Genomic DNA, 56,485 nt, shown 5'->3' on the forward strand with positions numbered 1-56,485 from the left:
GACATCTTTGTCGGCCATAAGGCTCCCTGTTCGTCTGGTGGGGTTCGGATTACGGCAAGGGGTAGGCGGCGGTCTTGTCGCCGGTGAAGTTGACCGCGGAGTACTCGTTGAGCTTGGAGAGCCGGTGATAGGCCTCGATCATCCGGACGGTGCCGGACTTCGAGCGCATCACGATCGACTGGGTGGTGCAGCCGCCACCGAAGAAGCGGACGCCCTTGAGCAGGTCGCCGTCGGTGACGCCGGTGGCGCAGAAGAAGACGTTCTCGCCGGCCACCAGGTCCTTGGTGGTGAGGACCTTGTCGAGGTCGTAGCCGCGGTCGATGGCGCGCTGGCGCTCCTCGTCGTCGGTCGGCGCCAGGATGGCCTGGATCTCGCCGCCCATGCAGCGGATGGCTGCCGCGGCGATGATGCCCTCGGGCGTGCCGCCGATGCCGATGAGCAGGTCGGTTCCGGACTCGGGGCGGCAGGCCGAGATCGCGCCGGCGACGTCGCCGTCCGAGATCAGCCGGATACGTGCGCCGGCCTCGCGGACGTCGGCCATCAGCTTGGCGTGCCGCGGCCGGTCCAGGATGCACACCGTCACGTCGGACACCGACGCTTTGCGGACCTTGGCGATGCGCTGGATGTTGGCCGAGATCGGGGAGGTGATGTCGATGAAGTCCGCCACGTCGGGTCCGGCGGCGATCTTGTTCATGTAGAACACCGCCGACGGGTCGAACATCGCGCCGCGCTCGGCCACTGCCAGCACCGAGATCGCGTTGGGCATGCCCTTGCTCATCAGCGTGGTGCCGTCGACCGGGTCGACGGCGAAGTCGCACTCGGGGCCGTCGCCGTTGCCGACCTCTTCGCCGTTGTAGAGCATCGGCGCGTTGTCCTTCTCGCCCTCGCCGATGACCACGACGCCGCGCATCGAAACCGAGTTGACCAGCTCGCGCATCGCGTCGACGGCCGCACCGTCGCCGCCCTCCTTGTCGCCGCGACCGACCCAGCGGCCCGCGGCCATGGCGCCGGCCTCGGTGACCCGCACCAGTTCAAGGGCAAGGTTGCGGTCCGGCGCTTCACGTCTCGATGGCGTCATGCGCCAGATTGTCCCATTAACGGGTTGATCTCAGGGAGCTGGGATACTGGCAACCATGACGACGCCGCCCGAGCCGGGCCACACGGTCGCGGAGGTTCCCGGTCCGCGCCCTCCGAAGTCCCGCCTGCTGCAGGACGGCCGGGACATGTTCTGGTCGATGGCGCCGCTGGTGGTGGCGTGCCTGGTGTTGGCCGGGCTGCTCGGGATGTGCTCGTTCGCACCGTCGGGGCCGGGTACCGGACCGACACCCGACTACGACGCCCCGGCCGCGTTGCGCGCCGACGCCGAAGCGCTGGGCATCCCGATCCGTCTCCCCGCGGTGCCCGAGGGCTGGCAGTCCAACTCCGGCAGTCGTAAAGGCATCGACTCCGGCCGGACCGACCCGGCCGGCGGGCAGCAGGTACGCGCGGTCGCGTCGACGGTCGGATACCTGACGCCGACGGGGCGGTACTTGAGCGTGACCCAGAGCGACGCCGACGAAGAGAAGCTGATCGCGACGTTCGGCCCCGATCTGGTGCCGACCGGCACCGAGGACGTCGACGGAATCCGCTGGATCGTCTACCAGGGCGGTGAGCGCGACGGCAGGTCCGGAGAACCGGTGTGGACCGCACGGATCAGCGGGCCGACCGGTCCGGCGCAGATCGCGCTGACCGGCGCCGGCAGCCCCGAGGAGTTTCGTACGCTGGCCGCGGCGACGCAATCGCAGCCGCCGCTGGACACGAACTAGCTGCTCGACGGACGGAGACCGCCATGACCGCCCCGGAATCAGACCTCAGCGGGTGGGTCGCGACGCCGTTTACCGCGGCGGGCCTGACCTACGACGTCTACCGCAAAGGACAGGGGCCCGGGGTGGTCCTGATCCCGGAGATGCCAGGGCTGCACCCGGGCGTGCTCGCGCTCGGAAACCTGCTGGTGGACAACGGGTTCACCGTCGCCGCCCCGTCGCTGTTCGGGACACCCGGAAAGCCGTCACTGCGTCCGGGCGCGGCCCCGGTCATGCTCAAGGGCTGCGTCGCCAAGGAGTTCGCGGCGTTCGCCACCAACGCAGACCGTCCGGTGGCGCACTACCTGCGCGCGCTGGCGCGGGACCTCAACGCGACGACGCCGGGTGCGGGCGTCGGCGTCATCGGGCAGTGCTTCACCGGCGGGTTCGCGTTGGCCGCCGCGGTCGACGACAGCGTGCTGGCGCCGGTGATGAGCCAACCGTCGCTGCCGCTGCCGCTGACGTCGAAGCACCGCCGTGACCCGGGCGTCTCCGAAGCCGAACTGCAGGTGGTGCAGCGACGCGCCGCCGAGCAGGGGCTGTGTGTGATGGGCCTGCGGTTCAGCGAGGACCCGCTGTCGCCCGGCGAACGGTTCTCGACGTTGAAGAGCCGCCTCGGCGATGCCTTCGAGGTCATCGAGATCGACTCGGGCAAGGGCAATTCGGACGGCTTCAACCGGATGGCGCATTCGGTGCTCACCGACCAGGTGCGGGAAGTCGACGGACATCCGGCCTACGAGGCGCGCAAGCGTGTAGTCGAGTTCCTCAAGAGCCGGTTGAGCTGAACTCGCGGACCGGTCAGGTCCGGGTCCGGGCGTGGCGCTCCTGCTCCCGTTTGGCGAACGTCGCGTTGCGCACCGCGTGGTCGCTCTCGAAACTGGATCCCAACGCGCCGGCGAACGTTCCCAGCGAGCTGGCCAGCAGCGCCAGCTCGACGTAATCGAGCAATGTCGCCGGATGGCCCAGCCGCGACTCCAGGTAACCCCATGGGATGACGACCAGCGCGCCGAGCAGCACAGCGACGAACAGCAGCGCGTACATGATGGTCACCCCCACCACCAGGGTCAGCACGGTCGCGCTGTTGTACAGCGCGGCGTTCTTCCGGTCGTCGAGATTCTGCGGCCGTGCCCACAGCCCGTTGTAGAGGATCAACCACAGCATCATCGCCGACACCGCGATGAGGCTCACCGTTGCCAACCGCACTGCACTCATCGCATCGGCCATGTTCCAGATGCTGTAGTAGAAGACCCCGAACGCGGCCGTCGCGACCGCCGCGGCAAGTGCACTGGACAAGCTCGGGATCAGGCGCCACGGGCGGTTGACCCGGACCATGCCCAACAGCAGCCGAGGTCGACCGCGTCGCGGCCGAAGCTCCACGCGCGAACTGGTGCCCTCGTCGTCGGTGGTCAGTTCGCGACGCGTGGGATCGGCCAGCGAAGAGGGCGGTCTGCGCGGACCCGTGTCCTGGTCCGCGTACATCGCCCGCACGACGTACACCAGCGCCTCGCGAACCCGGCGACGCAACCGGACGGGCCCCAGCGCGGGCAGCGAGATCAACGCGGCACCATGGCTGGTCCAGGTATCGGAGACGAGCAGGCGGGTGCCCACCCGTCTGGTCAGCTCGGTGAGGCAGATGAGGAGATCCCACTGCTGATCGCGCTTGACCTCGGAGCTGCGCTTCCAGACCTCGATGTTGCCGTCGTCGTCGAGTGGCAGTGCGCGGCTGCACACCTCGAGCTTCCAGTCCACCTGATCGCTGATCTGGCGGGCGAATTCGGCCGGCAGGTCCGCGGAGAGCGCCTCGGCGATCTTCGTCGACAATCCGGGATCGGCGATCAGGCCTACCGTCACCGTTTCCATGTCACGCCCGCAATCGCCTGGGCACCAGGCGTTGCCACCACGCGATGTCCCGGTCGTGGTCGTCGGTGGAGTCGGCGCGGGTGCCGGTCAGCTCGTCGAGTGGTTGGTTCTTCGTGACCGCGAGGTAGACGCTGATGGTCGTCACGATGACGATCATCAGCACCGGACCCAGCACGATGCCCCAGAATCCGAACATCCCCAACCCGGCGAACACGGCCAGCAGCATCAACGCCGGATGCAGGTGGGCGCTCTTGGGGACCAGGAACGGCCGTAACACGTTGTCGATGCTGGTCACCACGACGAGGTGGAAGGCCACGACGAAGATGCCGCCGACGGGGTTGCCGAAGACCGCGAGCCCGATCCCCAGCGGGATGGTGACGATGCCACTGCCCAGCGGGATGAACGACAACGCGGTCAAGAAGATCACGAACATGAAGAAGCCGTCGTGCAGGCCGGCGATGTAGAGCGACACCGCCCCCGCCACGCCCTGGCAGGTGGCGATGATGAACTGGCCCTTGACCGTCGCCGAGACCATCGCGCCGACCTTGGCCAGGTAGATGTCGGAGACCTCGCGGCCCAGCGGGTTCAGGTCGCGGAACAGGTCGGCGACCTTGTCGCCGTTGGTCAGCAACGCCAGGAACACATACAGGAAGATGATCGCGCCGGTCACCACAGAGGTGAGCCCGCCCACCGAGTCGCGCGCCACACCCAGGGCGACCTCGCCGGCGCTCTGTCCCACCCGGGCGATCGCCTGGCGCACCGACTCCGGTGTGAGGGTGGTCTCGACGAACGGCACCCGCGCCAGCAGCTCGTTGGCCGAGTCGAGCAGCCGCTCAGCCAACGCGTTGAAATCGGTCTGCTGTGCCCATGCGCCGATGCTCGTCACCATCTGGCTGATCTGCATCACCGCCAGGAAGACGACGCCCGAGAGCGGTATGGCGACGGTCGCGAGCGCGGCCAGCAGGGTCACCGTCGCCGCCAACCCGGAGTTCATCTTGCGGTGCAGGCGTCGATACAGCGGGGTGAACAGGTAGGCCAGAACGGCGGCGACAGCGATCAGCAGTACGTAGCCGCGCAGGAAGTAGGCGCCGAATCCGAGCGCGATCAGCGTGATGACAGCCAGCACGCGCTTCTGCGTCGGGGTGAACTGTTCGGTCACTGGGTCCTCCCGCCCGCCGCGCCGACGGACGTCGGTAACCCTATCTGGAGTCGACCGGCGATGACGGCGCGTCGGGCGTCTGCCGGGACCGTTGTCCTGCGATGAAACGCATCGACATCCGGTTCATCAGGCTGGGCGCGACACGTGCGAACAGCCACTGGGCATGGGCGACAGTGGGTTTGACCAGGATCGCCTTGTTGCGTTCGACCGCGCGCAGGGTGTCGCGGGCCAGTCGGTCGGCGTCGTATGCCTTGCCGCCCTGGGTCTGCAGGAAGTAATCGCGGCCGACGAAGCCGCCGACCGCACCCTTGTCGAGGATCGGCGTCTCGACGGCGGCGGGGCAGACCACCAGCACCCCGACGCCGCGCGGCACGGCTTCCGAGCGCAGCGCCAGCGACAACCCGACCACGGCGTGTTTGGTGGCGACGTAGCTGGTGACCTGTCCGGCCGCGGCCAGCCCGGCCATCGACGCGGTGTTGACGATGTGGCCGTGTCCCTGGCGCAGCATCTGCGGATAGGCCGCGGCCACACCGTGCACGACGCCCCGCAGATTGACGTCGATGATCGCGTTCCATTGATCGAGGGACAGCAGTTCGGTGTCGCCGCCCCAGACGATGCCGGCGTTGTTGAAGATCAGGTCGATGCGGCCGGCCCGGTCGACGATCTCGTCGACGGCGGCCTGCACGGCGGGGGCGTCGGTCACGTCCAGCCGCGCTGCGCGGGCCCGGTCGGACAGCGTTGCGGCAGTGCGGCTTGCGGCGGCGTCGTCGACGTCGGTGCACACGACGTGCGCACCGGCGGCGTCGAGGGCGCGGCACAGGGCCGCGCCGATTCCCGAGCCCGCGCCGGTGACCAGCGCGTGCTTGCCCGCGATACTCACGCCTGACCCATCAGGCGGTTGACGTGGGCGATGATGTCCGGATAGCGCTTCAAGTGGGCGCCGCCGTTGATGTCGAGCACCTCGCCGGTCATCCACGACGCCGCGGGGGAGCACAGGTAGGCCACCGCGTCGGCGATGTCCTGGGGTGTCCCGGCGCGGCCGATCGCGGTGTTGTCGACGTAGTCCTCGACGACGCCCGGAACCGACGCCGCGGCCTCGGTCAACGGAGTGTGGACGAAACCGGGCGCCACGGCGTTGACGCGGATGCCGCGCGGACCCATCTCCAGCGCCGCCACCTGGGTCAGCATCGACAACCCCGCTTTGGCGGCGCAGTAGGCGCTCATCCCGGCGGCCGGTTGCCGTCCGTTGAGCGAACTGATGTGCACCAGCGATCCGCCCTGCCGCAGATGGCGGCCGGCGTGCTTGGAGACGATGAACGCGCCGTTGAGGCAGACGTCGATGACCGCGCGGAACTCGGAGGCGGGCATCTCGGTGATCAGACCGACGTTGCTGAACCCGGCGCAGTTCACCGCGATGTCGATGGGACCGACGTCGTCGAACAGCCGCTGCACCGCGTCCTCGTCGATGACGTCGACCTGGGCCGCGGAATGCCCGGAGCCGAGCTCCTCGGCGCGGGCTCGGGCAGCGTCGCCGTGCAGGTCGGCGATCGTGATGGACACACCTTGGGCGGCCAGCGTCTGCGCGGTCGCCCACCCGATCCCGGATGCACCGCCGACGATGACGCCGACGCGTCCCTTACCGTTGTCCATCCGGTGAGCCTTTCGACGAGTGGGTAGAACGCGTTATAACGTCACATTCCACGGGCAGAAACGCAATAGTGAAGCGGCGTTTCGGCGCATGGCAGACTTGTCGCCGTGAGCGAACTCGAGATGTCGGAGTCGACGACGGTGGCGATGTCGCCGGCAGACCTGTACGCGTTGGTGTCCGATGTGACCCGGATGGGGCAGTGGAGTCCGGTATGCCGCGCGTGCTGGTGGGACGAAGGCGACGGGCCGCACGTGGGTGCGTGGTTCACGGGTCGGAACGAGACGCCGGAGCGGACCTGGGAGACCCGTTGTCAGGTGGTGGCCGCCGAACCCGGTCGTGAGTTCGCCTGGGAGGTCAACGACGGCTGGGTGTACTGGGGCTTCGACCTGGAGCCGGCCGGCGACGGCACCCGACTGACGGAGAAGTGGGCGCTGCTGCCCAAAGGCGTGGCGGGATTCCGGGAGCATTTCGGCGAATCGGCTGATGACGAGATCGCCAAGCGGATCGAGGCGGCTCGAACGGGAATCCCGGCGACGCTCGCCGCAATCAAGGCCACCGCCGAATCCGCCTGACCGCCTCGGGGGTGCGCGCACCGGTACCGGCGTGCCGCTGGATTGGTCATCGCCGTCCCAGCAAACCCCGGTGGCGGCCGATCCGATAGGTGGCCCGCTGGCCGTGCCCGTTGCCGCCACGCCGGGATCGGCGGGCGTGTTCCGGTCGCCGCCGCCGCGCCCCGGTCGGGCGCATGCCTGGGCAAATGAGAGATATTCGCCAGCAGCAAATGTGAACGGCACGCCGCGGTATAGGTTGGCGTCTGTGATGGTTGCGTGCGCAAACGTCTCGGGCGTAGAGGAGCAGCTGGTGCGGTGATCGGGCAAAAGGGTGGCGTGGGTCTCGGCGGCCTTCGGCGAACGCCGTGGGCGTCATTGGCCACGCCGATCGGCGCCGTGGTCGGGCTGGCTGTCCTGCTTGCTGTCGGCGGCGACGCCGAACATGTGCCTCTCATCGACGACCTCGTCATGGTTCTGCTGTCGGCCTACGCGACCGTCTGCGGCGTTTGGGCGGCCCGGTCCGCGCAGGGGCGGCTGCGCACCGCGTGGGCGACCATGTCGGTGGCGCTGGCAGCCTGGACCGTCGCCGACCTGATCTGGTTGCTCAGCGAATACGTGTTCCGGGTGGAACCGTTCCCGTCCCCCGCCGACTTCTTCTACCTGGTGTTCAGTGCTCTCGCCATTCCCGCGATGCTGCGGATGGCTCCCGCAGGGACCTATTCACGCCGGCACGCGGACTGGCGTATCACGCTCGACGCGGTGACCGTGGCGCTGTGCACGTTCCTGCTGGCGTGGATATTGGCGCTCGGCGGTGTCTACGAGGCCTACGGCCAGGACCGACTCGGCTTGGCGCTCGCTCTGTTCTATCCCACCGCCGACATCGCCATCCTGGCTGTGGCGGTGGCCGTGTGGGCCCGTGTCGACTCCGGCCAGCGCACGATGGTCGGATTGCTGGTTCTGGGGTTCGCGATCACGACGGTCACCGACAGCGCGTTCGCCTATTTCATCGCCGAGGGCACGTATGCGACAGGAAACCTCCTCGATGTCGGGTGGGCGGTTGCTCTGGTGGCGATCTGCGCGGCGGCATTGGTGAGTCGACGTATGTCCCCACCTCGGACGGCGGAACTCTCGGTGCCGTCGGCCACCGCACTCTGGGCGCCCTACGTACCGTTGCTGCTGGTCGGCACGATCGGTCCGGCCATGATCATGTCGGGTTTACCCAAGGTGATCGTCCCGCTGCTGAACATCGCTGTGTGTCTGCGACAGGGCGTCGCGGCGTTCGAGAACCGGCGATGGTCGCAGGCTGCCGCCGATCAGGCGCTGAAGGACCCGCTGACCGGGCTGGCCAATCGCGCCCTGTTCGTCGATCGCCTGACCCACGCGATCACGCTGCGCAGCCGCGACGAGCGGCCGGTCATGGTGGCCGCACTGGATCTCGACGACTTCACGTTCGTCAACGACAACCTGGGCCACCCGGTCGGGGACGAGCTGTTGCTGCAGGCCGGTCGGCGGATCACGGAGTGTCTGCGCCCGGGGGACACCGTCGGGCGGGTAGGGGCCGACGACTTCGTGCTGCTGCTCGAAGGCGACCTCGACGACTCTCGCGAAGTCCTGCGGCGCGTCGTCGAAACGTTCGACGAGCCGTTCACCGTCGACGGTCAGCTTGTGTCGATCCGCTGCCGAGTCGGCGTGGCAGCCGCCGAGGCGGCCGGATCGGATTTCACCCCGGAGACCTTGATGCAGGGCGCCGCGCTGGCGGTCCAGGCCGCCAAGCGCCCCTTCTCGCCGCGAATCCGGACCTTCGACGCGGACATCGCGAACGAGCCCGCACTGAGCCATGGTGAGGACACAGCCCGGGTCCTGGTCGCCGGGGCCGCCAAGGTGCGGATGCTCGCCGATCTGCGGCACGCGGTGGAGCACGGCGAGTTCGGCCTGGTCTATCAACCGAAGGTGGACCTGCGCAGCGGACGCGTCGTCGGGGTGGAAGGGCTCCTGCGTTGGCTGCACCCTGAACTCGGTGTGCTGCAGCCCGCGGAGTTCATGCCATTGGTCAGGCAGCACAACCTCATTCGTCCGGTCACCGATCTGGTCGTCGAGAAGGCCCTCGACGACGCGGCGCGGTGGGCCGATCAGGGGGTTCCGACTCCGGTGGCGCTCAACATGTTGGCGCCGTCGCTGCGCGACACGCGACTCCCGACGACCTTGGCCGCAGCGTTGGAGAGACGTGCACTGCCGGCGCGGTCGTTGACGGTGGAGATCACCGAGGATCTGGTGATCAAGGACCTCGGACTGGTCACCGGCGTGCTCCGCCAGCTGCGGGAACGCGGGATGCGGGTTGCCATCGACGATTTCGGCACCGGTTACTCCGCGCTGTCGTATCTGCGAGATCTGTGGATCGACGAGATCAAACTGGACCGTTCGTTCGTGGCAGGGGTGACGCGCGACGTGCGTGCCGCCGCGGTGGTGTGCGCGGTCATCGACCTCACACACGGTCTCGGGATGACGGTCGTCGCCGAGGGGATCGAGGACGTCGCGACCGCGGACTGGTTGCGCGGCAACGGTTGTGACGTCGGCCAGGGCTACCACTTCGGCAGGCCGACCGAAGCCGACGATGTGCCCGGGCTAGTCGTTCGCGTCGGCGAGTTCGCGCACCAGTTCCGGGAACCGTCCGCGATCAGGCCGGAAGATGTCGTGGGGTGAATCGGTGAACTCCACCAGTCGCGCGGTCGGGAACAGCTCGCGGTAGCGGGCCCACGCGTCGTCGTCGACCAGTGGGGTGTTCGGGCTGCGGACGGCGAGAAGCGGAGGCTGCCAGTGCGCCAACGACTCCCAGAACGACTGGGGACGCGCCGCGCGGAACGTCGCGACCGCAGCGTGCCGATCGAGGCGCTCGTGCACCGGGGTGCCGCGCCAGCGTCCGTCCAATACGGTTCCGAACGCGTCGTCGGGGACGATGAGTTCGGCGGGCACATAGTCGCCGATCGACACCGAACGCACCCGGTGCCAGTTGGCCAGCGCCCATGACACGGCGTAGGCGGTGCCGCGCGAGAAGCTCATCAGGTGCACGGGTCCGTCGGTGAGCGCGTCGACCACCGCGCCGACGTCGCCGGCGATCGCATCGGAGTCGTACCGGTTCTCGCCGGCGGTGCTGTGGCCGTGGCCGCGCAGCTCGACCACCGCGCAGCGTCGCCCGAGCATCGGCAGGATCTCGAGGTAGTCGTCGGCGACGCAGGTGAAACCGGGCACGAACACGATCGGTGCTCCGCGGTCGTCGCCGCCGGAGTCGAGGTAGCGGATACGCGCGCCGCCGTGGGTGGCGAACCGGAACTCGGGCACCGTCCGATGATGGCACCCCGCGGCGTCAGCCTCGCGGCGAGGCGGGCACAGCCGCGTTGAGCACGGGCTCGCCGTCGGCCTTCATGCGGTCGAACAACTCGACGTAGTAGGGCAGGCACTGCTGCATCGCCTGCTCGGTGGTGTACAGCGGCTCATATCCCAGATCGCGCTGCGCCTTGGCGATCGAGAAGTAGTTGTCGAGGTAAAGCCGTTCCACCGCAAGCGGTTCCAGCAACGGCTTGGGCAGGCCGAGGCGGAAGTGCAGGAACTGCCAGGCCGTCATCGCCGCCCAGACCAGCCGGCCGGGCACGCGCAACCGGGGCCACCGTTGGCCGCAGGCTTCCACCACGGGGCGGGCGAACTCGAACATGTTGATCGGTTCGCCGTCGTTGATGAAGTACGCCTGGCCACCGGCGGTGCCCCCGGGGACCAGGTGTTCGGCGGCCAGGATGAAGCCGTGGATCAGGTTGTGCACGTAGGAGTTGTCGAGCTTGACGTTCTTGTTGCCGACGAGCACCTTGACGTGGCCGGCCAGCACGCTCTCGAACACCTTGCGGAACATCGTCTGGTCGCCGCGGCCCCAGATGCCGCTGGGCCGGATGGAGCACGTGAGCATGCCCGACACACCGTTGGCGGCCAGCACGAATTTCTCGGCGACGACTTTGGTCTCGGTGTAGAGGTCGTTGAACCGCTCGGTGTAGGGCAGGGTCTCGTCTCCGCCGGAGATGCGCTGCCCGCCCATGACGACGCTGTTGGACGCGGTGTAGACGAAACGTTGCACGCCGGCGGCCTGGGCGGCGTGGACGAGATTCTCGGTGCCGGTGACATTGACGGCGAAGCTGCGGCGGCGGTAGTCGTCGGTGACCGACGCACCTCCCATCAGGTCGATGATCGCCGCGGTGTGGAAGACGGTGTCGATGCCGGCGACGGCGTCGGCGACCTGCGCCGGGTCGGTGATGTCGCCTTCGACGACCTCGAGGCGGTCGTGCGGCGGGAGCGGTGACGCTGACCGGTCGAAGGAGCGCACGTGCAGACCGCGGTCCAGCAGCGTGGTGACCAGGTTCGCGCCGACGAACCCGGACCCTCCGGTCACCAGGACCCCGCCGAGGTCAGTCGTCAGCGATGCGTCACGCGCGTCGGAAACCATGGGCGAAGGGTAACTGAAACGTGTTCCAATTTCGAGAGTTCGCCGCCGGGACGTTGCCTACTCAATCATCGGAGTCGTCGCTGCCCGCCAGCGCCTGCTCCACGCGCTGACGCGCTCCGGCCAAGTGCTCCTCGCAGCATTTCGCCAGCTGTTCGCCCCTTTCCCACAGCTTCAGCGATGCATCCAGGTCGAGCCCACCGTGCTCGAGTCGCTGCACCACCTCGACCAGCTCGTCGCGCGCTTCCTCGTATCCCAGGTCGCTAATGGGCTTCATTCGTTCCCCTCGGTTTCGGGCTCGCCTTCACTGACCGCCAGCACCGCACCGTCGGCCACCCGCACGCGCAGGCGGGTCCCGCGCGGTGCGTCGGCCACCGCGCGCAGCACCCCCGCCGGCCCGGACGTCGGCACCGTCTGCACCACCGCATAACCTCGCGCCAGCGTGGCGGCCGGTCCCAGTGTCGCCAGCCGGGCCGACAGATGGCCGATGCGGTCGGTTTCCGCGGCGAGCAGACGGTTGATGTCGCGCCGGCCGGCGGCCCGGGTCCGGCGGATCTCCTCGGCGCGCGCGTCGATGGCCTCCAGCGGGCGGGCCAGCACCGGACGGCTGCGCAGTTGCGCGAGCAGGTGCTGCTCGCGGTTCACCCAGTTGCGCAGCGCCCGCGCGCTGCGGTGCCGCAACTCGCTGACCAACGCCTGTTCGGCGGCGGTGTCGGGCACGATGCGTTTGGCCGCGTCGGTCGGGGTGGCTGCGCGCAGGTCGGCCACCAGGTCGCACAGCGGATTGTCGGGCTCGTGGCCGATGGCGCTGACCACGGGCGTCGTGGCGCGCACGATCTCGCGGCACAGTGTCTCGTCGGAGAACGGCAGCAGGTCCTCGACGCTGCCGCCGCCGCGGGCCAGCACGATCACGTCGACGTCGGGGTCGGCGTCGAGGGCGCGCAACGCCTCGACGATCTGGGGGACCGCGTTGGGCCCCTGCACGACGGTGTTGCGGACCGCGAACCGGACCGCCGGCCAACGGCTCGAAGCGACGGCCATGATGTCGTGCTCGGCCGCCGACGCGCGTCCGGTGATCAGGCCGATGGTGTGGGGCAGAAACGGGATGGGTCGTTTGAGGCGGGGATCGAAGAGGCCCTCGGCCTCCAGCAGGCGGCGCAGCCGTTCGATGCGGGCCAGCAGTTCACCGATCCCGACCGCCCTGATGTCACTGACCCGCAGGGAGAACGTGCCGCGGCCGGTGTAGAAGTTCGGCTTGCCGTACACGATGACCTGGGTGCCGTCGGACATCTTCACCGGCGCGTTGACCACCAGGTCGCGCGGGCACGTCAACGACAGCGACATGTCGGCCGCGGGGTCGCGAAGCGTGATGAACGCGGTGTTGGAGTTGGGGCGCAGCGTCAGCTGCGCGATCTGGCCCTCCACCCAGACCGACCCGAGCTTGTCGATCCATCCGGCGACCCGGATGGCGACACCACGCACCGGGAACGGGTTCTCCGGCGACTGCCCTTGCGGCAGGGTCACTTCGCCGACGCGCGCGTGATCCTGTTGGCCAGCAGCGTCTGGAACGGGGCGCGCGCCTTGGTGCTCTCCTCGTAGGCCAGCAGCGCCTCCAGATCCGAGATCTTCAGCGACGTCATGCGGGCCCGCAGCTGCGCCAGCGTCAGCGACTCGTAGTCGATCTCGGCCACGATCGCCGGGGCTTCTGCGGGTGTGGAGTCCGCATCCTCGTCGGCGGTGGTGTTGGGCTGGTCGGGCTCCTCGGAGAACAGCGCGAACCGACCCTCGGTCATGCGTTCGCCGTCACGCACCGGCAATTCCACGACATCACTGTCGGCGGTGCTGCCGCCGGCGCCGTCGTCGGAGTCCTCGTCGAACGTCGCCCACTCCGGCTGCTCATCCTTGGGCGGGAAGATGGTCTCGAGCGTCTCGTCGCCCTTGATGACCAGTACCGCGACGTCCTGCTGCATCTTCATGACCAGGTGTGCAACCTGGCTGACCAGGGTCATCGGGTACATCAGGATGGTCTGGGGGAGCTTGCGGGTCTCCTCGATGGCGGTCACTGCCGCACCCACCAGCAGACGGACCCCATACGGTGCAGTTGACATGGCCCTAAGCCTACGGCTGGGCGGACAGCGAAGTGGATAAGTACCCTGGGACCCATGCCGACAACGGTCAACATGGGGATTCCGGGCGCCGCCAGCTCGGTTGTCGGCGATGTCGCCGGCAAACGGGTGTTGCTGGCCGAGCCGCGCGGATACTGCGCCGGCGTGGACCGCGCGGTGGAAACCGTGGAGCGCGCGTTGGAGAAGCACGGCGCTCCGGTGTACGTCCGGCACGAGATCGTGCACAACCGCTACGTGGTGGACACGCTGGCCAAGGCGGGCGCCGTCTTCGTCGAGCAGACCGACGAGGTGCCCGAGGGAGCGATCGTGGTGTTCTCCGCCCACGGCGTGGCGCCGACCGTCCACGAAGAGGCCGCCGCCCGCAACCTGAAGACCATCGACGCCACCTGCCCGCTGGTCACGAAGGTGCACAACGAGGCCAAGCGCTTCGCCCGCGACGATTACGACATCCTGCTCGTCGGCCATGAGGGCCACGAGGAGGTGGTCGGCACCGCCGGTGAAGCGCCCGACCACGTCCAGGTCGTCGACAACCCCGACGCGGTCGACAAGGTCACCGTGCGCAACCCCGACAAGGTCATCTGGCTGTCGCAGACGACGCTGAGCGTCGACGAGACGATGGAGACGGTCCGGCGGCTGCGGGAGAAGTTCCCGACCTTGCAGGACCCGCCCAGTGACGACATCTGTTACGCCACCCAGAACCGCCAGGTCGCGGTCAAGGCGATGGCACCGGAGTGCGAACTGGTCATCGTCGTCGGGTCGAAGAACTCGTCGAACTCGGTGCGGCTGGTCGAGGTCGCGCTGGGCGCCGGGGCCGATGCGGCGCATCTGGTCGACTTCGCCGACGACATCGACCCGGCATGGCTCGACGGCGTCACGACCGTCGGCGTCACCTCCGGCGCGTCGGTCCCCGAGATTCTGGTCCGCGGGGTGCTGGACCGGCTCGCCGAGTACGGCTACGGCACCGTGCAGCCCGTGACGACCGCCAACGAGACGCTGGTGTTCGCGTTGCCCAGGGAGATCCGTCCCGCGCGCTCCTGACCGGCATCCGTGCTTCGCCTGAGCGCCGTAGCATCGGGTCATGGATGGCGGATCGGCCACGACGCGGCCGCCCGGCGGCCGGTTGCGCACTGCACTCGCGGCAGCGGCGATGCTGCTGGCCGTCGCCGCGCTGCTGCTGCTGGTGTTCATGTCCGGGTTCACCTGGGTCCACGGCCCGGACGACACCACGCCGGACTTCGCGCCGTTGACGGACGGGGCTCCGGTGCCCGCCGAGCAGCCCTGACCGGGGCTCGGAACTCGTAATCTTTCGGTTGTCGCCAGGGCGCTGCGCGGGCACGTCGATCGGGCATAGGTTTGGCTAACCAGACCAGTCGGCCGCACCGCCGCGGAGGAACCCCCATGAGCGCCAGCACGATCTCCTCGTCTCTGGCGGAACTGCCCGCCGGAGCCACGGCGGACATCCTCGGCCTCGACCCCGCCGCCCCGACGGACGTGTCACAGCGGCTGCGCCATCTCGGGTTTCGGGTCGGCACCCGGGTACACAAGGTGCGCACCGCACCGCTGGGGGACCCGTCGGAGTACCGCCTGCTCGGCTACGACATCTGCCTGCGGCACCGCGAAGCGTCCTACATCCGCGTGTCCAGGCAGGAATGACCAGCCACTGCCACGGCGACGGAGCCGTCTCGGTCGAGCCCGACCAGATCCGCGTGGCTCTCGTCGGCAGCCCCAACGCGGGAAAGACCAGCGTGTTCAACCAGCTCACCGGGATGCGTTCCCGGACGGGCAACTATCCCGGGGTGACGGTGACCCGCACGGTCGGAACCGCGCACTACCGCTGCGAACGTCACGGGGTTCACAAGCTCACGATCGAGGATCTGCCTGGCGCGTACAGCCTGCACCCGGTTAGTCCCGACGAACAGGTCGTCGCCGATCTGCTGCACGGGCGGCTGCCGGGCGTCGGCCCGCCGGACGCCGTGGCCGTCGTGGTCGACGTGACCGTGCTGGAGCGCTCGCTGTCGCTGGTCGCGCAGACACTGGCCCTCGACAAGCCCACCATGGTCGTGCTGACCATGATCGACGAGCTCACCGCCCGCGGCGGCCACCTCGACACCGAGCGGTTCTCCGCTGCCCTCGGCGTCCCCGTCGTCGGGGTGATCGCGAGCCGCGGAAAGGGTTTCGATCCGTTGCGCGAGCTGCTCGCGGCGCCGCACACCTGGGCCCGAACCCCCGTCCCGCCGCCGCGCGACGACGTCGAGTTCAACAGCTGGGTGTCCTCGGTCCTGACCGCCGCGCGGTACCGCCCTCCCGAGTCGGACCGGCGCAGTGCGGCGATCGACCGCGTGGTGCTGCACCCGGTGTACGGGTCGCTGATCTTCGTGGCGATGATGTTCGTGCTGTTCCAGACGATCTTCACCGTCGCCGCGCCCCTGCAGCAGCTGATCGAGGCCTTCTTCGGTTGGCTGGGCCCGCTGGCCGGGAACGTCATCCCGAATGCGGCGGTCTCCGGTCTGGTCAGCAACGGCATCATCGGCGGCGTCGGCTCGGTGCTGGTCTTCATTCCGCAGATCGTGCTGCTATTCCTGCTGATCGCGTTGCTCGAGAACATCGGGTACATGGCGCGGGCAGCGTTCCTGGTCGACCGCGTCATGGCCTCCACGGGTCTGGAGGGACGCGCCTTCGTGGCCATGCTGTCGTCGGTGGCCTGCGCGGTGCCCGGGATCATGGCGACCCGCACCCTGCCGTCGTCGCGGGACCGGATCGCCACCATCATGGCCGCCCCGCTGATGCCGTGCTCGGCACGCCTTCCCGTCTACATCCTGCTGATCGGCATGCTGATCGACCCCGACCTGAGATGGGGGCCGATGTCGGTGCAGGGATTGGCGATGCTCGGTCTGTAACTGCTCGGCGGCGCGTCGGCGATGTTCACCGCGTGGCTGTTCAAATCGCTGGTGCTGCACGGTGATCCGCTGCCGTTCTACATGGAGATGCCGCCCTACCGGTTCCCCGGGGTGAAGTCGGTCCTGCTGGCCATGTGGGATTCGGCCAAAGCGTTCCTGCGCAAGGCGGGCACGATCATCCTGGCGACCTCGGTCGTGTTGTGGTTCCTGTTGAACCTGCCGCCGCGCACCGGCGCGGTCGCCGGCATGGACCCGGCGACCGCCGCGGCCTATGTCGTCGACAACTCCTATGCCGCGTCGCTCGGCAAGATCGTCGAACCCGTCTTCGCCCCGCTCGGCTTCGACTGGCGGATCTGTGTCGGACTGCTCGGCGCTCTGGCGGCGCGCGAGGTGTTCGTCGCGGTGATGGGCCAGATATTCGCCCTCAGCGACCCGGAGAGTCCGTCGGAGGCGGTGCGGTCGGCGGTGTACCTCTCCGGTCCGCACCAGGGTGAGCTGCTGTTCACCGCGCCGACCACGGTGGCGCTGCTGATGTTCTTCGTCTACGCGTTGCTGTGTATGTCTACGGTGGCCACGATCTACCGCGAGACCAATTCGTGGAGATGGCCGGCGGTGGCGCTGGTGTACATGTTCGTGCTGGCCTGGGTCGTCGCCTTCGTCGCGCGTCACGTCACGATCTGGCTGACCGGCTGACACCGCGATGACCGTCCCCATGTTGCATCCCGAACGCACCGCCGATCCGCGGGTGATGCGTTGGGTCACTGGGGGAGAGGAGCTTTCGCCCGACTGTCCCGGCCTGGCGGCGTTGTTGCGCGACGGCACCCTGCGCGCGGTCGAGGCGCGTCCGGGCGAAGTGCGGACGACGCTGGGCGATCAGCGCTCCTGGGCGACCGACGGGCCGCGAGTACGCTCGGCCTTGTTCGAGGCGCTGTCGCGTCCTGGTCGGGACGAGCAGTGCACACCCGACGAACTGCGACGGCGGATCGGGGAGATCCTGGAGCGCGAGGTCGCCCCGCTGGCCGGCTCGCACGGTGGCGTCGTCACCGTCGAATCGGTGGACGACGGTGTGCTGACCGTCGACTTCGGCGGCGCATGCGCCGGGTGCAGTCTGCGCGGGCGGACGTTGCGGGAACTGGTGGCCCGCGCTGTTCAGGCCCACTACCCGCAGATCCGCGAGGTACGGGCGGCGCGCGGACGTCGAATGTGGTTGGGGCGCAACGGAACGGGGCGGTGAAAGGTGAATCTGCTGAAGGATCCTGTGCGGGTAGCGCAAGCGGTGGCCCGCACCACCGCCGGCGTCGTGGCGGAGGCGCTCGGCGGCAGCCCGGTGCGGCGCAGCAGTTCCGCCGGGCTCAACAGGTGGATCGAAGTCCGCGGCCTCGGCGCGGAGGACGGTGAGCGCATCGGCGCCGCGGTGCTGGCTGCGCTGCGCTCCGAGCCCGGGGTGGTCGCCGCCGAGCTGAACATCGCCAATACCCGCGCGGTGGTGCGGGTTTCGGCGCAGGGGCCTGGTGCGGGGGACCTGTGTCGCGTCGTTGACGCGGCGGAGTCGCGGGCGCGACGCTCGACCGAACGGGTCAGGCCGGCGAGCCTGCCCGGCGACGACGCACTGCTCGCCGAACGCCTGCTCGCCGCCGCCATTTCCGCGGCGGGCATCGGACCGGCCGCGGTCGGTGCGGTCCTCGGTGTGCGCGGGATCACCCGGGCGGTGTCGCTGCCGGGCGCCTTCGCCGAATATGTTCCGTTGGTACGCAACCAGTTCGAACGCTATCTGGGCCGCGAGGCCACCGATCTGTCGGTGACGCTGCTGGGCACCACCGCCGGTGTGCTGACCGCATCGCCCGCGGCAGTCGTGCACCAGGCCGCCACCCGCGCGCTGCGCGCCGCGGAAACCCTCAACGCCCGGCGTAGCTGGAGCCGCCGGGAAGCCGAATTGACCGAGCAGGCAATCAGATCCGCGGCGCAATCCGGGGAGACGCCCCGCGACATCGAGCAGTTCGGCTCCGGTGGCGACGGGGTCCGGTACGCCGACCGCGCGGCGGCCGTCGGGCTGGCCGCGTCCGCGGTCCTGGGTGCGGCCGCGCGCAACCGCGACGTCGCGAGCGAGGCGGCGCTCGTCGCGACCGCGCGCCCGGTCCGCAGCATCATCGAGGCCTTCGCGTGTGCGCTGGGCCGGGGTCTGGCCGACCGCCACGGCGCGCTGGTGCTGCGCCCGGTGGCGTTGCGTCGCCTCGACCGGGTCGACACCGTGGTGATCGACCCGCGAATCCTCTACACCGACGAACTGGCGGTGACCCGGGTGCGCGGCGTGGACGCCAAGGACCGGGCCGCGGTCTGGGAGGCGGCCCGCTCGGCACTGGCCGAGGGCGCCCTGACGCCGGGCTGGCACCCGCTGGCGACCGTGGCGGGCGCCGGCGGAGCCGGCGATGTCCTGGTCAGCGCTATCCGTGACCCGTTGGCGTCGGCTCTGGTCAGTGAGGCCCGCCGCGCCGGTGCCCGGGTGGTGTCGCTCGACGACGAGGGGTTGCGCTCCCTGTGGCAGGGCTTCGACGAGTTGTACCCGACCGTCGGCGGCGTCGACGAGGAACTGGCGGCTGCCGTGACCCGGCTGCACGACGACGGCGCCCGCGTGGCGCTTCTGAGCGCGGGCGCCGGCCCCGCGTCGGCCCACGCCTTCGTGACCGTGGGTGTTTGGCGCGACGCCTCCCCACCGCCGTGGGATGCCGACGTCCTGGTGCCCGACCTCGCCGGGGTGTGGCGGCTGCTGCATGCCCTGCCCGCGGCGCGCGCCGCCACCGTGCGGGGCATCGAGATGTCGGCGAGTGCGTCGGCGCTGGGCGCGGTGATGTTGTTGCCCGAGGTGCTCGGCTCCGGGCCCACCGCCGGCAGCCTGGCGGCGACCGCGGCGTTGTGGTCCGGATACCGCAGGGGCGACGCGGTTTTCGAGGAGGCGCTGCCGTACCCGGAGCCCGGCCATGACTGGCACGCCCTGCCGGTCGACGAGGTGCGGCGCCTGCTGCCCCGTCCGCCCCGGCAACCTTCCGCGTCGGCGCCGGCGCCGGCTCCCGGGGTGCGTGCGCTGACCTCCGCGGCGGCGCGATCCTGGGGAGTCGTCAGCGATTTCGTCGGTGTGGTGCGCGAAGACCTGGCCGATCCGATCACCACCATCCTCACCACGGGGGCCGCGGCCACCGCCCTGCTGGGCTCGCCGCTGGATGCGCTGATGGTGGGCGGTGTGCAGCTGGTCAACACGGCGATCTCCGCCGAGCAGACCCTGCACGCCGAACGGGTGCTGAGCCGGCTGCTCGCGGTGCACGAACCGGTGGCGCGGCGCCTGGTCGGTCCGTCTTCGGCCGGTGACTACGAGGAGGTGCGGGCTGCCGAGCTGGCACCCGGCGACGTGATCCGGGTCAGAGCCGGAGAGGTGGTGCCGGCCGACGCACGCATCCTCACCGCCGACGCTGCCGAGGCCGACGAATCAGCGTTGACCGGCGAGTCGCTGCCGGTGGCCAAGAGCGTCGAACCCACGCCCGGGGCCCCGCTGGCCGAACGCGCGTGCATGCTCTACGCCGGCACCACCCTGGTGGCCGGCCGGGCCACGGCGGTGGTGACCGCTGTCGGCCCCGGCACGCAGATGAACCGGGTGGCGGCGCTGACCAGCCGCAAGGCGCGCAAGGTCGGCCTGCAGGCGCAGCTCGCCCGCATCACCAACAAGGCGCTGCCGTGGAGTCTGGCCGGCGGGGGCGTGGTGGGACTGCTCAGCCTGCTGCGAGGAACCCCGTTGCACGATGCCGTCGCCGGCGGGGTGGCCATCGCGGTGGCCGCGGTGCCCGAGGGGCTACCGCTGGTGGTCACCCTGGCGCAGTCGGCGGCAGCCCGCCGCCTGACCGGTTCGGCGGTGCTGATCCGCAACCCGCGCGCCATTGAGGCGTTCGCCCGACTGGACGTGGTCTGTTTCGACAAGACCGGGACGCTCAGCGAGAACCTGTTGCGGGTCACCTCGGTGCAGACGCTCGACGGTGTCGACCGGACGCAGGTGCTCGCCGCCGCGGTGCACACGGTGCGCCCCACCAGCAGGACGCACTCCGACCACGCGACCGACGACGCCGTGCGGCTCGCCGCCGCGGACTCCGGCGTCCTGCCCGGCGGAACCGACGCCCGACTGCCGTTCCAGTCCGACCGGCCGTTTGCCGCCGCGCTGATCGGCACCCGGCTGTCGGTCAAAGGCGCTCCGGAGGCGGTGACGCCGTCACTGGTCGACGGACGGGCCGAGATGACCCGCCGCATCGACGAGATGACGTCGGGCGGGATGCGGGTACTGGCCGTCGCCGAACGTGAGCTCACCGCCGAGCAGGCCGCTGCCGCGGTGGCCGATCAGGCCGAGCTGGCGAACCTGTGCCGGTCGGGTATGACCCCGTTGGGTTTGATCGGGATGGCGGACACCGCACGTCCGGGGGCACGTCCGCTGCTGGAGGACCTGCAGGCCCGCGGCCTGGGGGTCCGGCTGATCACCGGCGACCATCCCGTCACCGCCGCGGTGGTGGCCGAGTCCCTCGGGTTGCCGGTCTCGGTGCAGGACGTCATGACCGGGCCGGAATGGGAGCGGCTCACCACCGAGGACCGGGTGGAAGCGGCGCGCACCCACCAGGTGTTCGCGCGGATGGCGCCCGAGCACAAAGTCCAGGTGGTGCAAGCCCTCGAATCCGCCGACCTGGTGACCGCGATGGTCGGCGACGGCGCCAACGACGCCGCCGCGATCCGCGCCGCGACCGTCGGTGTGGGTGTGGTCTCGGCGGGCAGTGACCCGGCCCGCACCGCAGCGGATGTGCTGCTGCTCGACGGGCAGATCGGCGCATTCGTCCACGCCCTCGACGAGAGCCATCAGCTGTGGCGCCGGGTGAGTTCGGCGGTGTCCATGCTGGTGGGCCACAACATCGGAGAGGTCAGCTTTGCGCTGATCACCAGCCTCCTGACGAGCCGGCCCGCGCTGAACGCCCGCCAGATCCTGCTGATCAACCTGCTCACCGACGCGCTGCCGGCGGCGGCGCTGGCCGTCAGCCCGCAGACCGGCGACCAGATTGCCGAGCGCAGCGAGTCGGCGCTGTGGCGGGCGATCTGGGTGCGCGGCGCGTCCACGGCTACCGGGGGCACACTGGCCTGGGTGTTCGGCCGCGCCACCGGGACACCGCGGCGGGCGGCGACGATGGGGCTGATCGGTCTCGTGCTCACCCAGATGGGGCAGACGCTCACCGATTCCCGCGGACCCCTGGTGGTGGCGACCAACGTCGGCACCTTGGCGGTGATGGCCGGAGTGATCAGCACACCGGGCGTCAGTCAGGTGTTCGGCTGTACCCCGGTGGGCCCGATCGGCTGGGCGCAGGCGGCGGCGGCCGCCGGAATCGCCGGTGCACTGCCGAAGGTTGCGCCGACGGCGGCAGAGGGTATCGCGACAAAGATGCGCACGCTGGGCGAAGAGGTCGCGCAGGCGATGTCAGTCGTCGATCTCGAGCAGTCCGACCCGGACCAGGACGGCATAGACCTCACGCAGGGGCGGCGTCAGCAACCGCACGCCGGTGGCGATCAACGCGTCGGGTCCGACCGAGCGTGGGATCTCAGACATGCAGGACAGGCTAACCAAGCCAGGTCCGGCCGTGGGAGCTACCTGGCCCGAATGGAGGACGAGATGTGGGAATCAGCGCGATCGTTCGTGGCGGATCACCGCGACGTGTCGAAACTGGTGCGCGACGCTGAGCGGTTCTCCGTGCAGTTACCGGGCGTCGGCCGGGTGAAGGTGCCGCCACCGGAGCAGGTGGCGTTCTACGGTGCACTCGGGGTGCTCGCGGCCGCGCAGCTCATCGAGTGGCCGGTCGCGCTCGTCATCGGCCTCGGGCACGCCGCCGCGATGCGTCGCCCGGCCGAACGGGAGGACGACGGCGACAGCGCGCCGGCCGCCGAACCGCCGCCGGTGAAGAAGGCGGCGGCCAAGAAGGCGGCCGCCCAGAAGACCCCGGCGAAGAAGGCGGCGGCCAAGAAGACCCCGGCGAAGAAGGCCCCGGCGAAGAAGGTCGCCGCCAGGAAAACCCCCGCCAAGAAAGCCGCCGCGAAGAAAGCCGCCGCCAGAAAGACTCCCGCGAAAAAGACCGCCGGCTGAGCCCCGGAGTAGCTACCGCGCCGAAGATCACGGGTACGTTCGGGCAACGTGGAGCCTTTGCGTCGGAGCGCCCGGAAAGTCCCGATCATCCTGCTCACCCTCGCGTTGCTGCTCGCCGGTTGCAGCGGCACCCAGGACCGGTTGGACTCCGCCGTCGCAGAGTTCGCCGATGCGCTCGGCCGCGGCGATGCGCCTGCCGCCGCGGCGCTCACCGACGAGGAGGCCGCGGCAATGGACACGCTGTCGCAGCTCTTCGCCAGTCTCGGCACCGACGTGCGGTTCGATGTGCGGTCGACGCAACGCCAGGAGAACACCGCGACCTTCACGCTGGACACGGTGTGGAGGTTCGGCCCCGAGAAACTCAACGAGTGGACCTACACCACCGAAGGCAGAGCCACAGAAGCCGACGGAAATTGGACCGTCGAATGGGCTCCGGACACGGTCGCTCCCGGGTTGGGTGAAGGGCCGCTGTCCTACAGCACGCTCGTCCCGGTGCCCGCGGCGCGCGTGCTCGACCGTGCCGGCGGCGAACTGCTCACCCAGCACATCGTCACCCTCGTCGACGTGGCTCCCGGCGTCGACGTCAATGCCGTTGCCGCCCTGCTCAATCCGCTGGCCCCGACGATCACGCCGCAGTCGCTGAGCGCCGACCTGGCCGCCGCGGCAGGAAAACCGGTCACCGCCATCACGCTGCGCGAGGACGACCTCACGCCGATCGAGGAGCAGCTGGCCGCGCTGCCGGGCGTGACGCTGCGGCCGCAGACGCGGCTGTTGGCCACCGATCGGACGCTCACCTCACCGACGTTGGCGGGCCTGACCGAGTTGTGGCAGCAGCGCACCGACGAGGCGGCCGGATGGGCGGTGTCGGCGCAGACCGCGGCCGGTCCCCGCAGGGTGGGCGGTCGGGACGCCGAGCCGGTCGGCGACATCGCCAGCACGCTCGACATCTCGGCGCAGCTGGCCGCCGAGGCCGCCCTGGCCCCGCTGACGACGCCGGCGACGATCGTCGCCCTTCAGCCCTCCACGGGTGACGTGCTCGTCGTCGCGCAGAACGCCGCGGCCGACGCGCAAGGCCCGATCGCGCTGACGGGTTTGTATCCGCCGGGCTCGACGTTCAAGACGGTGACGGTGTCGGCCGCGCTGCAGTCCGGCCAGGTCACCTCCGACAGTGTCGTCGCCTGTCCCGGCACCGAGAACATCGAGGGCCGCCAGATCCCCAACGACGACAACTTCGACCTCGGCCAGGTGCCACTGCACACCGCATTCGCGCGCTCCTGCAACACCACGATGGGCCGCCTCGCGGTGAACCTGCCCCCGGACGGCCTCACCAGGGCCGCCGCGCAGCTGGGCCTCGGGATCGACTTCGTCGCCCCCGGCATGACGACCGTGACCGGCAGCGTGCCCGTCGCCGACACCTCCGCGGCGCGCGTGGAGGCGGGGATCGGGCAGGGCAAGGTGACCGCGACGTCGTTCGGCATGGCGCTGGTCGCCGCGACCCTGGCTCGCGGATCGGTGCCCGCCCCGACGATCGTCGACGGCGAGCCGGGCGTGCCCGACCGCACCCCGGAGCCCCTACCGTCCGCGGTCGACATGCAGGTGCGGGCGATGATGCGCGAGACCATCACCGACGGCACAGCCACGCAGTTGCAGGACATTCCCGACCTGCTCGGTAAGACCGGGACCGCCGAGTACTCCGCAGGTCAGGGGGACGATCAGCACGCCCACGGCTGGTTCGTCGGAATCCACGGGGACCTCGCGCTCGCGGTCTTCGTCAGTGACGCCGGCACCTCGGCGCCCGCCGTCGACGCGGCCGGCCGCTTCCTGCGGGCCGCCGGTCAGATGTCGTAGTTCCAGCGGTCGGCGTCGCGGTCCCGCGGCGCGCGACGCCGCGGGGGATGGTCGTCGCCGTCATCGGCGCCGCGGTAACGCACCCGGGACACCGGGTGGTGGTTGCTGTCGGGGCGCGCGGACCGCGGGGACGGCTCATAGCCACCGAACAGTTCGTAACCGTCGTAGCTTTCGCTGCGCGGCGGCCGAGGACGCTGCGCGCGGCGCTGACGGTCCCGGTCCACCGCGTCGGGACGTTCGCGATACCCACGCTCGGAACGGCGGCGTTCACGGTCCCGCGGCGGCACGTCGCCGCGGCGACTGCGTTCACCCGTCGGACGGCTCCGGCGACGCGGTCGCTCGTCGGCCGGCGTGTCGGACTGAGGCGGCCGGCGCCGGCGGGGTCGATCGACAGGGTCGACGTCGCTCTCCGGTGGCCGGGTCGGTCGCGACCGACTGCTCGACGGGGACCGCCGCGCGGGCCGCTCGGACCGCGTTCTCGCGGCCTTGGTCGCGCCGGGTCGCTCCGCCGGCCGACGGCGCCGCGGCGCGTCGGACGTGCCCTTGGGCTCCAGTCGGGAATTGATCATCGCCGTCAGGCTGGCAAGCACGCCGGGACGCGCTGTCCCGGAATCCTGCTCGGCGTCGGTGGAGGTTTCGGAACGACCCAGAAACCAGCGCGCGCCACCCACCAGCAGGACCGCCGCGGAGGTGAAGAACATCAGCGGGAAGCGTTCGATCAACGGGTAGCCGCAGTTGATCAGCACATCCTTGAGCCCCTGGATCTCCGAGGCGTGCATCAGGAAGTACGCCCCGGGAACCACGACGAACAGGATCAACGGCGGCTGGACGATCGCGGTGAACAAACCTGACCGGCGCACCGACAGCACTGCGGCCAGGCAACCGATAACGTAGAGCGAGCCGAAGACCTTCGTCAGGTTGCCGCCGCCGGATCCGGCGTCGAAAGCGAAGCCCAACGTGCAACAGATCAACGCGACCGCGACCGCACCCCACCAGGGAAGTCCTGCGATATCCGGGTGCGCAGAGCGGTGATCGGCGGGTACCGCCGGCCGGGTGCGCTGTGCTGACACACGTCGACCGTACCGGCTGGCCCTACCGGACGCCGCCAGCGGACGGTGGTGAGCCGATCACATCTGGCAGACTGTGGACTCCGTGGGCCTGAATCTGGGAATCGTCGGACTGCCGAACGTGGGTAAGTCGACGTTGTTCAACGCGTTGACGCGCAACAACGTGCTGGCAGCCAACTATCCGTTTGCGACGATCGAACCCAACGAAGGCGTGGTGGCGCTCCCTGATCCGCGCCTGGACAAGCTCGCCGAGATCTTCGGGTCGGAGAAGACCGTCCCTGCCACGGTGACGTTCGTCGACATCGCCGGCATCGTCAAAGGCGCCTCCGAAGGCGCCGGCCTCGGCAACAAGTTCTTGGCCAACATCCGCGAGAGCGACGCGATCTGTCAGGTGGTGCGCGTCTTCGCCGACGACGACGTGGTACACGTCGACGGCCGGGTGGATCCGAAGTCCGACATCGAGATCATCGAGACCGAGCTGATTCTGGCCGACATGCAGACCCTGGAGAAGGCGCTGCCGCGGCTGGAGAAAGAGGCCCGCACGCACAAGGACCGCCGCCCGGTCCACGAGGCGGCGCTGGCGGCCCAGCAGGTGCTCGACAGCGGTAAGACCTTGTTCTCGGCGGGCGTCGACGTGACGCTGCTGCGTGAGCTCAACCTGATGACGTCCAAGCCGTTCCTGTACGTGTTCAATGCCGACGAGTCGGTGCTGACCGACGAGGCCAAGCAGGCCGAGCTGCGGCAGCTGGTGGCCCCCGCCGACGCGGTGTTCCTCGACGCCAAGATCGAGTCCGAGCTGATCGAACTCGACGACGAATCCGCCGCCGAGCTGCTGGAGTCCATCGGTCAGACCGAACGCGGCCTGGATGCGTTGGCGCGCGCGGGTTTTCACACCCTGAAGCTGCAGACCTACCTGACCGCCGGGCCGAAAGAGGCGCGCGCCTGGACGATTCACCAGGGCGACACCGCCCCCAAGGCTGCCGGCGTGATCCACACCGACTTCGAGAAGGGCTTCATCAAAGCCGAGATCGTGTCCTTCGACGACCTCGTCGAAGCCGGATCGATGGCGGCCGCCAAAGCCGCCGGCAAGGTCCGGATGGAGGGCAAGGACTACGTGATGGCCGACGGCGACGTGGTCGAGTTCCGCTTCAACGTCTAGTCAGTAGCCGAAGAAGTAGTGCTGTGCCTCTCCCCGAACCCACCCGTTCAGAAGTTGTGAGCTACGCACTCGCCGACTTGCCGGGCGACCTCGACTGGCACGTCAACTACTTCGAATTCATCGGCGATTCGGATCTGCGTAGTCGCCTCGGACAGGAGTTCTACGCTGCGAGATGCCTGTACAAGCTCTGGGAAGGGCTGAGAATTGACGAGCAGTGGGCGAGCCAGGCGCAGGTGCAGTTGCAGGTCCAGCAGTATGCCTCGATCTACGAGGCGTCTGTCCATCACCTTCTGTTTGTAGAAGCAGCCGAAGAACCAATAGTTCAGCGCCTCAATGAGTACCGTGCGCTGGTCGAACGTCCGTTACCGGGCCACATTATGGACCGCATTCGTCGCCTCGATGATGACGACGCCAACGACATAGTCGGGGCGGTAATGGCGACGCGCCGCGCGCAAGAGTCGAAAATCCGGTTCGATAGCAAGGTTGCGGCGGCGGTGGAGCTTGGAATTCTTGACGAATCCCTCGGGAGTGAAATTAAAGGCTTCTACACGGCCCGGAACTACATCCACATCCACGCGGAGATCCGCCATAAGGATTTTGATTGGCAGGTCTCGTTCGCCCGCGACGCCTATCGACGCATGCAGCCCTTCAAATCTCAGGTCTCGTCCTGGCTTGCGAAGCGGGCATGATCAAAGTCAACGGCCAGGTATCAAAGTCAACCGCCAGGTTCTGTACAGAGCGGAACCTCGTGGAGTTCCGCTTCAACGTCTAGGGGGAAGGGATAGGAGTGCCGGAGACGGTCGACCCTGACTGGGCGAAACGCGTGCTGACCTGGTGGATCGAGCACGGCATAGCCGCGCTGAAGATCAACCCTGGGGCTCTCTTCCCTGAATCGGCTGTCTGCAAACGTGGGCCGAAGACTGACGCTCTGTTCGAACGGGAAATTCAGACGAGGCGGGTAATCGGGGTGGTACTCGAAATCGAGAATGTCGACGCGCTGATCCAACCCACCAACAACCTGAGCTTCGTCGAGTTGCGGACGGGCATTGATCTGGCTCAGCGTGCGCTTGGCCATTTGACCTATGCCGCAGAGACCGAAAAGTACATTCAGGGGACCTCTGCGCCGACGATGTCTGCTGAATCGTTGCATCCTCTGGTGTGGGACGCGGCCGCGAAGCTGTGGCGCGACGAGCACTACTCATCGGCAGTCCAGCGTGCGGCGACCTTCGTGAACGCCCACGTCCAAGATCTCACTCGCCGGAGAGATGTCTCGGACAACGTGCTGATGGCCCAGGTGTTCTCACCGAATCCCCCCGAGGAGGGTAAGCCGCGCCTACGTTGGCCTGGTGAGGACAACGACCTGACAGTGAGGGCGATGCGCACCGGACTCCTACAGTTTGGGCAGGGATGCTTCGCCGCCATCCGGAACCCGGCGACGCACGGTACGGCGGACCTTGCCCCTCAGGAGGCACTGGAACAGCTCGCGATATTAAGCACCCTGGCCCGTTGGATCGACCAGTGCGATCTCTTGGAGGCGGACGCACCGTAGATCGGGTGCTAGTGGAGTTCCGCTTCAACGTCTAGGAAGCCGATTCAACCTCTGGCGGTTGGTCCGTCGAAACTCTGGACTAGACAGAACTCGTGGTTTTCGGGATCCAGCATGACGAGAACGACACCTTCGTCGTAGTCGTGACGAGTGCCTGAAACTTCGTCGACGTCGTCTCGGGCACTCGCTGGAACGTGAGTCGAGGAGTCGGACCCCGATCGAGATCCGAGGGTGGCCCAAGGTGGATCGTCACCGTGCTCATGCGACGGTTCGATGGCGAGCAACTGTCCCCAGAACGTCGACATTCGGATCGGATCTAGACAATCGATCGTCAACCCTGACCAGTAGTTGGTCATGCCGCCCCCGTTACTAAGGTTCGATGATCACTCAATCGATAACTGCTCGAGTTCTACGATCGCGCTAGAAGTCTGTACATGACTACGCTTCCGTTGGCTGAGGTTCGAGCCAATCTTTCCAAGCTCGTCGACGAGGCTGTCCGCACTCATTTGCGTATTGAGGTCACACGTCAGGGCCGTCGTGCGGCGGTGATCCTCAGCGCCGACGACTACGACGCGATCATGGAGACGCTGGCGATCCTCGGCGATCAGGAGTTGATGCGCGAAGTCCGGGCAGCCGAGGTAGAGGCCGGGCGTGGCGAGATCTTCACAATCGACGAGGTGACCGAGGAGATGCGCGCCGTTGGGCGGCTGCCTCGGTGACCTATCGCGTCGAGCTCACCAGGGCCGCGAAGAGGGCACTGACCGAAGTGCTTCCGGAGGCGGTCGGGTGTTGAGAGTTCATCCAGGGTCCATTGGCGGACAGCCCGTACCTGGTAGGCAAGCCGCTGCGCGACCAACTGAAAGGCCGGTACTCCGCGCGACGCGGTGAATTCCGGGTCATCTAGCAGGTTTTCGACGACCGGGTAGTCGTCCGCGTTATCCATGTCGCCCACCGCCGAGACGCTCATCGGTGATGCGATCTGTCTGGTGAACTGTCGAGTTCGCCGAGCACGTCTTCTACAGTTCAACGCTCAGCGGATCACCGAAATCTGCTCGATGATCGACAAGGAAGCGATCAGGCGACAGCTCGCACAGGAGCAGTGAAGGAATCGGACAGGCATGGGAACGCTCAGCTACTCCACGACGGTATCCCTCGACGGATACGTCGCCGACGAGGACGGCGACTTCCAGTGGTCCACCCCCAGTGAGGAACAGTTCGCCGTCCATGTCGATCGCATGGCCGAGGTGGCCGTCGAGGTGTTGGGGCGCAAGACTTTTGAACTGATGCAGTACTGGGAGACCTACGACGACGAAGACGGTTCCGCTGCCGAGCGGGAATTCGCGCGGCGCTGGCAGGGCATCGACAAGGTGGTGGTGTCCTCCACGCTCACCCACGACGACCTCGGGTCAGCCCGGGCCCGCATCGTGCGGCAGCTGAGTCTGACCGGATTGCAGGAGATTGTGGCGGCCGCGTCCGGGGTGGTCGAGATCTTCGGCCCGACAACCGCTGCGGAGGCCCTCCGCGCGGGCCTGGTCGATCACATCGAGCTGTTCGTCGTGCCGAAGATCGTGGGCGGCGGCCTGCGCGCGCTACCCGAGGGCCTGCAGCTCGACCTCCGGCTCGTCGAGCATCGGGTTTTCGCGGACGGCACGGTGCACGTGCGCTACTCCAATAGCTGAAAACGCAAGCATCTGCTGTCCGAATGTGGTAAATCCGTCCGCTCTGATCCGCCGGCCGGTACACTTACCGAGCCGTCCGTCAGTTTGCTGGTTCGGCCGACGGTTCGAGACGGCGCGGCCCAGGGGGGAGCGATTGTCGTGTTCATCGGGGTGAAGTCGTGTGCTGTCGCGGGTGCCGTAGCGCTCGCTGCGGGCGTCATCACCTTTGCGCCGATCGACCCGCCCGCAACGGAGATCACCCCTGCCGCCAACAGCTCGGTCGTCGAACTGGGGGCGACTCCCAGCCCGTTCCAGTTCTACCCGGAGCTGATCGCCCGTTCCCTGAACAATCTGGCGACCCTGGGCGCGGATTACCTGGCCGACCCCCTGCCGATCACGCGGGCCACCATCGAGAACCAATTGGCCGCTCTCGACGAGGCTTTCACCGCTCTGCGCGTCGGTGACGGTGCGGCACTGGTCACGGCGGTGGCCGATATCGTCGCCGCACCAATTCGTAGCGCGACGAGCACCGCCGAGTATCTGGGCATCATCGCCGACCAGCCCGGTTCGCTGCCGTCGATGGCGATCATCGCGATCAGTCCACTGCTCAGCGGTCTTGCCGCTACCAGAGCTGCGGTGCAGGACGTCATCGACGCCGTGCGGTCATTCGACGTGGTCGGCCTGCTCAGCGCCGTCCTCAACGTCCCCGGACGCATCGTCGACGGCATGCTCAACGGCGGATATCCGCTGGGTGGATTGCCGCTGCCGGGTCTGATCAGTCCGGTCGACGACGTCGAGCACGCGCCTGCCGGCCCCATCGCGTCGCTTCTGGAGATGACACAGGACATCGGCTCGTCCATCCGCGACGAGCGCGACGAGGACGAGCAACTCCAGGCAGAAAACCGACCTTTCGCTGCCGTCACCTCCGAGGGCCCCGCCGCAGCAGGCGTCGAACCCCGCGGGGTGGCGCCCGACAGCCCCGGCGAGGCGACGGATCCAGAAAATCCGGGCCCAGACGACGACATCGTGGCCGAGGATCTGACCGAGGTCGAGGAGGCGGCGACAGCCACCGACGACGCGGACACCGAATCACCGGCCGCCGCCGACGGCACACCGCGCACCGGTGACAAGAGTTCTCCGCGGGGCCCCGCGCGGCACGAGAACCGCTAGCTCCAGTCGTACATTGGGGCATATGAGTGAGGACTGGCGCATCGACCGGATCGATGAGATCCGGTCGCTGATAAACCGAGCAGAACCCGATGTCATCGAAGAGATCAAGTGGCGCAAGCCGTCGAATCCCGATGGCGTACCGGCTTTTTCGTTGGACGGCCTGATCTGCACGCTGGAGATGTACAAGGGCAAGGTCAAGGTGAACTTCGCGAAAGGGTCGTCGATCCCAGACCCCGATGGCCTGTTCAACGCGAGCCTGCAGGCTCCCGTCGGGCGTTCCATCGACCTGCGCGAGGACGACGAACTGGACACGGACGCGTTCGTGACGCTGATCAAGGAGGCCGTTCGGGTCAACCGGGACAAGAAGGCCGCCAAGGGCAAGAAAAGCTAACGGGGCGTCAGCTTGAAGATCGGGATGTCGCGGCCGGACTTCTCCGTCTTGGCGCGGTAGTCGGCGTAGCCGGGGTAGACGCGCTCGGCGAGCTTGAACAGACGCGCGTACTCACCCGCGTCGAAGACCTGGTGCGCGGTGAATTGCTCACCGCCGAACTCACATTCGGGGTTCGCCTTGAGGTTGTGGTACCACTGCGGATGCTTGTCGCCGCCGAAATTGGAGGCGACGAGCACCACGTCGGTGCCGTCGTGGAAGTAGGTCAACTGCGTGACTCGACGCTTGCCCGACTTCGCGCCCACGGTCACCAACGGCGCGTTGATGATGGGCCCCATGTTGACGCGGCCACCGGTGAGGCGAAACAGCAGGGGATCGGTGTGGCGAGCGATGTGGCGCGCCATGAACTGACCGAGCCGCGAACGACCGAAACGAACGCCCTGTTGATACTTGGATCCACGACTGCGATGCGGATCGACAAAGCGCAGCGGCATGTCGGCAACCTACCCTCGCAGCGAGGACGGGAAACAGGCCCACCCTCCACGGAAGTGCAGCGCGCGGCGATGTGTGCGTACTGGCTGCCGCCCTTGCAGTTCCGCGACGACGCATGACGCGCCTGAGCCGATGCACCGCAACCAACGCCGCCAGCTGCGCTGCCTGCTTCAACAACGCTGCTCGTGAGGTGCGCTGTCGCCAGGACGTGGGCGGGCGATCCGCGCGTCGGCCGAGCAGATAGCCAACCCCCAGCGCGGCCGTCACCGCGATCACCACGGCCAGGCCGGTCATGGCCTCGATCCTGCCCTGCCGCCATCGCAGCGAGGTCACAGACCGAGCACAGCTGCGCCCTGGTCAGTGCGCCTGATACTCGACCATCGGGTCGCGACTCTGCAGGGTCTCACCGGAGAGCACCACCAACTCCGTCGGCGACAGCCGGTAGGTGGTGTCGTTGTTACGCGCCTCGAACCCGGCGGCCATCGGCCGCACGTCGTCGAGCTGCAGGAACGCACCATCGATGAGGCGCACCCCGCGGTACTCGTGGTCACCGGCGCGGTCCCGGCAGATCACGATCGCCGCACGCGACGTGCGTGCGATCGCCACCGCGCTCACCCCGGAATCGCAGCGGGCCTCGGAATCGACGAAGCCGCGGTTGTCGATCTGCGACTTCTCGACCGCCGGCGCGGGGGCTGCGGCGGCGGGTGGGGGAAGCGCCGCGGCCGGCGGAGGAAGGGTAGGTGCGACGGGTGGCCGCGGAGTCGGCGTACCCGACGTCGACTCGGCGACGGTGTCCGGTGTCGCCTGAACCGGCTGCACAGCCGCGATGTCGTCGTTGCGGCTGGTGAGGAACAGGAAGAGGATCGCGATCGTCCCGATCGAGGCCACCACGATCGCGAGGGCAGACAACTTGGAGCTCAGCCCGCCGGATGCGGCGGTTTCGGACGAGGGGACATCCTCGATCGAGGTCGGCATGGCTGTTCTCCCTGATGGCACCGCGAAACGAAGGTGTTACCAACAGCAAACCACCTCGGTGGTGCCGCGACCGCGATCCGCGTCGGCGTTTCGCCGACGACGTGGGTCACACCGTCACAGCAATCTCCGCCCCGAGCCGATAGCCGTGTCTCAGGGGCAGCTGATCACCGCTCCAGAACTTCCCGGGGTCGAACCAGTTCCAGTGCTTCTCGGTCTGCAGTAACCCCATCGCCTCATAGGTGATGGCGACCGTCTCGGCGCAGTACGCCGTCTCCAGACCGGCGGTGGACCGGGCCGTCTTGCGACGCTCAGCTGCTTGACGAACCTTGTTGTGCACGAATGGGATTCCGCGGGTGAAATCGCTGACCACCGGGAGACGTCCCCGCAGCCACCGTCCGGTCAGCCGGGCAGTCGAGGGGAACGGGGTGCCGTCCATCCGCGCGATCACCTTCAGCGCCAGGTCTTCCTGCTCCCGGGTGGCCGACGGCGTCAACTGACGCAGCCAGCACCGCTGGCCGTAGGTGTGCACCCACCGGTGTACCGCGTCGCGCAGATCGTTGAGCTGAACGCCGCGATGATGGGTACCCGTCCACAGGTCCAGGAGCTTGTCGCCCAGTTCGGCGTGCCAGATCAGCGGCGGCAGATCGTCGATCGCCACCGTCATCCCGACGTGGTTCACGGGCGCGTTGGTCAACGACTGGATGGCTCGGTCTGGACCGGACTGCCCGCGGAACAACCAGATGTCACCGGTGCGGGTCTCTTCCAGCGCACGGTCGAGTGTCACCGTGTGTGGCTTCATGGTGGCAGCTTAGGCAGACTGACCTGCATGCGTGGGATCTGGAAGTGGGTCGGGCTCGCCGGTGCCGCCGGGGTGGTGGCCGGTGGAGTCCTGGTGGCGCGGGATCAGCGGCGCCGCAACTCCTACACCGCCGACGACATCCGCGCGCGGTTGCATCAGCGGTTGGCCGCGGCCGAACAGTCTCAAGCGGACTCGACCGAATAGAGCCGGTGGCTGCCTGCGAAGCCCTTGAGCTCGGCGTCCCGGGCGTCGGAGAACACGATGTCGTCACACTCGGCGACGGTGTCGTGTACGGCCTGGCTGATCAGGATCTCGCCGCCGTCGGCCTGGCTCGCAACCCGCGCCGCCATCGCGACGTTGCGGCCGAACAGGTCGTCGCCGCGCAGCACCGACTTGCCGGTGTGAATGCCGATGCGCACCTTCATATCCCGCGAGCGACGGCGCAGTCCCTGCTGGATCGCGACCGCGCAGCGGACGGCCTGCTCGGGCCGGCCGAACGCCACCATGAAACCGTCGCCCTGACTCTTGACGACGTAGCCGTCGTGCCGATCGACGAGCCGTCGAACTTCCCTGTCGTGCTTACCGATCAGCCGCACATACGCCCGGTCGCCGATGCGTTCGTTGAGCGCGGTGGATTCTTCGATGTCGGAGAACATGATCGCCACGCGCCCACCGGGCGCCACCTTGGCCAGGTCGGGACGCTCGACCTCGGCCCAGTCGGCCAGATCCTCGATAGAGGACCGCACCGCCGCACCCAAACCGTCGCGGCGCAGGATGTTGGCGGTTTCCCACACCGTCTTGACGGCTTTGGTTCCGCCTGACACCAACAGTTGGCGTGTGTCGAGGCGGCGACGCAGTTCGTCGGCCTCCTCACGCGCGGCGTGGAGGCGTCGAGTCTGCACCAGCAACGCGACCGCGAGACCGAGGGCCAGGGCGGCCAGCAGGGACAGGACGATCACCGTGGCGGTCATGTCCTAACTCCAGGCTCTGGTGACCGTCGCCATGTCGAAATAGTCGCGCCAGGCCGCGATGCGCCCGTCGGCGATCTCGAAGACGCCGGCCACCGGCAGCGCGAGGGTCCGGCCATCCTTGAAACGCATGACATCGGTGCGCTCGTTGAAGACCAGGCCGCCCGAGCCGACCTGCCGGTGCAGCTGGAAATCGATCCCGTCCACCATGGCGGTGAATTCGGCGATGAACGCTCTGATCGCCTCACGGCCGACGGCCGGATCCATCGGAATGTTGTGGTACACACCGTCTTCGGTGAAGTAGGAGGCCAGCTCCTCGGGGTTCGGGGCGGCCCACTTCGCGCAGAACTCGGTCACCACGTCGTCGGGTGTCATCGTTCGATGAAACCCAGCGGCGGCGCGGAAGGCAACCCGCTCCCTTCGCGGCGCTATGGGTCGCCGTCTTCGTCTTCGGGAAGGCGATAGCGTTCGGGGTGGTGGTAGCCGTTGGTGCGGTGGCGGCCTTTGTCGAGGTCGGATGGTGGGATCCACTCGGTTTGGTTCTTGTCGTTTTTGGTTGTGCGCCAGTCGGTTTTGTCGAGCATGTGGTGGCATGCTGGGCAGGCCAGGGCCAGATCGTCGACGTTGGTTTCTCCGCCTGCGCTCCAGTCGGCGGTGGCGTGGTGGGCCTGGCACCAGTAGCCCGGGGCGGTACAGCCGGGGCGGGTGCAGCCGCGGTCGCGAGCGTGCAGCACGATCCGCTGGGCGGTGTTGGCCAGGCGTCTGGCTCGGCCCAGATACAGGCTCTGGCCGGTGTGTTGGTCGTAGACATACAGGTAGTGATGGGCGCGGGCGGCCATCCGGATCAGATCGCGCATCGGCAGCACGCTGCCCCCGCCGGTAACCGCGACCCCCGCGCCTTTCTCCAGTTGCTGCAGGGTGGTGGACACGATGACGGTGACCGGCAACCCGTTATGCGTGCCGAGTTCCCCGGACTCCAGGGCGCGGCGCCCGACGGCGACGAACGCGTCATGCCGGCGTTGGGCTGGCGTCCGCCAGTCGCGGCTGGGCGCTGGATCCGGAGCAGGCTCGCCGGCCTCGCAGGCCTGGCCGGGCTCGCCCGCCTCGCAGGCCTCGTCAGGCTCGCCGGTCTCGCCGGGTGGCTGTTCGGGCAGGTTGGCGCCCGGAGCGGCATCTTTAGCGAAGATCGCTTCCCAGATCGCCAGCGCTTCGGGTGAGAGCGTTCCGGAGATGCTCGCGGTGCCGTCGGCGCGCTGCTTGCCGATGGTGATCCCGCATTTACGGGCGATCTCGGCCTCGCTGGGTTCGGCGCCGTCGGGATCGATCATCACCAACAACATCGCCGCCGCCGCATCGAGGTTCTCCGGATCCAGTCCGGCACCGATGTGGGCCAGATGCCGATCGGCCTCGGCGCGGGTGCCCGCATCCACGCTGGCCGGGAGTTTCTTGTGGAACTTCGCGATCACCGCGACATGCTCCTCGTCGAGCAGGCCGGCAGCTTGCGCAGCGGCCGTGGCTTCCCACAACGGCGGCAAGGGTTCCCCGGTCATCGCGCGGCGCGGCCCCAGCGCCTCGGCCCGGGCCAGGCGCCGCCGCGCGTCGGCGCCGCTGACCCGCAACGCGGTGGTCAGCACCTTCTTCCAGGACTTCTCACCCAGCCGGAACGGCTCGGTCTCGTCAGTGAGCCGCGCCAGGATCTGATGTTCGAGGGCCGGCACGCTGCGCACCAGCGTGGTCAGCTCGCTCAACAACCCGATCAACTCACGATGCGGCAACTCCTCGGCAGCCTTACCCCAAGGCGGCCAACTGCTCGGCCATCACCCCGAGTGCTTCCGACGCCGTATCCATGATTAGAACACTAGTTCGAACCACCGACAAGTCCGGGGCGCCGCTACCACCCCTCGGTCAGAACCCGATCGAGAGTGTCGACGTAGAAGTCGGCAGCCGCGATGTCGAGGCACAACGGCGGCTTGGTCTTGAGGATGTTCTGGTGATCGCCGGTGGGTTGAATGATCACCCCGAGATCCAGCATCCGCTCGCAGACCGCGGCGGTCTCCTCGGTCGCGGGCGCGAGGGTCTGCCGGTCGCGCACCAGTTCCACGCCGAGATACAGACCGAAGCCGTGGACCGTGCCGACCAGCGGATGCCGGTCCGCAAGTGCTGAGAGTCTCTCTTTGAGATGGCCACCGACGCGACGTGCGTTGTCCTGCAAGCCTTCCTCGGCCAAGACATCGAGCACCGTCAAACCGATGGCGCATGACAACGGACTGCCGCCGGTGGAGGAGAAGAAGTAACCCTGGCTGGAGAACGCCTCGGCGACCGCTCGAGTGGTGATCACCGCGCCCAGCGGATAGCCGTTGCCGGCCGACTTGGCCACCGACACGATGTCGGGCACCGCGTGCTGCTGCTCGAAACCCCAGAACCAGTCGCCCAGCCGACCGTATCCGACCTGGACTTCGTCGGCGATCGTCAGCCCGCCGCAGTCACGCACCGCGGCGTACACCTGACGTAGATAATCGTCGGGCAGCGCCATGCCGCCGGCGTTGCCGTACACCGATTCGCAGATGAACGCCGCCGGCGCGCGTCCCTGCGCGACCATGTTCTCGATCTGGGCCACCGCGTCACCGGCGTAACGCCGCGCCTCATCGCCGCGGTACTTGCCGCGAAAGCTGTTGGGGGACTCCACCGTGTGCACCCAGTCCGGGCGGGTGGCAAGGGCGTTGGGGTTGTCGGCGGTCGACGTCGACACGGCGTCGGTGCCGTAGGTCCAGCCGTGATACGCCTCGCGCACCGCGACGACGTCGCGGCGACCGGTCGCGGCCGTAGCCAACCGGATCGCCAGATCGCTGGCTTCAGACCCGGAGTTGACCAGGAAGACGGTGTCGAGCGGATCAGGTAGCAGGCTCGCCAGCCGCTCGCTGAACTCCACCACCGCTTCGTAATGGAACCGAGAGTTGGTGTTGAGCCGGCGCAACTGCCGCGCCGCGGCGTCGGCGATCCGTGGGTGCGCGTGCCCGAGCACAGTCACGTTGTTGACCATGTCGAGGTAGCTGCGGCCTCGAGTCGACATCAGGAAGTGCCGTCGGCCACGCTCGATCCGGGGCGGGCGGTGGTAGTAGAACTCCTGCACGGGGGCGAAACTCGCGTCGCGGCGCCGCAGCAGATCCTCGTCGCCGCCCACCTGCAGTGGCGCCAGTCCGAGCAGCGGCCTCGGGTCACGGGTGCACGCCAGCCAACCCGGCGCCAGATCGACGTCGGTGAAGCGGGGCGCCACAGGCGCAACGTTGGGCCGTACGGTGACATCGAAACGTCCCACGGCGTGGGCCAGGCGCTGACCGGCGCGCACCGCCCCCGACACACCGTCCCGAACACCATCGAGAACCAGTGTGAAGTCGTTGCCGCTCAACAGGATCGAGCCGTCATCGGTGCTGGTGGCCGACCCGTCCCACGGTGCACTCAGGTCGGTTCCGGCTGCGGGCCACACCGTCATCGCGGTCGCGACGACATCGGGGCTGTCCTGGCTGAGCTGGGGTGCGCGGCTGAGCCGGGCTTCGGCGTAGCGCGTGAGGACGATGCTCGCGCCGTGCCGCAATGTCGCCGCGGCAGCTTCGTCCTCGACGGCGGGGGAGATCGCCGCGGCGGCGTCGTAAATCGGGGATGTGGTCGAAAGGTCCAGCGTGCGAACGTCTTCGGAAGCCACCCTGAGCAATGGGGCCTGCACGGTCAGCGCGGCCTGCTCCGCGGCAACCCCCAGGCCGGCCTGCAGCACCCCGGCCATGACCTCGATCGGCACCGAGGTGGCCAGCTCGAACATCTGCCGTTCGGCTGCCGCCTGCGCGGTCAGGTACGGGTTGTCCGGGTCGAGGGCGGCCTGCTGGGCTCCACTGGCGATCAGCACCGCCGCGCGCAACACGATCATCGGCCACACCGCGAGGATCTCGGCCTCCGACAGGGGACGGACGGCGTGAAACGCCTGCACCGCAGGCAGCACCGAAGCAGGCCGTGCGCCTGCATGCCCCAGGATCGACGAGGCGGTGATGGCCAGTTCGGACACTGCCCACGTCGTCGTCAGATCGCCGAAATCGATGACACCGTCCGGCTTCCGCGAGCCCGTACCGGTCGACAGCACGACGTTGGCGTCGGTCAGGTCGAGGTGTACCGCCTGTCGCGGCAGAGCTGCGTCGAGTGCCGCGATGCGCGCCCACGCCTGCTCGGTCGCCGCCGACAGCCGATGCCGCAGGGCGGGATCATCGACATGGCCGGCCAGCATCGTGACCACCTGATCGGCAAACCGCAAGTCCCACTGTAGGACTCGCTCCAGTCCCGGATGGGTGAAGTTCGCCAGCGCCCGGCTCACGCGTGCGGATACGTCGCCCAGGCCTGCCGCCGCGGCGGCGGTGAGGTGGCCGGCGTCTTCCACCGTTCCGCCGGGCAGGAAGCCCAGCAGCCGCACATACACAGGACCCGGTAAAACGGTGAGCTTTTCGCCTCGGGAGTTGGCGCACGACACGGCGACGCGCAGCTGCGGCTCGGTCGACGCGAGGTGTTCGGCCGCGGCGTCTTGCGCCTCCAACTCGGTGGCCGTGAACGCTGGGTTGGCGATCTTCAGGACGCCGACAACCTCACCCCCCGCTGCGGTGACGAGGAAGTTCCTGTCCTGCTGGCTACCCAAAGACGAGGCGCGCGCGGCCATGTCGTAGTGGGTCGCGAGGATCTCCTCGGCCTCTGCCTCGGTCACCCGCGGCGCCGGCAGCTCTGGCCGCTCCAGGAAATTGAACCCCATGCGCTGCGGAAGTTACTGGCGCAGCGTGAAATCGACGACGACCTCGGAGAACGCGTCGTTGTCGTCGCCGGCGGCGGTGTGGCCTGCCCCGGACAGCTCGGCGAACTCCGCCGACGGCACCTTGGACAGGAAGTCGGCCACCGCCTCCTCGCTGACCACGTCGGAGAGCTTGCCGCGGATCAGCAGGATCGGGATCGTCAGCTCGATGGCGGCCTGCTCGAGCAGTTCCACCCGCACGAACGGATCTTCGTTCGGCTTGGTCAGAAAAGCCGGATCCCAATGCCAGTACCACCGGCCGTCGCGCAACCGCAGGTTCTTCTTCAAACCCTCCGGGCTGCGGGGCCGCGTGCGGTGCGGAAGGTACGCCGCGACGGCGTCGGCGGCCTGCTCCAGCGAGTCGAACCCGTCGACGTTGCTGAACATGAAGTCGCGGATACGCGCACTGCCGTTCTTCTCGTAGCGCGGCACGACATCGACGAGCACCAGGCGACAGACTCGGTCGGGCCCCGCCCTGCGCGCGGTCAGGATTCCGGTCAGCCCGCCCATGCTCGCCCCGATCAACACGGTGGGGCGCCCGATCTGGTCGAGGACCTGCAGCGTGTCGGCGCACAGCGCCTCGACGGTGTACTCGGCGGTCGGGGAGCGATCGCTGTCGCCGTGCCCGCGGCTGTCGAGAGCGACCACGTGTACGCCGCGGCCGGCGAGAATCTGTCCGGTCTTCTTCCAGGAGTGTCGGTTCTGGCCACCGCCGTGCAGCATCAGCACCGAAGGCTGCGACGGGTCGAACCCGGCGGTCCGGGAGGGGTTGTTCCATTCGTCGGCAACCAGGGTGAGGTCGTCGGAGCCCTGGAAGGCGGTCGTCGTCGGCTCGGTGCGGATAGTGCTCACAGGCGTCCTCTCCAGCTCGAATACCGCGACTCACGTTACTGCGGACACCACGCTGCGGGCGTGCCGGGCCAACGGCCGCAACCGCACCGCCTAAATTATCGAGTGTGCAAATTCATCGTTCGGCGGAACGGGAGCGGGCGACGATCATCGACGCCGCATACCGGTGCCTGGTCGATGCGGGGGACCGGCCCATCCGGATGTCGGCGATCCTGGCCTGCGCCGGGCTCTCCAGCCGCGCCTTCTACCGGCACTTTTCGTCGAAAGACGACCTCCTTCTCGCTCTGGTGACACACAAATACGAACAGTTGGCGGCCCGCCTGGACGGCATCGCCGAAAAGGCGGTCGGCGGTCCGGTCGATCAGCTCACGGCATGGATCGAGGCCGCGTTCGACGCCACTCTCGACCCGCAGCACCGGATGCACCTCGCGGTCCTCGACTCAGACGAAGTCCGCGCGGCCAAGGGATACGGGGAAGCGCGCCAGCGGTGGTACACCGAGCGGGAGCGTTCCCTGATCCAGATCCTGTCCCGGGGACAGTTCGACGGCTCCTTGCCGCTGGCCGATCCGGAAACCGACGCCATGGCCATCAGCGCACTGGTCAGCCGGATCATCGCCGCACAGAAGGCCGATGACACCGACTCGGCGGCCTACGCACGCAGTCGCGCCACCGAGTTCGTGCTGCGCGCGGTCGGCGCAGCGGATCGATGAATTCCGACGCCCCGGGCGGTCTGCACCACTGACAGCACATGCCGCCTGCGAGGAGACTCCGATGCCCGCCATCACGCCGTCACTGTGGTTCGACGACAACCTCGAAGAAGCCATCGCGTTCTACGCCGCGATCTTCCCGAACTCGACCGTCGAACGCATCGACCGCTACACCGACGCGGGCCCCGGCACGCCAGGTGAGGTGGTGGCCGCCTACTTCACCCTCGACGGGCAGCCGTTCATCGGGATCAACGGCGGTCCGCAGTTCCGGTTCACCGAAGCCGTCTCGTTCACGGTGGACTGTGCAGACCAGGCGGAGGTCGACTACTACTGGGACCGTTTGCTCGACGGGGGCCGAGAGTCGCAGTGCGGATGGCTCGAAGACCGCTTCGGCCTGAGCTGGCAGATCGTGCCCCGACGCCTCACCGAGCTGACCGGCGACCCCGATCCGGCCCGCGCCACCGCCGCCACCAAGGCGATGCTGGGCATGACCAAGATCGTCATCGCCGAACTCGAGGAGGCAGTGGCCGGCCTCTGACGCCGTACCACCGTGCTGGTGCCGCAAGGCACGGCCGGCGCCCTGCCGTGTGTCACCGCCCCCGGGAAGCGCGCACCTACGGTAAAGATGTGCGGGAGCAATGAGAACTACGTGCCGTTGAACGACGGACCCCCTGCCGAAGCGCCACCGCCGCCGGCTCCGGCGCCGCCACCCATGGCGGCCGCCGAATACGACCCGGGCTGCGGCACGTACGTTGGTCCGGACGGACGGGTGCACACCCCGTCCAACCTGGCCGGTAGTGCCGCAGAGGAGCGAACATGGCAGACGATGCTGCTGCCCCCGACGGGGAACTGACGAAGCCGACCGACGACACCTCGACGGAGGACAGCGAGACCTCCGCCGAAGCGGCGCTGACGGAGGAGGCCCCCCAGGCCCCGCCGCGCGGTCCGATGTCACACGTCAAGGTCGCGCTCATCGCCGGTCTGGTCGGTGTGCTGGCGCTGGCCGGGTTGACCGGGTGGCTGGGCTACCGCACCTACGAATCCCATCAGGCCCAGCAGCAGCGGAACCTGTTCCTCCAGGTCGGTCGGCAGGGCGCGCTGAACCTGACGACCATCAACTGGGAGAGCGCCGACGCCGACGTCCAACGCATCCTCGACTCGGCAACCGGAACGTTCTACGACGACTTCCAGCAGCGCGCACAACCGTTCGTCGACGTGGTCAAGCAGGCGCAGTCCAAGTCCGAGGGCACCATCGCCGAAGCGGGACTGGAGTCCCACGACGGTGACCAGGGCACGGTGCTCGTCGCGGTCACCGTGCGCACGTCGAACGCCGGTGCGCACGAACAACAACCCCGAGCCTGGAGAATGCGGATCACCGTGCAAGAGGTCAACGACGGAGCCAAGGTGTCGAAGGTGGACTTCGTGCCATGAGCGACGACGTGAAGAAGGACGAGCCGGCCGACACCGAGGTCAAGGCCACGGAGATCGAGACGACCGAGGCGGTCGAGGAGACCGAGGCCGTGGACGAGTCTGTGGCGATCGAGACGGAGCCGGAGCCGGCCGTCGCGCCCACGAAGCGCGGCATCGAGTGGAAACGCGTCGTCGCCTTCGGGCTGCTGCCCGCGCTGGCGCTGATCCTCTCGCTGGGCGCGGGCTTCCTGAAGTATCTCGACGACACCTATCAGGACGGCACGATCGTCGTCGATCCGAGCCCGCCGCTGTCCGCGGCCGAGGCGTCGGTCCAGGCGGCCAAGGACAGCACGATCGCGCTGCTGTCCTACACGCCCGACAAGGTCGAGGAACAGCTGGGTGCGGCCCGCGATCTGCTCACCGGCGAGTTCCGCGACTCCTACACGTCGCTGACCACCGACGTGGTGATCCCCGGCGCCAAGGAGAAGAACATCTCCGCGGTTGCGTCGGTACCGGCCGCCGCGTCGGTGTCGGTCGAGTCCGACGAGGCCGTGGTGTTGCTGTTCGTCAACCAGACCGTCAACGTCGGTCAGGATCCGCCCACCGACACGGCCTCCAGCGTGCGGGTCACGCTGGAGAAGGTCGACGGCCGCTGGCTGATCTCGAAGTTCGACCCGGTCTAACCGGCCCCGCGCCGGGCTGGGTGGGTGCGCGCCAGCAGCGGAAGCAACATCCGGCGCGGCGCCAGCCGGTAGAGCGCCGCGGCCACCCGGTTGGGCGTGCCCGGCACGATGATCGCCCGGCCGCAAAACAGGCCGTCGACTGCCTCGGCGGCCACCCGCTCGGCCGGCACCCACAGGAACCTGGGCAGCATCTTCTCGGCCTCCGCGTCGGGGATCCCGGCGCGTTCGCCGAACCCGGTGCGGACCGGGCCGGGGCACAGCACCGACGCCGTGACACCGCTTCCGCGCAGCTCCTCCCGCATCGCCTCGGTGTAGGACAGCACGAACGCTTTGGCCGCACCGTAGGAGGCCTGAAACGGCACCGGTCCGAACGCGCCCACCGACGCCACGTTGAGCACGGCACCGTGCCGGCGGGCGACCATGCCGGGCACAAAGCGGCCGCACAGGTCCACCACCGCCGAGACATCGAGTTCGACCAGTTTCAGTTCGTCGTCGACCGCGACGTCGACCACCCGACCGGCGTTCGCGGCCCCGGCATTGTTGACCAGGATCTCGACGGCAAGACCCAGCTCGGCCACCCGCGTCGGCAGCGCCGCGCGCGCCTGCGGATCCGTCAGATCAGTGGGCAACGCGTGCGCCGTGGGTCCGAGCGTCTCGGCCAGCTTCTGCAGCCGCTGGCTCGGGCGGGCGACGAGGACGACCGGATAGCCGCGCCGGATGAACTCGCGCGAGATGTGCTCACCGATTCCCGACGACGCGCCGGTGACCAGTGCCGCACCCGATGACCGGCGACCCTCGGCACCTCGCAGCAGCGACACGCGCCAGAGCCTAGCCTGACCGATGTGACCGTGCGCCGGCTTGCCGCGGTCGACGCGCAGACCCTTTGGATGTCGGCGTCGATCCCGAGCGACCAGTTCCTGCTGTATGCGTTCGACGGGTGCGCGGCCGATCTGGAGCAGGCGCTCAACACAATTCGCGCCCGCGCCGGCGGCGAGTTCGGGTTGCGCGTCGAGGACGGCGGCTTCTGGACCTACCCGAGGTGGGCGCCGCGTGCGGTCGGTGCCGAGCAGATCGTCGTGCACGAGCTCGCCGAGCCGCAGTGGCAGTCCTGTCTGGATGCCGTGACGGCGCTGACCGACGACCCGGTCGACGCCCGTGACATGACGTGGCGCCTGCATGTCTTCCCGCGGATCGAAGGAATCCCCGGCGTCGATGCCGGGGCGGTGGCGGTCTTCCAGGTGGCGCATGCGTTCGCCGACGGGGTACGCGCGTCGGCGCTTGCGGCGTACCTGCTCGGCCGCGACGTCGAGGTGCCCGGGGTGACGGTGCCGGCGGTGTCGGCCGCCGCGCTGCCGTGGCGCTCGCTGCGCGCGGCGCGACTTCATCGCCGCTTGCTGCGCGACGTCGCCGCGGGACTGGTTCCACCCCAGGCGGATTCGCGGCCCGCGCTGTACAGCAACAATCGGCCCGACGGTGCGCGGCATCTGCGTACGGTGCTGTGTTCGCGCGCGCAGTTCGCCGACACGACGGTGACGGTCGGGGCGCTCGCCGCGATGTCCGAGGCGCTGGCCGGGCATCTACGTCAGCTCGGCGATGATCCGGCCCAGCTGGGCGCCGAAGTCCCGATGGCGAAAACCGGACCGCGGTCGGCCTACAACCACTTCGGCAACGTCACCGTGGGACTCTTTCCCGCACTGGCGGTTTCAGCGCGCAACCGGGCGATCGCCGCCGATCTGCACGCGCGTCGGCGCCGCGCGGCCCACCCGGCGCTGCGGGCCGAGGCGGACGCGTTCGCGGCGATGCCCGCGCCGTTGTTGCGTTGGGGCGTCGGGCAATTCGACCCCGACGTGCGCTCGCCGACGGTCACCGGCAACACGGTGGTCTCCAGCGTCAACCGCGGGCCCAAGGATCTGACGTTCGGGGGCGCGACTGTCGTGCTGACCGCAGGCTTTCCGAGCCTGTCGCCGATGATGGGCCTCACCCACGGCGTACACGGAATCGGCGACACCATCGCGGTCAGCGTGCACGCCGCGGATTCGGCGATCGGCGACATCGACGCCTACCTCGACCGGCTGCGCCACGCGCTGTCGCCCTGACCGCCGAAATTGCATTCCACGCGCGTCAAAACATGGGATTTCGCTCGGCACAAGCAATCTCGGCGGACGATGCTCACCCGGCCAGGCTGGTCAGCACCGCGTGCATCGACTGGTCGACCGCGTCGCGGTCGTCGCCCATGCCGACGAGCGTGTCGACGATCAGGGGACTCAGGATGTGCGTCAGTCCGCGGTTGTCACCACCGAAGAAGCCGGCGAGGTCGAGCATCACCGCGCCGTGGGTGATGCTCCACAAGCGGCCGGCCACGGCGAGTTCGTCGTCCTCGCGGATCCGGCCCGCGGCCATCATGCGTTGCACGGCGGTGCGCAGCGCGGTGAACGACGCGGCCCATTCGGCGCGGTCGGAGACGCTTCCGGTGGCTGTCAGGTCGGCGCGGTGTGCGGCGACGGACGTCGGCGTCGCCGTGCCGAACATGAATTGATAGCGGGGTGGGTTGGCCACCGCGAACTGGTAGTAGGCCAGACCCATCCTCAGGAAGTCCGCGACCGGGTCGTCGGTGCGCGGGATGTCGGTCAGCGCGTCGGCGAACCGGCCGAACACCTGGCCGGCGACGGCGTCGAGCAGTCCTGTCATGCCGCCGAAGTGCGTGTACACCGCCATCGTCGACGTTCCCGCCTGCGTCGCGACGCTGCGGGCACTGAGGGCGCTCAGCCCGTCGCGTTCGAGTGTCTCGACACCGGCCTGGACCAACGCTTCCCGTGCGCTCACCCTTGCCATCCTGCCATAACGGTGTTATACATCTGGTACCCATAACGGTGTTATCGGAGGTGGACGATGGAAAACCACTACCTGACCGGCGCGTTCGCGCCGCTGACCGAAGAAGTCACCCTCACCGCGTTGCCCGTGCGGGGAACCATCCCCGAGTACCTGGACGGTCGGTACCTGCGGAACGGGCCGAACCCCGTCGGCGAGATCGACCCGGACCTCTACCACTGGTTCCTCGGGGACGGCATGGTGCACGGCATCCGGCTGCGCGACGGCGCGGCGCAGTGGTACCGCAACCGCTGGGTCCGCGGTCCGCTCGCCGCGCAGGCCCTCGGCGAGCCGGTGCCCGGCGGGCACTTCGGCGCCTCGCCGATCGGCGCCAACACCAACGTCATCGGCCACGCCGGCAAGACGCTGGCGCTCGTGGAGGGCGGCGTCGCCAACTACGAGTTGACCGACGAACTCGACACCGTCGGCGTCTGCGACTTCGACGGCACGGTCAGCGGCGGCTACACCGCCCACCCCAAACGGGACCCGGCCACCGGAGAGCTGCACGCCGTCTCCTACAGCATGCTGCGCGGCAACACCGTGCAGTACTCGGTGATCGGGGTCGACGGGCGCGCCCGACGGCTCGTCGACGTCGAAGTGGGCGGCAGCCCGATGATGCACGACTTCTCGCTGACCGAGCGGTATGTCGTGTTCTACGACCTGCCGGTGACCTTCGATGCGCGCGAAGCGGCCTCGATGACCGTCCCACGGGCGCTACGGCTACCGGCGCGAATCCTGTTGTCAGCGTTGATCGGACGCGTCCGCATACCGGACCCGATCGCCGCCAGCCTGCCCGACGGAAACCCGGCAGACCGCCGCTTCCCGTACTCGTGGAATCCGCGCTATCCGGCCCGCGTCGGCGTGATGCCGCGCGAAGGCACCAGTGCCGACGTCCGCTGGTTCGACGTCGAACCCTGCTACGTCTTCCACCCCCTGAACGCCTACGACGACGGCGACACGGTCGTGCTCGACGTGATTCGCCACCCCAAGATGTTCGACGCCGACCGCCGCGGCCCCAACGAAGGCCCTCCGACGCTGGAGCGGTGGACCGTCGACCTGGCCGACGGCAAAGTGCGCGAGACGCGCCTCGACGACCGGGGTCAGGAGTTCCCGCGCGTCGACGAACGTCTGGTGGGCAAACGCCACCGCTTCGGTTACACCGCCGCGTTCGGGGTCGGCGGCCAACCCGGCGACGCGCTGCTCAAGCACGACTTCCTCGGCGACGACGGCGCAGTGCGGCACTTCGGCGCGGACAAAGCCCTCAGCGAGTTCGTCTTCCAGCCCTCGCATCCCGACGCCGCCGAGGACGACGGTGTGCTGATGGGCTACGTCTACGACCGCAGCACCGACCGCAGCGAGCTGGCCATCCTCGATGCGCAGACGCTCGAGGACGTGGCCGCGATCGAACTGCCGCACCGCGTTCCGGCCGGCTTCCACGGCAACTGGGTGCCCACCGACGACGGGGGACTGGGCGCGGCGTGACAAATGTTCTAAGTTCTGTCACATGACTGCCTACGACGTTGGAGTTCTGATCCTGCGACTGGTCCTGGGTCTGACGATGGCCGCGCACGGTTACAACAAGTTCTTCGGCAAGGGCGGGCTCAAAGGCACCGCCGGCTGGTTCGACAGCATGGGGATGAAGCCGGGCATGTTCCACGCCCGCGTCGCCGCGACCACCGAGATGGCTGCGGGCATCGGGTTGGCGGTCGGCCTGCTGACCCCCATCCCCGCTGCGGGCTTCGTCGCGCTGATGCTGGTCGCCGCGTGGACTGTGCACAAGCCCAACGGCTTCTTCATCGTCAAGGAAGGCTGGGAGTACAACCTGGTGCTCGCCGTCTCGGCGGTCGGGATCGCGGCGATCGGGGCGGGCAAGATCAGCCTCGATCATCTGCTGTTCTCCGGTAGCGCCTTCTACGACTACCTCCACGGCTGGTGGGGTCTGGCCATCGCGGCGGTGCTCGGCCTGGCCGGCGGCATCGGCCAGCTGGCGATCTTCTACCGCCCCCCGGCCAAGACGGGCGCTGCCTAGTCCCAGCTGCCTCACCGTTCCGCTTCGGGCGCTGCTTGGTCCCACCAGCCTCACCGCTCCGCGACGCGCGCTGCCTAGTCACAGCAGCCCCACCGTTCCGCGACGGGCGCTGCCTAGTCGCAACAGCCTCACCGTTCCGCTTTTTGCAGGGGTCTTCTCGAACTTTCTCTGCAAAAGGTGGATGTGTGTGACCAGCGGGACCGCGGGGCCGGGCAAGCGCAGCTAGCGCGGGATCGCGGGACCGCGGGGCCCGGGCAAGCGCGGAGCTAGCGCGGGAGCGCGAGCGCGGGACCGCGAGGCGAACGCCGCCGCTCGTCCAAGCCTCACAAGACGGGCGCTGCCTAGTCCCACCAGCCTCACCGATCCGCTTTTTGCAGGGGTCTTCTCGAACTTTCTCTGCAAAAGGTGGATGTGTGTGACCAGTGGGACCGCGGGGGCCCGGGCAAGCGCGGGGCGAGCGTAGGACGTCGGGAGCACGAGCGCGGGAGCGACCGCGGGGGCGAACGCCACCGCCCACCCGAACGGACTTTCCGTGCGTTCGCGACAACCCAAACTGCAACACGTTCTAGTCTGGCCCCATGGGGTTTCTGAAGCAGGACGCGCCCGTCGTCGACTACGCCGAATGGAGTAAGGGCACCCGCGCCGAGAGGATCGTCCCGATGGCCCGGCACTGGGCCGAGGTGGGCTTCGGCACGCCGGTGGTGATGCACCTCTTCTACGTCGCCAAGATCGCGCTGTACATCCTGGGCGCGTGGCTGGTGGTGTTGACGACCACCGGTATCGACGGCTTCACCAACGTCGCCGACTGGTACCACGAACCGATCGTGTACCAGAAGGTCGTCTTCTACACGATGCTGTTCGAGGTCGTCGGCCTCGGCTGTGGCTTCGGCCCCCTGAACAACCGGTTCTTCCCGCCCATGGGTTCCGTCCTGTACTGGTTGCGGCCCAAGACGATTCGGCTGCCGCCATGGCCGGGCCCGGTGCCGCTGACCGCCGGCGACACCAGGACGCCGTTCGACGTCGCGCTCTACGCCGCGCTGCTGGTGCTGCTGGTCGTCGCCCTGTTCTCCGACGGCACCGGCCCGATCCCTGAGCTGGGCAGCGAGGTGGGCGTGCTGCCGGTGTGGCAGACCGCGGCCATCCTCGCCGTGCTCGCCGTGGCCGGCCTGCGCGACAAGGTGATCTTCCTGGCCGCACGCGGCGAGGTCTACGGCTCGCTGGCGGTGTGCTTCCTGTTCACCGGCGCCGACATCGTCATCGCCGCGAAGCTGGTGTGCCTGGTCATCTGGATCGGCGCGGCGACGTCAAAACTCAACAAGCACTTCCCGTTCGTCATCTCGACGATGATGAGCAACAACCCCGTCATCCGGCCGCGCTGGATCAAGCGCAAGTTCTTCGAACACTTCCCCGACGATCTGCGCCCCGGCAGGGCGTCGCGCCTGCTGGCGCACTTCTCGACCGCGATCGAGATGCTGGTGCCGCTGGTGCTGTTCTTCTCGCACGGCGGATGGGCCACCGCCATCGCAGCTTTCGTGATGCTGGTCTTCCACTTCGGCATCCTGTCGGCCATCCCGATGGGCGTGCCGCTGGAATGGAACGTCTTCATGATGTTCAGCGTGCTGGCGCTGTTCGTCGGCAACGCCGGCATCGGGCTGTCGGACCTGAACTCCCCGTGGCCGATCCTGCTGTTCGTCGCCGTCGCAGGCACCGTCGTGCTCGGAAACCTGTTCCCGCGCAAGGTCTCCTTCCTCCCCGGCATGCGGTACTACGCCGGCAACTGGGACACCTCGCTGTGGTGCATCAAACCGTCCGCGGACGCCAAGATCGCCGACGGCATCGTCGCGATCGCGAGCATGCCCGCCGCGCAGATGGAGAAGTTCTACGGCAGCAAGGAAACCGCGGAGATGTACCAGTACATGGGCTATGCGTTCCGGTCGTTCAACACCCACGGCCGGGCCATGTTCACCCTGGCGCACCGCGCGATGGCCGGGCACCCAGAATCCGATTACGTGCTCACCGACGGGGAGCGCATCTGCAGCACCGCGATCGGGTGGAACTTCGGCGACGGCCACATGCACAACGAGCAGCTGATCGAAGCGTTGCAGAAGCGCTGCGGTTTCGAACCGGGGGAGGTGCGCGTGCTGCTGCTCGACGCCCAACCGATCCACAAGCAGCGTCAGGAGTACCGCCTCGTCGACGCCGCGACGGGCGAGTTCGAGCGGGGCTACGTCATGGTCGCCGACATGGTCACGCGGCAGCCGTGGGACGACACCGTGCCGGTGCACGTGACGTGGCAGAAAGACGGCGCCGACGCGCCGTGAGCCCGCTCAGCCCATCACGTCACGGACCGCCACGCTCTCCAGTCCGGTCAGCAGCAACTCGCGCGTCTTGTCCAGGTGCTTGCGCCAATGCGCCTCGGCGCCCGGGGCGTCGCCGGCGCGCAGGAACTGCATCAGCCGGCGGTAGGAGCGCATCAGCGTTTCGTAGTCGGCCTTCGACACCGGGCGACGCTCCTTGAACACGAAAGCCGTGTGGCGCACGGTGATCTCGTGCAGCATTCCGGCGATGATGCCCAGCGTCGCGTTGCCCGACAGCTGCACCACCCGCAGGTGGAACGCGCCGGTGGTCTCGGCCAGGTGCTCCGAGCGCCACCCGTCGGCGATGAGCTGTTGGAGCATGCTCTCGAGTTCGTCGAACGCCTCGTCGGTCCCGGACTCGGCCAGCAACCGGGCGGCCATCGGCTCGATGCCCGATTTCGCCGTCAGCAGATCGGCGATCGTGGCGCCGGACAACTCGAGCAGCAGGCCCGCGGGCCGCGCCACCACCTCTGGTCCCGGCACCCGCACCCGGGCACCGGTGCGAGACCCGCGGCGCACCTCGACGAGACGCTCGGACTCCAGGACGCGCACGGCTTCCCGCAGGGTCGGGCGGCTCACCCCGAAATGGGCCATCAACTCGGCCTCGTTGGGGAGGAAGTCACCGTCTTTGAGCTGGCCGTCGACCACCATGCGCCGCAGCGTCCCGGCCACCAACTCGGCGGTCTTGGGGGATCGGACAGCCGAGCCCGCACCAGCGGCGTCAGGCCCGATCATCGGGGCCAGCCGGGTGCTCCGCGTCACATCTACTCCCTACCGAAAACGCACCTGTTCGCCCAGGTGAGCTGTACAACTCAGTAAACCATCACGGGGATGGCTGGACCGACAGCGCCGGCGGCACCAGCCTCCTAGAGCAGGTTGACTTAGTAAACCTTGTTTGTCTAGTTTCGGGAAAACGGTCCACTGTGTTTCGAAGGAGAAGTCCCATGGCTGAAGCCGTCATCGTCGAGGCTGTCCGGTCACCAGTCGGCAAACGGAATGGCGCCCTGGCCGGCATCCATCCGGCCGAGCTCTCGGCCCAGGTCCTCAACGGTCTGGTCGAGCGCGCCGGGGTCGACCCCGCGCTCGTCGACGACGTGATCTGGGGCTGCGTGATGCAGGCCGGTGAGCAGGCCCTCGACATCGCCCGCACCGCGGTGCTGTCCGCCGGCTGGCCCGAGACCGTCCCGGGCGTCACCGTGGACCGTCAGTGCGGTTCCAGCCAGCAGTCGCTGCACTTCGCCGTCGCCGGCGTGGTGGCCGGGCACTACGACGTCGTCGTCGCCGGTGGCGTCGAGTCCATGTCGCGCACCCCGATGGGCTCGTCGCTGGCCAACGGCGGAAACCCCTACGGCGAGTCGTTCAAGGCGCGCTACGACAAGACCCCGAACCAGGGCATCGGCGCCGAGATGATCGCCGAGCAGTGGGGCTTCGACCGCACCCAGCTCGACGAGTTCTCGCTGCGCTCGCACGAGAAGGCCGCTGCGGCACAGGATTCGGGTGCCTTCAAGGACCAGATCGTCGGGATCAAGACCAAGGACGCCGACGGCAACGACACCGTCGTGCTCGAGGACGGCGGCATCCGTCGCGGCGGCAGCGTCGAGTCGATGGCCAAGATCAAGCCGGCCTTCCGGGAAGACGGCGTGATTCACGCCGGCAACTCCAGCCAGATCTCCGACGGCTCGGCCGCGCTGCTGATCATGTCGGCGGAGAAGGCCAAGGACCTCGGTCTCAAGCCGCTGGCCAAGGTGCACACCGCGGTCCTGGCCGGTGCCGACCCGGTCATCATGCTGACCGCGCCGATCCCGGCCACGCAGAAGGCGCTCAAGAAGTCCGGTCTGAGCGTCGACCAGATCGGTGCCTTCGAGGTCAACGAGGCCTTCGCGCCGGTGCCGATGGCATGGCTGAAGGACATCGGCGCCGACGAGACCAAGCTGAACCCCAACGGCGGCGCGATCGCGCTGGGTCACCCGCTCGGCGGTTCCGGCGCGCGGATCCTGACCACGCTGCTGTACCACATGCGGGACAACAACATTCAGTACGGACTGCAGACCATGTGCGAGGGCGGCGGTCAGGCCAACGCGACCATCCTGGAACTGCTGTGACCGAAGCTGCGGTCGGCGCTCTCACCGAGCGCCGGGGGAACGTCCTCGTCATCACGATCAACCGGCCCGAGGCCCGCAACGCGGTCAACGCGTCGGTGAGCATCGGTGTCGGTGACGCGCTGCAGGCCGCGCAGGACGATCCGGAGATCAGGGCCGTGATCCTGACCGGAGCAGGGGACAAGTCCTTCTGTGCCGGAGCGGATCTCAAGGCGATCTCGCGCGGCGAGAACCTGTTCCACCCGGACCATCCAGAGTGGGGCTTCGCCGGCTACGTGCGGCACTTCATCGACAAGCCGACCATCGCCGCGGTCAACGGCACCGCCCTGGGGGGCGGCACCGAGCTGGCGCTGGCCAGCGACCTGGTGGTCGCCGAGGAACGCGCCAAATTCGGTCTGCCCGAAGTGAAGCGCGGTCTGATCGCCGGTGCCGGTGGCGTGTTCCGCATCGTGCAGCAGCTGCCGCAGAAGCTCGCTCTCGAGCTGATCTACACCGGTGAGCCGCTATCGTCGGCAGATGCGCTCAAGTGGGGCCTGATCAACAAGGTCGTGCCGGATGGCACCGTGGTCGACGCGGCTCTGGCTCTGGCCGAACGCATCACGTGCAACGCGCCGTTGGCCGTGCAGGCCAGCAAGCGCGTGTCCTTCGGTGCGGTCGACGGCGTGGTCGCTGCCGACGAACCGTTCTGGAAGCAGACCTTCAGCGAGTTCTCCACGCTGCTGAAGACCGAAGACGCCATGGAAGGGCCGCTGGCCTTCGCGGAGAAGCGCGAACCGGTCTGGAAAGCCAAGTAAGCCAAGTAACCCAAGTGAGGGAACAATCATGAAGCGCACCATCTACGACGCCGAGCACGAGGCGTTCCGCGAGACGGTCAAGGAGTACATCGAGCGCGAGCTCGTCCCCAACCACGACAAGTGGGAGTCCGAGCGCATCGTCGACCGGTCGGCCTACACCGCGGCCGGCAAGTACGGCCTCATCGGGTTCAACATGCCCGAGGAGTTCGGCGGCGGCGGGTCGGATGACTTCCGGTTCAACGCGATCATCGACGAGGAGATCGCCAAGGCCGGTGTCCACGGACCCGCGCTGAGCCTGCACAACGACGTCGTCGGCCCGTACTTCAAGGACCTGACCAACGACGAGCAGAAGCAGCGGTGGCTTCCCGGCATCGCCAGCGGCGAGACCATCATCGCGGTCGCGATGACCGAGCCCGGCGCCGGCAGTGACCTGGCCGGCATCCGCACCTCCGCGGTGCGCGACGGCGACGACTGGATCATCAACGGCTCCAAGACATTCATCTCGTCGGGCATCAACTGCGACCTGTGCGTCGTGGTCGCCCGCACCGACCCGGAGGCCGGCCACAAGGGCTTCTCGCTGTTCGTGGTGGAGCGCGGCATGGAGGGCTTCACCCGTGGCCGCAAGCTCGACAAGATGGGCCTGCACAGCCAGGACACCTCCGAGCTGCACTTCGAGAACGTCCGGGTGCCGAGCGCCAACCTGCTGGGCAAGGAGGGTCGCGGGTTCTACCACCTGATGACCAACCTGCCGTCGGAGCGGCTCTCGATCGCGATCTCCGCGATCGCCGGTGCCCGCGCGGTGTTCGACGAGACGCTGCAGTACGCCAAGGACCGCAAGGCCTTCGGGCAGCCGATCGGCAGCTTCCAGCACAACCGGTTCCTGCTCGCCGAGATGGAGACCGAGCTCGAGGTCACCGAGAACTACATCGACCGCTGCCTGCAGGGCGTCGTCGACGATGAGCTGACCGCGGTCGAGGCCGCCAAAGCCAAGTGGTGGGCCACCGAGGTGGCCAAGAAGGTCGTCGACCAGTGCGTGCAGCTGCACGGCGGCTACGGCTACATGATGGAGTACCGCGTGGCGCGCGCCTACGTCGACGGACGTATCCAGACGATCTTCGGTGGCACCACCGAGATCATGAAGGAGATCATCGGCCGCGACCTGGGAGTCTAGAGCTCACCTCCCCTCGCGAGCAGACACAAAATCGCCCCTTTTCACTCGAAAAGGGGCGATTTTGTGTCTGCTCGCGAAGAGAACGTCAGCCGATCGGGGCTTCGGCCGCCGGCACCGGTGAGCTGGCGGGAACCTCGGCGGCCGGGGCCGGCTCGGTCGTCTCGGTCGGAGCGGCCGACGTGGTCGTCGCCGGGCTCGTGGAGCTGGTCGACGTCGGCGTGATCGGCGCGGGCGCCTTCGCCGGATCGAGCACCTGGTCGATGATGTAGACGCGCGCGTTGGCCGCCTGGATACCGCCGCAGACCACCTTGGCCGTCTGGTTGACCTTGATGTCGCCGCCCTTGCCGGTCACCTCGATCTCGGTGCCCTCCTGGGTCGGGCGCTGCCCCTTGACGTCGTCGGGACCGAGGAGGCCCAGGAACGCGTGGTAGTAGACGAGATCCGTCAGCGCGGCCGCGTCGGTGCGCAGGTACTCGGCCTGCTCGGGCGCCAGCGCAGCGAATGCCTCGTTGCTGGGGGCGAACACGACGTACGGGCCGTTTTCGAGCACCGGCACGACGTTGACCGCGGGATTGAGTCCACCCGAGATCGCCGCGTGGAACGAGCTGACCTCGGGAATGCCGGCCAGCGCTGTCCCCACCGGCAGGTCGGCCAGTCCCTTCCAGTTGGGCAGGGCTTCCTTGAACGCGCCGCACTCCGGGCCCTGGGGGTCGGGGATCTCGACCACCACTTCGTCGTTGTCGGACGGCTGGGCCTGAGCGGTGACGGCCAGCGGAACCGACAGGGCGATCGCGGCGGCACTCACGGCGACGCCGATGGTCTTGCCGGTACGACTCTTCACGTTCTGCTCCTCATGCTCGACAGGTCGCCTGGCATGGTAGAGCGCGCGAAAGGCCCCGGCCAAGTCGAGGTGAGCGCCCTCAGGCCGGGGCGGCCTGGGTGCACAGCCGCTCCGAGAGGTCCCACAGCGTCAGTGCCCGCGCCTCGTCGGTCGCATACGACGCGGCGCGCGCCACCTGGCAGTCCGACAGGTACACCCCGCCGACGTCGGCCAGATCGGCGCTGACCGCCGCCCAGACCTGGGTCGCCGCGCCGTGCTCAGGGGTGGTGAAGTCCTTGGTCACGTCCAGGGGGCGGGACCGGCGCTGCTGGCTGCCGCGGTCGGCGCGCGACCGGCTGTTGAGCAGCTCGAAGTCCTCGCTCGTCATGTGCCGCGCCAGCGATGTCGCGACGATGCCGGGGTGCACCGCGTAGGCCCGCACGCCGCTGTCGCGCAGCCGCCGGTCCAGCTCCACGGCGTGCAGCACGTTGGCGGTCTTGGCGGCACCGTAGGCGGCGAACTTGTCGTACTCGCGACGCTCCCAGTTCGGGTCGTCCAGGTCGACATCGCTCATCCGGTGCCCCTCTGAAGCGAGCACCACCACCCGCGCGCCGTCGGCGGCGACCAGCGCCGGGAACAGTAGGCGGGTGAACTCGAAATGGCCGAGATGGTTTGTGCCGAACTGGATTTCGAATCCGTCGACGGTACGGCTGAACGGGGTGAACATCACTCCCGCGTTGTTCATCAGCACGTGCACCGCCGGGGTCAGCTCCGCGATCTGAGCCGCCGCGGATGCGACGCTGGCAAGCGACGTCAGGTCCAGGGGCACCAGCGACAGCGTCGCGTCGGCGACGTCTGCCCGCACCCAGGCCTCGGTGTCGGCGAGCGCCTCGGTGTTGCGGGCGGCCAGGATCACGTGCGCGCCGGTGCGGGCCAGCGCCCGCGCCGACTCGCGGCCCAGCCCGGCCGAAGCCCCGGTGATGACGACGGTCTTGCCGGTCAGGTCGACGCCCTCGACCATGTCGAGCGCGGTAGGTGCAGACGGTGCGGTCACGAGGTGAGGATTGCACGCCCGGCCGGCGGGGTGGGTGGGTGG

The 56,485-nt window shown here is 68.4% G+C and carries 55 protein-coding genes and 2 pseudogenes (1 of these 57 running past the window's edge); 32 read left to right on the forward strand and 25 right to left on the reverse strand.

The genetic code is table 11. From position 1 onward, the window contains the following. Together ACQI46_RS08455 and glpX are read right to left on the reverse strand one after the other, a co-directional pair. Positions 1-18 carry the start of a class II fumarate hydratase gene (locus tag ACQI46_RS08455; RefSeq protein ID WP_427093520.1) on the reverse strand. Its footprint begins 1,389 nt before the window's first position, so 18 of the gene's 1,407 nt are visible here — the first part of the coding sequence; its start codon is at positions 16-18; the stop codon falls past the left edge of the window. A gap of 31 nt (positions 19-49) precedes the next feature. Next, entirely contained in the window at positions 50-1,078 is a 1,029-nt protein-coding gene (gene glpX / locus ACQI46_RS08460) for a class II fructose-bisphosphatase (protein ID WP_427093521.1), read from the reverse strand. Positions 1,079-1,133: 55 nt separating this feature from the next. Between glpX and ACQI46_RS08465 the strand changes: the two genes are divergently transcribed. Further along, on the forward strand, positions 1,134-1,805 hold the full coding sequence (locus tag ACQI46_RS08465; RefSeq protein WP_427093522.1) for a DUF4245 domain-containing protein: 672 nt from the start codon (positions 1,134-1,136) through the stop codon (positions 1,803-1,805). 23 nt (positions 1,806-1,828) lie between these two features. After that, entirely contained in the window at positions 1,829-2,626 is a 798-nt protein-coding gene (locus tag ACQI46_RS08470) for a dienelactone hydrolase family protein (protein ID WP_427093523.1), read from the forward strand. 13 nt (positions 2,627-2,639) lie between these two features. On the opposite strand, the gene ACQI46_RS08475 is transcribed toward ACQI46_RS08470, so the two are convergent. Genes ACQI46_RS08475 through ACQI46_RS08490 form a run of 4 tightly spaced genes read right to left on the reverse strand, consistent with a single transcriptional unit; the run spans position 2,640 to position 6,510 of the window. Then, entirely contained in the window at positions 2,640-3,692 is a 1,053-nt protein-coding gene (locus ACQI46_RS08475; protein ID WP_427093524.1) for a hypothetical protein, read from the reverse strand. 10 nt (positions 3,693-3,702) lie between these two features. Further along, entirely contained in the window at positions 3,703-4,860 is a 1,158-nt protein-coding gene (locus ACQI46_RS08480) for an AI-2E family transporter (RefSeq protein ID WP_427093525.1), read from the reverse strand. A 40-nt stretch (positions 4,861-4,900) separates the two neighbouring features. After that, positions 4,901-5,740: an SDR family NAD(P)-dependent oxidoreductase gene (locus ACQI46_RS08485; RefSeq protein ID WP_427093526.1), complete on the reverse strand. Its 840-nt coding sequence runs from the start codon at positions 5,738-5,740 to the stop codon at positions 4,901-4,903. Continuing rightward, complete coding sequence (locus ACQI46_RS08490) at positions 5,737-6,510, reverse strand: SDR family NAD(P)-dependent oxidoreductase (protein WP_427093527.1); 774 nt, start codon at positions 6,508-6,510, stop codon at positions 5,737-5,739. The genes ACQI46_RS08485 and ACQI46_RS08490 overlap by 4 nt, the downstream gene beginning before the upstream one ends. 105 nt (positions 6,511-6,615) lie before the next feature. Here ACQI46_RS08490 and ACQI46_RS08495 point away from each other — a divergent pair, with 105 nt between their 5' ends. Continuing rightward, positions 6,616-7,080, forward strand: coding sequence for an SRPBCC family protein (locus tag ACQI46_RS08495; protein ID WP_427093528.1), 465 nt, complete (start codon positions 6,616-6,618; stop codon positions 7,078-7,080). A 294-nt stretch (positions 7,081-7,374) separates the two neighbouring features. After that, positions 7,375-9,759 carry a putative bifunctional diguanylate cyclase/phosphodiesterase gene (locus ACQI46_RS08500; protein ID WP_427093529.1) on the forward strand — a complete coding sequence of 795 codons (2,385 nt, stop codon included), beginning with the start codon at positions 7,375-7,377 and terminating at the stop codon, positions 9,757-9,759. Here the strand turns inward: ACQI46_RS08500 and ACQI46_RS08505 are convergent. The 5 genes from ACQI46_RS08505 to ACQI46_RS08525 all read right to left on the reverse strand — a co-directional run bounded on the left by ACQI46_RS08505 (position 9,682) and on the right by ACQI46_RS08525 (position 13,647). After that, positions 9,682-10,395 (reverse strand): alpha/beta fold hydrolase, encoded by a 714-nt coding sequence (locus ACQI46_RS08505; RefSeq protein WP_427093530.1) that lies wholly within the window; start codon positions 10,393-10,395, stop codon positions 9,682-9,684. The two genes, ACQI46_RS08500 and ACQI46_RS08505, sit on opposite strands and share 78 nt — an antisense overlap. Positions 10,396-10,420: 25 nt before the next feature. Beyond that, on the reverse strand, positions 10,421-11,542 hold the full coding sequence (locus tag ACQI46_RS08510; RefSeq protein ID WP_427093531.1) for a 3-beta-hydroxysteroid dehydrogenase: 1,122 nt from the start codon (positions 11,540-11,542) through the stop codon (positions 10,421-10,423). A 61-nt stretch (positions 11,543-11,603) separates the two neighbouring features. After that, the gene (locus ACQI46_RS08515) at positions 11,604-11,816 is read right to left on the reverse strand and encodes an exodeoxyribonuclease VII small subunit (protein WP_427093532.1); all 213 of its coding nucleotides are present in this window, start codon (positions 11,814-11,816) and stop codon (positions 11,604-11,606) included. Continuing rightward, positions 11,813-13,063, reverse strand: coding sequence for an exodeoxyribonuclease VII large subunit (xseA, locus tag ACQI46_RS08520; protein WP_427093533.1), 1,251 nt, complete (start codon positions 13,061-13,063; stop codon positions 11,813-11,815). Before xseA ends, ACQI46_RS08515 begins: the two co-directional genes overlap by 4 nt. Then, complete coding sequence (locus ACQI46_RS08525) at positions 13,060-13,647, reverse strand: lipid droplet-associated protein (protein ID WP_427093534.1); 588 nt, start codon at positions 13,645-13,647, stop codon at positions 13,060-13,062. The genes xseA and ACQI46_RS08525 overlap by 4 nt, the downstream gene beginning before the upstream one ends. A 54-nt stretch (positions 13,648-13,701) precedes the next feature. On the opposite strand from ACQI46_RS08525, the gene ACQI46_RS08530 reads away from it, so the two are divergent. From ACQI46_RS08530 to ACQI46_RS08565, 8 genes are all read left to right on the forward strand, one after another. Further along, a complete protein-coding gene (locus ACQI46_RS08530; RefSeq protein WP_427093535.1) occupies positions 13,702-14,703 on the forward strand; it encodes a 4-hydroxy-3-methylbut-2-enyl diphosphate reductase in 1,002 nt (333 codons plus the stop codon). Positions 14,704-14,743: 40 nt separating this feature from the next. Continuing rightward, a complete protein-coding gene (locus tag ACQI46_RS08535) occupies positions 14,744-14,947 on the forward strand; it encodes a hypothetical protein (RefSeq protein WP_427093536.1) in 204 nt (67 codons plus the stop codon). Between the two features lie 116 nt (positions 14,948-15,063). Next, on the forward strand, positions 15,064-15,318 hold the full coding sequence (locus tag ACQI46_RS08540) for a FeoA family protein (RefSeq protein WP_427093537.1): 255 nt from the start codon (positions 15,064-15,066) through the stop codon (positions 15,316-15,318). Next, entirely contained in the window at positions 15,315-16,562 is a 1,248-nt protein-coding gene (locus tag ACQI46_RS08545) for a FeoB small GTPase domain-containing protein (protein WP_427093538.1), read from the forward strand. The genes ACQI46_RS08540 and ACQI46_RS08545 overlap by 4 nt, the downstream gene beginning before the upstream one ends. Beyond that, the gene (locus tag ACQI46_RS08550; RefSeq protein WP_427093593.1) at positions 16,563-17,255 is read left to right on the forward strand and encodes a nucleoside recognition domain-containing protein; all 693 of its coding nucleotides are present in this window, start codon (positions 16,563-16,565) and stop codon (positions 17,253-17,255) included. A 7-nt stretch (positions 17,256-17,262) separates the two neighbouring features. Continuing rightward, a complete protein-coding gene (locus tag ACQI46_RS08555; RefSeq protein WP_427093539.1) occupies positions 17,263-17,796 on the forward strand; it encodes a NifU family protein in 534 nt (177 codons plus the stop codon). 3 nt (positions 17,797-17,799) lie between these two features. Beyond that, the gene (locus tag ACQI46_RS08560; protein ID WP_427093540.1) at positions 17,800-22,713 is read left to right on the forward strand and encodes an HAD-IC family P-type ATPase; all 4,914 of its coding nucleotides are present in this window, start codon (positions 17,800-17,802) and stop codon (positions 22,711-22,713) included. Between the two features lie 48 nt (positions 22,714-22,761). Beyond that, positions 22,762-24,561, forward strand: a complete 1,800-nt coding sequence (locus tag ACQI46_RS08565) for a penicillin-binding transpeptidase domain-containing protein (protein ID WP_427093541.1) — start codon at positions 22,762-22,764, stop codon at positions 24,559-24,561. Here ACQI46_RS08565 and ACQI46_RS08570 read toward each other — a convergent pair. Then, positions 24,549-25,631, reverse strand: a complete 1,083-nt coding sequence (locus ACQI46_RS08570; RefSeq protein WP_427093542.1) for a DUF6542 domain-containing protein — start codon at positions 25,629-25,631, stop codon at positions 24,549-24,551. The genes ACQI46_RS08565 and ACQI46_RS08570 overlap by 13 nt on opposite strands. 82 nt (positions 25,632-25,713) lie before the next feature. Here ACQI46_RS08570 and ychF point away from each other — a divergent pair, with 82 nt between their 5' ends. From ychF to ACQI46_RS08605, 7 genes are all read left to right on the forward strand, one after another. Next, positions 25,714-26,787, forward strand: coding sequence for a redox-regulated ATPase YchF (gene ychF, locus ACQI46_RS08575; protein ID WP_427093543.1), 1,074 nt, complete (start codon positions 25,714-25,716; stop codon positions 26,785-26,787). A 56-nt stretch (positions 26,788-26,843) separates the two neighbouring features. Further along, on the forward strand, positions 26,844-27,476 hold the full coding sequence (locus ACQI46_RS08580) for a hypothetical protein (RefSeq protein ID WP_427093544.1): 633 nt from the start codon (positions 26,844-26,846) through the stop codon (positions 27,474-27,476). 98 nt (positions 27,477-27,574) lie between these two features. Continuing rightward, complete coding sequence (locus tag ACQI46_RS08585; protein WP_427093545.1) at positions 27,575-28,336, forward strand: TIGR02391 family protein; 762 nt, start codon at positions 27,575-27,577, stop codon at positions 28,334-28,336. Positions 28,337-28,767: 431 nt separating this feature from the next. Beyond that, entirely contained in the window at positions 28,768-29,052 is a 285-nt protein-coding gene (locus ACQI46_RS08590; protein ID WP_427093546.1) for a type II toxin-antitoxin system Phd/YefM family antitoxin, read from the forward strand. 399 nt (positions 29,053-29,451) lie between these two features. Continuing rightward, positions 29,452-30,012, forward strand: a complete 561-nt coding sequence (locus ACQI46_RS08595; protein ID WP_427093547.1) for a dihydrofolate reductase family protein — start codon at positions 29,452-29,454, stop codon at positions 30,010-30,012. A 138-nt stretch (positions 30,013-30,150) separates the two neighbouring features. After that, a complete protein-coding gene (locus ACQI46_RS08600) occupies positions 30,151-31,161 on the forward strand; it encodes a hypothetical protein (protein WP_427093548.1) in 1,011 nt (336 codons plus the stop codon). A gap of 22 nt (positions 31,162-31,183) precedes the next feature. Further along, entirely contained in the window at positions 31,184-31,552 is a 369-nt protein-coding gene (locus ACQI46_RS08605) for a DUF1801 domain-containing protein (protein ID WP_427093549.1), read from the forward strand. Here ACQI46_RS08605 and ACQI46_RS08610 read toward each other — a convergent pair. The 3 genes from ACQI46_RS08610 to ACQI46_RS08620 all read right to left on the reverse strand — a co-directional run bounded on the left by ACQI46_RS08610 (position 31,549) and on the right by ACQI46_RS08620 (position 33,815). After that, positions 31,549-32,043: a nitroreductase/quinone reductase family protein gene (locus ACQI46_RS08610; RefSeq protein ID WP_427093550.1), complete on the reverse strand. Its 495-nt coding sequence runs from the start codon at positions 32,041-32,043 to the stop codon at positions 31,549-31,551. The genes ACQI46_RS08605 and ACQI46_RS08610 overlap by 4 nt on opposite strands. 355 nt (positions 32,044-32,398) lie before the next feature. Further along, positions 32,399-33,016, reverse strand: coding sequence for a hypothetical protein (locus ACQI46_RS08615; RefSeq protein WP_427093551.1), 618 nt, complete (start codon positions 33,014-33,016; stop codon positions 32,399-32,401). A gap of 106 nt (positions 33,017-33,122) precedes the next feature. Next, positions 33,123-33,815, reverse strand: a complete 693-nt coding sequence (locus ACQI46_RS08620) for a guanylate cyclase (protein WP_427093552.1) — start codon at positions 33,813-33,815, stop codon at positions 33,123-33,125. A 27-nt stretch (positions 33,816-33,842) separates the two neighbouring features. Between ACQI46_RS08620 and ACQI46_RS08625 the strand changes: the two genes are divergently transcribed. Beyond that, a complete protein-coding gene (locus tag ACQI46_RS08625) occupies positions 33,843-34,019 on the forward strand; it encodes a hypothetical protein (RefSeq protein WP_427093553.1) in 177 nt (58 codons plus the stop codon). Here the strand turns inward: ACQI46_RS08625 and ACQI46_RS08630 are convergent. The 5 genes and pseudogenes from ACQI46_RS08630 to ACQI46_RS08650 all read right to left on the reverse strand — a co-directional run bounded on the left by ACQI46_RS08630 (position 33,998) and on the right by ACQI46_RS08650 (position 40,454). Then, positions 33,998-34,786: an adenylate/guanylate cyclase domain-containing protein gene (locus ACQI46_RS08630; protein WP_427093554.1), complete on the reverse strand. Its 789-nt coding sequence runs from the start codon at positions 34,784-34,786 to the stop codon at positions 33,998-34,000. The genes ACQI46_RS08625 and ACQI46_RS08630 overlap by 22 nt on opposite strands. A gap of 3 nt (positions 34,787-34,789) precedes the next feature. Next, the gene (locus ACQI46_RS08635; protein WP_427093555.1) at positions 34,790-35,158 is read right to left on the reverse strand and encodes a limonene-1,2-epoxide hydrolase family protein; all 369 of its coding nucleotides are present in this window, start codon (positions 35,156-35,158) and stop codon (positions 34,790-34,792) included. A 53-nt stretch (positions 35,159-35,211) separates the two neighbouring features. Further along, positions 35,212-36,631, reverse strand: a pseudogene (locus ACQI46_RS08640) (DUF222 domain-containing protein). Between the two features lie 43 nt (positions 36,632-36,674). Beyond that, positions 36,675-39,566, reverse strand: a complete 2,892-nt coding sequence (locus tag ACQI46_RS08645) for an aminotransferase (RefSeq protein ID WP_427093556.1) — start codon at positions 39,564-39,566, stop codon at positions 36,675-36,677. Positions 39,567-39,578: 12 nt separating this feature from the next. Further along, positions 39,579-40,454 carry an alpha/beta fold hydrolase gene (locus ACQI46_RS08650; RefSeq protein WP_427093557.1) on the reverse strand — a complete coding sequence of 292 codons (876 nt, stop codon included), beginning with the start codon at positions 40,452-40,454 and terminating at the stop codon, positions 39,579-39,581. Positions 40,455-40,558: 104 nt separating this feature from the next. On the opposite strand from ACQI46_RS08650, the gene ACQI46_RS08655 reads away from it, so the two are divergent. From ACQI46_RS08655 to ACQI46_RS08675, 5 genes and pseudogenes are all read left to right on the forward strand, one after another. Beyond that, entirely contained in the window at positions 40,559-41,161 is a 603-nt protein-coding gene (locus ACQI46_RS08655) for a TetR/AcrR family transcriptional regulator (RefSeq protein WP_427093558.1), read from the forward strand. 61 nt (positions 41,162-41,222) lie between these two features. Next, the gene (locus tag ACQI46_RS08660) at positions 41,223-41,696 is read left to right on the forward strand and encodes a VOC family protein (RefSeq protein ID WP_427093559.1); all 474 of its coding nucleotides are present in this window, start codon (positions 41,223-41,225) and stop codon (positions 41,694-41,696) included. A gap of 42 nt (positions 41,697-41,738) precedes the next feature. Then, positions 41,739-42,011: pseudogene (locus ACQI46_RS08665) on the forward strand (MCE family protein); the annotation flags it as partial. Further along, positions 41,975-42,589, forward strand: coding sequence for an Mce protein (locus tag ACQI46_RS08670; RefSeq protein ID WP_427093560.1), 615 nt, complete (start codon positions 41,975-41,977; stop codon positions 42,587-42,589). The pseudogene ACQI46_RS08665 and the gene ACQI46_RS08670, both read left to right, overlap by 37 nt. Next, the gene (locus ACQI46_RS08675) at positions 42,586-43,251 is read left to right on the forward strand and encodes a hypothetical protein (RefSeq protein ID WP_427093561.1); all 666 of its coding nucleotides are present in this window, start codon (positions 42,586-42,588) and stop codon (positions 43,249-43,251) included. Before ACQI46_RS08670 ends, ACQI46_RS08675 begins: the two co-directional genes overlap by 4 nt. On the opposite strand, the gene ACQI46_RS08680 is transcribed toward ACQI46_RS08675, so the two are convergent. Further along, positions 43,248-44,069 (reverse strand): SDR family NAD(P)-dependent oxidoreductase, encoded by an 822-nt coding sequence (locus ACQI46_RS08680; RefSeq protein ID WP_427093562.1) that lies wholly within the window; start codon positions 44,067-44,069, stop codon positions 43,248-43,250. The two genes, ACQI46_RS08675 and ACQI46_RS08680, sit on opposite strands and share 4 nt — an antisense overlap. A 24-nt stretch (positions 44,070-44,093) precedes the next feature. Between ACQI46_RS08680 and ACQI46_RS08685 the strand changes: the two genes are divergently transcribed. Then, the gene (locus tag ACQI46_RS08685) at positions 44,094-45,347 is read left to right on the forward strand and encodes a WS/DGAT domain-containing protein (protein WP_427093563.1); all 1,254 of its coding nucleotides are present in this window, start codon (positions 44,094-44,096) and stop codon (positions 45,345-45,347) included. A 73-nt stretch (positions 45,348-45,420) separates the two neighbouring features. On the opposite strand, the gene ACQI46_RS08690 is transcribed toward ACQI46_RS08685, so the two are convergent. Beyond that, on the reverse strand, positions 45,421-46,074 hold the full coding sequence (locus tag ACQI46_RS08690; protein WP_427093564.1) for a TetR/AcrR family transcriptional regulator: 654 nt from the start codon (positions 46,072-46,074) through the stop codon (positions 45,421-45,423). A gap of 66 nt (positions 46,075-46,140) precedes the next feature. Here ACQI46_RS08690 and ACQI46_RS08695 point away from each other — a divergent pair, with 66 nt between their 5' ends. From ACQI46_RS08695 to ACQI46_RS08705, 3 genes are all read left to right on the forward strand, one after another. Continuing rightward, the gene (locus tag ACQI46_RS08695) at positions 46,141-47,601 is read left to right on the forward strand and encodes a carotenoid oxygenase family protein (protein ID WP_427093565.1); all 1,461 of its coding nucleotides are present in this window, start codon (positions 46,141-46,143) and stop codon (positions 47,599-47,601) included. 22 nt (positions 47,602-47,623) lie between these two features. After that, on the forward strand, positions 47,624-48,148 hold the full coding sequence (locus tag ACQI46_RS08700) for a DoxX family protein (RefSeq protein WP_427093566.1): 525 nt from the start codon (positions 47,624-47,626) through the stop codon (positions 48,146-48,148). Positions 48,149-48,726: 578 nt separating this feature from the next. Then, complete coding sequence (locus tag ACQI46_RS08705; RefSeq protein WP_427093567.1) at positions 48,727-50,469, forward strand: DUF3556 domain-containing protein; 1,743 nt, start codon at positions 48,727-48,729, stop codon at positions 50,467-50,469. A gap of 6 nt (positions 50,470-50,475) precedes the next feature. On the opposite strand, the gene ACQI46_RS08710 is transcribed toward ACQI46_RS08705, so the two are convergent. After that, on the reverse strand, positions 50,476-51,267 hold the full coding sequence (locus ACQI46_RS08710; protein ID WP_427093568.1) for a FadR/GntR family transcriptional regulator: 792 nt from the start codon (positions 51,265-51,267) through the stop codon (positions 50,476-50,478). Positions 51,268-51,449: 182 nt separating this feature from the next. Here ACQI46_RS08710 and ACQI46_RS08715 point away from each other — a divergent pair, with 182 nt between their 5' ends. Genes ACQI46_RS08715 through ACQI46_RS08725 form a run of 3 tightly spaced genes read left to right on the forward strand, consistent with a single transcriptional unit; the run spans position 51,450 to position 54,569 of the window. Continuing rightward, a complete protein-coding gene (locus ACQI46_RS08715; protein ID WP_427093569.1) occupies positions 51,450-52,607 on the forward strand; it encodes a thiolase family protein in 1,158 nt (385 codons plus the stop codon). Further along, positions 52,604-53,398 carry a crotonase/enoyl-CoA hydratase family protein gene (locus tag ACQI46_RS08720; RefSeq protein ID WP_427093570.1) on the forward strand — a complete coding sequence of 265 codons (795 nt, stop codon included), beginning with the start codon at positions 52,604-52,606 and terminating at the stop codon, positions 53,396-53,398. Before ACQI46_RS08715 ends, ACQI46_RS08720 begins: the two co-directional genes overlap by 4 nt. Before the next feature lie 28 nt (positions 53,399-53,426). Continuing rightward, positions 53,427-54,569 (forward strand): acyl-CoA dehydrogenase family protein, encoded by a 1,143-nt coding sequence (locus ACQI46_RS08725; RefSeq protein WP_427093571.1) that lies wholly within the window; start codon positions 53,427-53,429, stop codon positions 54,567-54,569. 85 nt (positions 54,570-54,654) lie between these two features. On the opposite strand, the gene ACQI46_RS08730 is transcribed toward ACQI46_RS08725, so the two are convergent. After that, on the reverse strand, positions 54,655-55,410 hold the full coding sequence (locus tag ACQI46_RS08730) for a fasciclin domain-containing protein (RefSeq protein ID WP_427093572.1): 756 nt from the start codon (positions 55,408-55,410) through the stop codon (positions 54,655-54,657). A gap of 79 nt (positions 55,411-55,489) precedes the next feature. Then, the gene (locus ACQI46_RS08735) at positions 55,490-56,410 is read right to left on the reverse strand and encodes an SDR family NAD(P)-dependent oxidoreductase (RefSeq protein ID WP_427093594.1); all 921 of its coding nucleotides are present in this window, start codon (positions 56,408-56,410) and stop codon (positions 55,490-55,492) included. Positions 56,411-56,485 lie beyond the last annotated feature (75 nt).

This window comes from Mycobacterium sp. SMC-4 (assembly GCF_050205565.1).
Lineage (GTDB): Bacteria > Actinomycetota > Actinomycetes > Mycobacteriales > Mycobacteriaceae > Mycobacterium.

Bases quoted from the DNA above. Each gene is read 5' to 3' on its own strand.
- glpX (WP_427093521.1), bottom strand. From the start codon at position 1,078: ATGACGCCATCGAGACGTGAAGCGCCGGACCGCAACCTTGCCCTTGAA.
- ACQI46_RS08465 (WP_427093522.1), top strand. From the start codon at position 1,134: ATGACGACGCCGCCCGAGCCGGGCCACACGGTCGCGGAGGTTCCCGGT.
- ACQI46_RS08470 (WP_427093523.1), top strand. From the start codon at position 1,829: ATGACCGCCCCGGAATCAGACCTCAGCGGGTGGGTCGCGACGCCGTTT.
- ACQI46_RS08490 (WP_427093527.1), bottom strand. From the start codon at position 6,510: ATGGACAACGGTAAGGGACGCGTCGGCGTCATCGTCGGCGGTGCATCC.
- ACQI46_RS08510 (WP_427093531.1), bottom strand. From the start codon at position 11,542: ATGGTTTCCGACGCGCGTGACGCATCGCTGACGACTGACCTCGGCGGG.
- ACQI46_RS08515 (WP_427093532.1), bottom strand. From the start codon at position 11,816: ATGAAGCCCATTAGCGACCTGGGATACGAGGAAGCGCGCGACGAGCTG.
- ACQI46_RS08525 (WP_427093534.1), bottom strand. From the start codon at position 13,647: ATGTCAACTGCACCGTATGGGGTCCGTCTGCTGGTGGGTGCGGCAGTG.
- ACQI46_RS08530 (WP_427093535.1), top strand. From the start codon at position 13,702: ATGCCGACAACGGTCAACATGGGGATTCCGGGCGCCGCCAGCTCGGTT.
- ACQI46_RS08535 (WP_427093536.1), top strand. From the start codon at position 14,744: ATGGATGGCGGATCGGCCACGACGCGGCCGCCCGGCGGCCGGTTGCGC.
- ACQI46_RS08540 (WP_427093537.1), top strand. From the start codon at position 15,064: ATGAGCGCCAGCACGATCTCCTCGTCTCTGGCGGAACTGCCCGCCGGA.
- ACQI46_RS08545 (WP_427093538.1), top strand. From the start codon at position 15,315: ATGACCAGCCACTGCCACGGCGACGGAGCCGTCTCGGTCGAGCCCGAC.
- ACQI46_RS08555 (WP_427093539.1), top strand. From the start codon at position 17,263: ATGACCGTCCCCATGTTGCATCCCGAACGCACCGCCGATCCGCGGGTG.
- ACQI46_RS08590 (WP_427093546.1), top strand. From the start codon at position 28,768: ATGACTACGCTTCCGTTGGCTGAGGTTCGAGCCAATCTTTCCAAGCTC.
- ACQI46_RS08595 (WP_427093547.1), top strand. From the start codon at position 29,452: ATGGGAACGCTCAGCTACTCCACGACGGTATCCCTCGACGGATACGTC.
- ACQI46_RS08605 (WP_427093549.1), top strand. From the start codon at position 31,184: ATGAGTGAGGACTGGCGCATCGACCGGATCGATGAGATCCGGTCGCTG.
- ACQI46_RS08610 (WP_427093550.1), bottom strand. From the start codon at position 32,043: ATGCCGCTGCGCTTTGTCGATCCGCATCGCAGTCGTGGATCCAAGTAT.
- ACQI46_RS08615 (WP_427093551.1), bottom strand. From the start codon at position 33,016: ATGCCGACCTCGATCGAGGATGTCCCCTCGTCCGAAACCGCCGCATCC.
- ACQI46_RS08620 (WP_427093552.1), bottom strand. From the start codon at position 33,815: ATGAAGCCACACACGGTGACACTCGACCGTGCGCTGGAAGAGACCCGC.
- ACQI46_RS08625 (WP_427093553.1), top strand. From the start codon at position 33,843: ATGCGTGGGATCTGGAAGTGGGTCGGGCTCGCCGGTGCCGCCGGGGTG.
- ACQI46_RS08630 (WP_427093554.1), bottom strand. From the start codon at position 34,786: ATGACCGCCACGGTGATCGTCCTGTCCCTGCTGGCCGCCCTGGCCCTC.
- ACQI46_RS08635 (WP_427093555.1), bottom strand. From the start codon at position 35,158: ATGACACCCGACGACGTGGTGACCGAGTTCTGCGCGAAGTGGGCCGCC.
- ACQI46_RS08645 (WP_427093556.1), bottom strand. From the start codon at position 39,566: ATGGGGTTCAATTTCCTGGAGCGGCCAGAGCTGCCGGCGCCGCGGGTG.
- ACQI46_RS08660 (WP_427093559.1), top strand. From the start codon at position 41,223: ATGCCCGCCATCACGCCGTCACTGTGGTTCGACGACAACCTCGAAGAA.
- ACQI46_RS08670 (WP_427093560.1), top strand. From the start codon at position 41,975: ATGGCAGACGATGCTGCTGCCCCCGACGGGGAACTGACGAAGCCGACC.
- ACQI46_RS08675 (WP_427093561.1), top strand. From the start codon at position 42,586: ATGAGCGACGACGTGAAGAAGGACGAGCCGGCCGACACCGAGGTCAAG.
- ACQI46_RS08695 (WP_427093565.1), top strand. From the start codon at position 46,141: ATGGAAAACCACTACCTGACCGGCGCGTTCGCGCCGCTGACCGAAGAA.
- ACQI46_RS08700 (WP_427093566.1), top strand. From the start codon at position 47,624: ATGACTGCCTACGACGTTGGAGTTCTGATCCTGCGACTGGTCCTGGGT.
- ACQI46_RS08705 (WP_427093567.1), top strand. From the start codon at position 48,727: ATGGGGTTTCTGAAGCAGGACGCGCCCGTCGTCGACTACGCCGAATGG.
- ACQI46_RS08715 (WP_427093569.1), top strand. From the start codon at position 51,450: ATGGCTGAAGCCGTCATCGTCGAGGCTGTCCGGTCACCAGTCGGCAAA.
- ACQI46_RS08725 (WP_427093571.1), top strand. From the start codon at position 53,427: ATGAAGCGCACCATCTACGACGCCGAGCACGAGGCGTTCCGCGAGACG.
- ACQI46_RS08735 (WP_427093594.1), bottom strand. From the start codon at position 56,410: ATGGTCGAGGGCGTCGACCTGACCGGCAAGACCGTCGTCATCACCGGG.